The 57,671-nt window shown below is 71.8% G+C and carries 46 protein-coding genes (2 of these 46 only partly in view); 12 read left to right on the top strand and 34 right to left on the bottom strand.

Features of this window, described 5'->3' with window-relative positions; all coding sequences use genetic code 11:
* On the top strand, window positions 1–1,235 hold the 3' portion of the coding sequence (locus tag IE124_RS29245; RefSeq protein WP_189512049.1) for an ATP-binding protein. The gene continues 454 nt to the left of window position 1, outside the view; the window shows 1,235 of its 1,689 coding nt (coding positions 455–1,689); the start codon falls outside the window, past its left edge; its stop codon occupies window positions 1,233–1,235.
* Window positions 1,236–1,240: 5 nt separating this feature from the next.
* Window positions 1,241–1,933 carry a DUF7342 family protein gene (locus IE124_RS29240; RefSeq protein WP_189512085.1) on the top strand — a complete coding sequence of 231 codons (693 nt, stop codon included), beginning with the start codon at window positions 1,241–1,243 and terminating at the stop codon, window positions 1,931–1,933.
* A 70-nt stretch (window positions 1,934–2,003) separates the two neighbouring features.
* On the opposite strand, the gene IE124_RS29235 is transcribed toward IE124_RS29240, so the two are convergent.
* The 3 genes from IE124_RS29235 to IE124_RS29225 all read right to left on the bottom strand — a co-directional run bounded on the left by IE124_RS29235 (window position 2,004) and on the right by IE124_RS29225 (window position 6,332).
* Window positions 2,004–3,599, bottom strand: a complete 1,596-nt coding sequence (locus IE124_RS29235; protein ID WP_189512047.1) for a monocarboxylic acid transporter — start codon at window positions 3,597–3,599, stop codon at window positions 2,004–2,006.
* Complete coding sequence (locus IE124_RS29230) at window positions 3,596–4,012, bottom strand: DUF485 domain-containing protein (protein WP_189512083.1); 417 nt, start codon at window positions 4,010–4,012, stop codon at window positions 3,596–3,598. The genes IE124_RS29235 and IE124_RS29230 overlap by 4 nt, the downstream gene beginning before the upstream one ends.
* Window positions 4,013–4,214: 202 nt before the next feature.
* The gene (locus IE124_RS29225; RefSeq protein ID WP_189512045.1) at window positions 4,215–6,332 is read right to left on the bottom strand and encodes a DNA gyrase/topoisomerase IV subunit B; all 2,118 of its coding nucleotides are present in this window, start codon (window positions 6,330–6,332) and stop codon (window positions 4,215–4,217) included.
* Between the two features lie 433 nt (window positions 6,333–6,765).
* Between IE124_RS29225 and IE124_RS29220 the strand changes: the two genes are divergently transcribed.
* Window positions 6,766–6,996 (top strand): DUF7455 domain-containing protein, encoded by a 231-nt coding sequence (locus tag IE124_RS29220; protein WP_189512043.1) that lies wholly within the window; start codon window positions 6,766–6,768, stop codon window positions 6,994–6,996.
* 182 nt (window positions 6,997–7,178) lie between these two features.
* Here IE124_RS29220 and IE124_RS29215 read toward each other — a convergent pair whose 3' ends face one another.
* The 8 genes from IE124_RS29215 to IE124_RS29180 form a co-directional block, all read right to left on the bottom strand.
* Complete coding sequence (locus tag IE124_RS29215; protein ID WP_189512041.1) at window positions 7,179–7,997, bottom strand: serine protease; 819 nt, start codon at window positions 7,995–7,997, stop codon at window positions 7,179–7,181.
* 143 nt (window positions 7,998–8,140) lie between these two features.
* Entirely contained in the window at window positions 8,141–9,688 is a 1,548-nt protein-coding gene (locus IE124_RS29210) for an RNA polymerase sigma factor (RefSeq protein WP_189512039.1), read from the bottom strand.
* 377 nt (window positions 9,689–10,065) lie between these two features.
* The gene (locus IE124_RS29205) at window positions 10,066–10,953 is read right to left on the bottom strand and encodes a FadR/GntR family transcriptional regulator (RefSeq protein ID WP_189512037.1); all 888 of its coding nucleotides are present in this window, start codon (window positions 10,951–10,953) and stop codon (window positions 10,066–10,068) included.
* A 160-nt stretch (window positions 10,954–11,113) separates the two neighbouring features.
* On the bottom strand, window positions 11,114–12,919 hold the full coding sequence (locus IE124_RS29200) for an ABC transporter ATP-binding protein (protein WP_189512035.1): 1,806 nt from the start codon (window positions 12,917–12,919) through the stop codon (window positions 11,114–11,116).
* 121 nt (window positions 12,920–13,040) lie between these two features.
* A complete protein-coding gene (locus IE124_RS29195) occupies window positions 13,041–13,850 on the bottom strand; it encodes an NUDIX hydrolase (RefSeq protein WP_189512034.1) in 810 nt (269 codons plus the stop codon).
* A 109-nt stretch (window positions 13,851–13,959) separates the two neighbouring features.
* Complete coding sequence (locus IE124_RS29190; RefSeq protein ID WP_189512032.1) at window positions 13,960–16,035, bottom strand: glycogen debranching N-terminal domain-containing protein; 2,076 nt, start codon at window positions 16,033–16,035, stop codon at window positions 13,960–13,962.
* 115 nt (window positions 16,036–16,150) lie between these two features.
* Entirely contained in the window at window positions 16,151–17,524 is a 1,374-nt protein-coding gene (locus tag IE124_RS29185) for a DUF4192 domain-containing protein (RefSeq protein WP_189512030.1), read from the bottom strand.
* A gap of 166 nt (window positions 17,525–17,690) precedes the next feature.
* Entirely contained in the window at window positions 17,691–19,850 is a 2,160-nt protein-coding gene (locus IE124_RS29180; protein ID WP_189512028.1) for a RecQ family ATP-dependent DNA helicase, read from the bottom strand.
* Between the two features lie 377 nt (window positions 19,851–20,227).
* Here IE124_RS29180 and IE124_RS29175 point away from each other — a divergent pair, with 377 nt between their 5' ends.
* Window positions 20,228–20,857 carry a hypothetical protein gene (locus IE124_RS29175; RefSeq protein ID WP_189512026.1) on the top strand — a complete coding sequence of 210 codons (630 nt, stop codon included), beginning with the start codon at window positions 20,228–20,230 and terminating at the stop codon, window positions 20,855–20,857.
* An 84-nt stretch (window positions 20,858–20,941) separates the two neighbouring features.
* Here IE124_RS29175 and IE124_RS29170 read toward each other — a convergent pair whose 3' ends face one another.
* From IE124_RS29170 to IE124_RS29160, 3 genes are all read right to left on the bottom strand, one after another.
* On the bottom strand, window positions 20,942–21,568 hold the full coding sequence (locus IE124_RS29170; protein ID WP_189512024.1) for a hypothetical protein: 627 nt from the start codon (window positions 21,566–21,568) through the stop codon (window positions 20,942–20,944).
* 106 nt (window positions 21,569–21,674) lie between these two features.
* On the bottom strand, window positions 21,675–22,385 hold the full coding sequence (gene rnhB / locus IE124_RS29165; RefSeq protein WP_189512022.1) for a ribonuclease HII: 711 nt from the start codon (window positions 22,383–22,385) through the stop codon (window positions 21,675–21,677).
* A 52-nt stretch (window positions 22,386–22,437) separates the two neighbouring features.
* Window positions 22,438–23,064 (bottom strand): TetR/AcrR family transcriptional regulator, encoded by a 627-nt coding sequence (locus IE124_RS29160; RefSeq protein ID WP_189512020.1) that lies wholly within the window; start codon window positions 23,062–23,064, stop codon window positions 22,438–22,440.
* A gap of 135 nt (window positions 23,065–23,199) precedes the next feature.
* On the opposite strand from IE124_RS29160, the gene IE124_RS29155 reads away from it, so the two are divergent.
* The gene (locus tag IE124_RS29155) at window positions 23,200–24,753 is read left to right on the top strand and encodes an MFS transporter (RefSeq protein WP_189512018.1); all 1,554 of its coding nucleotides are present in this window, start codon (window positions 23,200–23,202) and stop codon (window positions 24,751–24,753) included.
* A 174-nt stretch (window positions 24,754–24,927) separates the two neighbouring features.
* On the opposite strand, the gene IE124_RS29150 is transcribed toward IE124_RS29155, so the two are convergent.
* From IE124_RS29150 to IE124_RS29135, 4 genes are all read right to left on the bottom strand, one after another.
* Window positions 24,928–25,839 (bottom strand): ADP-ribosylglycohydrolase family protein, encoded by a 912-nt coding sequence (locus IE124_RS29150; RefSeq protein WP_189512015.1) that lies wholly within the window; start codon window positions 25,837–25,839, stop codon window positions 24,928–24,930.
* 12 nt (window positions 25,840–25,851) lie between these two features.
* On the bottom strand, window positions 25,852–26,511 hold the full coding sequence (locus IE124_RS29145) for a histidine phosphatase family protein (protein WP_189512013.1): 660 nt from the start codon (window positions 26,509–26,511) through the stop codon (window positions 25,852–25,854).
* Window positions 26,512–26,614: 103 nt separating this feature from the next.
* Complete coding sequence (locus tag IE124_RS29140; protein ID WP_189512012.1) at window positions 26,615–27,220, bottom strand: YdbC family protein; 606 nt, start codon at window positions 27,218–27,220, stop codon at window positions 26,615–26,617.
* A gap of 42 nt (window positions 27,221–27,262) precedes the next feature.
* Window positions 27,263–28,093, bottom strand: a complete 831-nt coding sequence (locus IE124_RS29135; protein WP_229832961.1) for an arylamine N-acetyltransferase family protein — start codon at window positions 28,091–28,093, stop codon at window positions 27,263–27,265.
* Window positions 28,094–28,239: 146 nt separating this feature from the next.
* Between IE124_RS29135 and IE124_RS29130 the strand changes: the two genes are divergently transcribed.
* Window positions 28,240–28,770 carry a TerD family protein gene (locus IE124_RS29130; RefSeq protein ID WP_189512008.1) on the top strand — a complete coding sequence of 177 codons (531 nt, stop codon included), beginning with the start codon at window positions 28,240–28,242 and terminating at the stop codon, window positions 28,768–28,770.
* 123 nt (window positions 28,771–28,893) lie between these two features.
* Here IE124_RS29130 and IE124_RS29125 read toward each other — a convergent pair whose 3' ends face one another.
* Window positions 28,894–31,794, bottom strand: coding sequence for a vitamin B12-dependent ribonucleotide reductase (locus IE124_RS29125; RefSeq protein WP_189512006.1), 2,901 nt, complete (start codon window positions 31,792–31,794; stop codon window positions 28,894–28,896).
* Window positions 31,795–31,966: 172 nt separating this feature from the next.
* Window positions 31,967–32,476: a transcriptional regulator NrdR gene (gene nrdR, locus IE124_RS29120; protein ID WP_189512004.1), complete on the bottom strand. Its 510-nt coding sequence runs from the start codon at window positions 32,474–32,476 to the stop codon at window positions 31,967–31,969.
* Between the two features lie 451 nt (window positions 32,477–32,927).
* Here nrdR and lexA point away from each other — a divergent pair, with 451 nt between their 5' ends.
* Window positions 32,928–33,716 (top strand): transcriptional repressor LexA, encoded by a 789-nt coding sequence (gene lexA, locus IE124_RS29115; protein ID WP_024754934.1) that lies wholly within the window; start codon window positions 32,928–32,930, stop codon window positions 33,714–33,716.
* A gap of 83 nt (window positions 33,717–33,799) precedes the next feature.
* Here lexA and IE124_RS29110 read toward each other — a convergent pair whose 3' ends face one another.
* From IE124_RS29110 to IE124_RS29090, 5 genes are all read right to left on the bottom strand, one after another.
* A complete protein-coding gene (locus IE124_RS29110) occupies window positions 33,800–35,773 on the bottom strand; it encodes an ATP-dependent DNA helicase (protein ID WP_189512002.1) in 1,974 nt (657 codons plus the stop codon).
* 50 nt (window positions 35,774–35,823) lie between these two features.
* Window positions 35,824–37,653 (bottom strand): IucA/IucC family protein, encoded by a 1,830-nt coding sequence (locus tag IE124_RS29105; RefSeq protein WP_370468835.1) that lies wholly within the window; start codon window positions 37,651–37,653, stop codon window positions 35,824–35,826.
* 61 nt (window positions 37,654–37,714) lie between these two features.
* The gene (locus tag IE124_RS29100; protein ID WP_189512000.1) at window positions 37,715–38,458 is read right to left on the bottom strand and encodes a GNAT family N-acetyltransferase; all 744 of its coding nucleotides are present in this window, start codon (window positions 38,456–38,458) and stop codon (window positions 37,715–37,717) included.
* Window positions 38,459–38,511: 53 nt separating this feature from the next.
* Window positions 38,512–40,365: an IucA/IucC family protein gene (locus IE124_RS29095; protein ID WP_189511998.1), complete on the bottom strand. Its 1,854-nt coding sequence runs from the start codon at window positions 40,363–40,365 to the stop codon at window positions 38,512–38,514.
* Between the two features lie 37 nt (window positions 40,366–40,402).
* Window positions 40,403–41,839, bottom strand: a complete 1,437-nt coding sequence (locus IE124_RS29090) for a diaminobutyrate--2-oxoglutarate transaminase family protein (protein ID WP_189511996.1) — start codon at window positions 41,837–41,839, stop codon at window positions 40,403–40,405.
* Window positions 41,840–42,162: 323 nt separating this feature from the next.
* On the opposite strand from IE124_RS29090, the gene IE124_RS29085 reads away from it, so the two are divergent.
* Window positions 42,163–43,338 (top strand): trypsin-like serine peptidase, encoded by a 1,176-nt coding sequence (locus tag IE124_RS29085; RefSeq protein WP_189511994.1) that lies wholly within the window; start codon window positions 42,163–42,165, stop codon window positions 43,336–43,338.
* A 100-nt stretch (window positions 43,339–43,438) separates the two neighbouring features.
* Entirely contained in the window at window positions 43,439–44,611 is a 1,173-nt protein-coding gene (locus IE124_RS29080) for a trypsin-like serine peptidase (RefSeq protein ID WP_189511992.1), read from the top strand.
* Between the two features lie 98 nt (window positions 44,612–44,709).
* Here IE124_RS29080 and hflX read toward each other — a convergent pair whose 3' ends face one another.
* From hflX to miaA, 6 genes are all read right to left on the bottom strand, one after another.
* Window positions 44,710–46,203 carry a GTPase HflX gene (gene hflX, locus IE124_RS29075; RefSeq protein ID WP_189511990.1) on the bottom strand — a complete coding sequence of 498 codons (1,494 nt, stop codon included), beginning with the start codon at window positions 46,201–46,203 and terminating at the stop codon, window positions 44,710–44,712.
* 141 nt (window positions 46,204–46,344) lie between these two features.
* On the bottom strand, window positions 46,345–47,835 hold the full coding sequence (locus IE124_RS29070) for a M1 family metallopeptidase (protein WP_189511988.1): 1,491 nt from the start codon (window positions 47,833–47,835) through the stop codon (window positions 46,345–46,347).
* A 156-nt stretch (window positions 47,836–47,991) separates the two neighbouring features.
* Window positions 47,992–50,208, bottom strand: coding sequence for a RelA/SpoT family protein (locus tag IE124_RS29065; RefSeq protein ID WP_189511986.1), 2,217 nt, complete (start codon window positions 50,206–50,208; stop codon window positions 47,992–47,994).
* Between the two features lie 140 nt (window positions 50,209–50,348).
* Window positions 50,349–51,257 (bottom strand): diaminopimelate epimerase, encoded by a 909-nt coding sequence (gene dapF, locus IE124_RS29060; protein WP_189511984.1) that lies wholly within the window; start codon window positions 51,255–51,257, stop codon window positions 50,349–50,351.
* Window positions 51,258–51,345: 88 nt separating this feature from the next.
* On the bottom strand, window positions 51,346–51,822 hold the full coding sequence (locus IE124_RS29055) for a hypothetical protein (protein ID WP_189512080.1): 477 nt from the start codon (window positions 51,820–51,822) through the stop codon (window positions 51,346–51,348).
* A 108-nt stretch (window positions 51,823–51,930) separates the two neighbouring features.
* Window positions 51,931–52,869, bottom strand: coding sequence for a tRNA (adenosine(37)-N6)-dimethylallyltransferase MiaA (gene miaA / locus IE124_RS29050; RefSeq protein WP_189511982.1), 939 nt, complete (start codon window positions 52,867–52,869; stop codon window positions 51,931–51,933).
* 139 nt (window positions 52,870–53,008) lie between these two features.
* Between miaA and IE124_RS35110 the strand changes: the two genes are divergently transcribed.
* Window positions 53,009–53,482: a hypothetical protein gene (locus IE124_RS35110; RefSeq protein WP_229832959.1), complete on the top strand. Its 474-nt coding sequence runs from the start codon at window positions 53,009–53,011 to the stop codon at window positions 53,480–53,482.
* Between the two features lie 69 nt (window positions 53,483–53,551).
* Window positions 53,552–53,809, top strand: coding sequence for an antitoxin (locus tag IE124_RS29040; RefSeq protein WP_189511980.1), 258 nt, complete (start codon window positions 53,552–53,554; stop codon window positions 53,807–53,809).
* A 110-nt stretch (window positions 53,810–53,919) separates the two neighbouring features.
* On the opposite strand, the gene IE124_RS29035 is transcribed toward IE124_RS29040, so the two are convergent.
* The 3 genes from IE124_RS29035 to IE124_RS29025 form a co-directional block, all read right to left on the bottom strand.
* Entirely contained in the window at window positions 53,920–54,618 is a 699-nt protein-coding gene (locus IE124_RS29035; RefSeq protein ID WP_189511978.1) for a class III extradiol dioxygenase subunit B-like domain-containing protein, read from the bottom strand.
* 199 nt (window positions 54,619–54,817) lie between these two features.
* Entirely contained in the window at window positions 54,818–56,347 is a 1,530-nt protein-coding gene (gene miaB / locus IE124_RS29030; protein WP_189511976.1) for a tRNA (N6-isopentenyl adenosine(37)-C2)-methylthiotransferase MiaB, read from the bottom strand.
* 175 nt (window positions 56,348–56,522) lie between these two features.
* A complete protein-coding gene (locus tag IE124_RS29025) occupies window positions 56,523–56,900 on the bottom strand; it encodes a nuclear transport factor 2 family protein (protein WP_189511974.1) in 378 nt (125 codons plus the stop codon).
* Between the two features lie 90 nt (window positions 56,901–56,990).
* Here IE124_RS29025 and IE124_RS29020 point away from each other — a divergent pair, with 90 nt between their 5' ends.
* A protein-coding gene (locus IE124_RS29020; protein ID WP_189511972.1) for a DeoR/GlpR family DNA-binding transcription regulator crosses the window boundary here: on the top strand, window positions 56,991–57,671 show its 5' portion. 105 nt of this gene lie beyond the right edge of the window; only the first 681 of its 786 coding nucleotides appear in the window; it begins with the start codon at window positions 56,991–56,993; the stop codon falls past the right edge of the window.

Genomic DNA, 57,671 nt, shown 5'->3' with positions numbered 1-57,671 from the left:
CGGCGCGCGGCAAGGCACCACTGCGCGACGCCGACGGCCGGATCGTCGGCGCGGTCTCCGTCGGCATCGAGTACGACAGCGTCCGCGACCGGCTCCTCGCCGCGATCCCGGGCCTCCTCGCGTACGCGGGCGGGGCGCTCGCCGTCGGGGCGCTCGCGGCGTACCTGATCTCCCGCCGCCTCCAGCGGCAGACGCACGACCTGGCCTTCTCCGACATCTCCGCGCTGCTCGCCGAGCGCGAGGCCATGCTGCACGGCATCCGGGAGGGTGTCGTGGCCATCGACCGCACCGGCAGGGTGCGGCTCGTGAACGACGAGGCACAGCGTCTCCTCGGCCTCGGCCCCGAGGCCGCGGGCCGGCCGCTGGACGAGCTCCTCGGCCAGGGCCGTACCGCCGACGTCCTGGCGGGCCGGGTCACGGGCGAGGACCTCGTCACCGTCCAGGGCCACCGGGTTCTGATCGCCAACCGCATGCCCACCGACGACGGAGGCGCCGTCGCGACCCTGCGCGACCGCACCGAGCTGGAGCGGCTCGGGCGCGAGCTGGACTCGACACGCGGCCTGATCGACGCCCTGCGCGCCCAGGACCACGAGCACGCCAACCGGCTGCACACCCTCCTCGGCCTCCTGGAGCTGGACATGCACGAGGAGGCGGTCGAGTTCGTCACGGAGGTGGTCGGAGTCCACCGGGCCACCGCCGAGCAGGTCACCGAGAAGGTCCACGACCCGCTGCTCGCCGCGCTCCTGGTCGGCAAGGCGACCGTCGCCGCCGAGCGTGGCGTGTCCCTGCGGATCTCCCCGGAGTCCCTGCTTCCGGACCGCCTCGTCGACCCCCGTGAGCTGGTCACGGTGGTCGGCAATCTGGTCGACAACGCCCTGGACGCCGTCGCGGGCATGCCCGGTGCCCGGGTCGAGGTCGCGTTCCGCACCGAGGGCCGTACGGTCGTGCTGCGGGTCACGGACAGCGGCCCCGGCGTCGCCGAGGAGCGCCGCGAGCTGATCTTCACCGAGGGCTGGTCGACGAAGGAGCCGCCGTCCCACGGCAGGCGCGGGCTCGGCCTCGCCTTCGTACGCCGCCTGGCCGAGCGCCGGGGCGGCACGGCCCGCGTGGCCGGGGGCCGGGACGGCGGCGCGGAGTTCACCGTCGTCCTCCCGGACGCCCTCACCGACTCCGAACCCTCCGTTCCCGCCCCCGGAAAGCCCTTCGCACCCGAGCCTGCCGGGGAGTCGCGATGAGCGAGATGATCGAGGTACTCGTCGTGGACGACGACGTGCTCGTGGCGCGGATCAACGCCGCGTACGTCGCCAAGGTCCCGGGCTTCCGGGTGTCCGCCACCGCCCACTCGACCGCCGAGGCGCTGGCCGCACTGGACGCGCATCCGGTGGACCTGGTCCTCATGGACCACTACCTGCCGGACGAGAACGGCCTCACCGCCGTACGGGAGCTCCGCGCCCGCGGCCACCAGTGCGACGTGATCATGGTGACCGCCGCCCGGGACGTCGCCACCGTGCAGGCGGCGATGCGCCACGGCGCCCTCCAGTACCTGGTCAAGCCGTTCAACTTCGCCGGGCTGCGCTCCAAGCTGGAGGCGTACGCGGCGCTGCGGCGCGCCCTGGGAGGAGCCGGCGGCGAGGCGGAACAGGCCGAGGTGGACCGGATCTTCGGTGTCCTGGCGGCGGGCACCGTCGCCCCGGACCTGCCGAAGGGGCACTCCCCCACCACTGCCGAGCTGGTCCGGCAGGTCCTGCTCGCCGCCGACGGCCCGCTCTCCGCTCAGGAGATCGCCGAGCGGGCCGGAGTGAGCCGCCAGACCGCCCAGCGCTACCTCAAGCTCCTCGAACGCACGGGCCGGGTGAGCCTCTCCCTCCGGTACGGCGAGACGGGCCGCCCCGAGCACCGCTACGCCTGGACGTCCTCACCGTCCCCCACCTGAGCCCGGCCAGGGGGCGTCCGGACAGTCCCGCCCGGCCCTACTCTTCCTGGGGCACCCTCCAGGCGCCCGCTCAGGCAGCCCCCGCCCCCGTCAGCGCCCGGACCTCCGTCTCCGCGTGCCGTGCCTCGTCGGGCGGCTCGGCCGAGGTGACCGTGCCGATCCAGCCCGCGAGGAATCCGAGCGGGATCGAGACCACGCCGGGGTTCTGCAGCGGGAAGAGGTGGAAGTCGACTCCCGGGAACAGCGACTCCGGGCCGCCGGAGACCACCGGCGACAGCAGGACGAGCAGGACCGCGGGGACGAGCCCGCCGTACACCGACCAGACCGCGCCCCGGGTGGTGAACTTCCGCCAGAACAGCGAGTAGAGCAGGACGGGCAGATTGGCGGAGGCGGCGACCGCGAAGGCGAGGCCGACGAGGAAGGCCACGTTGAGATCGCGGGCGAGCAGCCCCAGGCCGATGGCGGCGGCGCCGATCCCGGCGGCCGCGAGCCGCGCCACGGTCACCTCGCTGTACTGCCGCTTCGCGTGCCGGCGGCGCAGCGAGCTGTACAGGTCGTGGGCGACGGAGGCCGAGGAGGCGAGCGTGATGCCGGCGACGACGGCGAGGATGGTCGCGAACGCGATTGCCGCGACGACGGCGAAGAGCACCGTGCCGCCGGTGGAACCCGCGCCGCCGCCGAGGTCCAGGGCGAGCAGCGGAATGGCCGTGTTTCCCGACGCGTTGGAGGCGCGGACCTCGGCGGGTCCGATCAGGGCGGCCGCGCCGAAGCCGAGGACGATGGTCATCAGGTAGAAGCTGCCGATGAGGCCGATGGACCACACGACGGAGCGGCGGGCGGCCCTGGCGGTGGGCACGGTGTAGAAGCGCGACAGGATGTGCGGCAGTCCTGCGGTGCCGAGGACCAGGGCGATGCCGAGGCTGATGAAGTCGAGGCGTGAGGTCCAGTCGCCGCCGTAGCGCAGCCCGGGGGCGAGGAAGTCGCGTCCGTGACCGCTGCGCTCGGCCGCTGTGGAGAGCAGGCTGTTCACGTCTCCGTGGAACCGGAGCAGGACGAGGACGGTGAGCGCGATCGTCCCCGCCATGAGCAGGACCGCCTTGACGATCTGGATCCAGGTGGTGGCCCGCATGCCGCCGAGTGACACGTAGATCACCATCAGCGCGCCCACACCGATCACGGTCCAGGAGCGGGCCGCCTCGCTCGTGCCGCCGAGGAGGAGCGCGACGAGGCTGCCGGCTCCGACCATCTGGGCGACGAGGTAGAGCACGGAGACGGCCACGGAGGAGGTTCCGGCGGCGATGCGGACCGGCCGCTCGGCCATCCGCGCGGCGACGACATCCGCGAGCGTGAACCGCCCGCAGTTGCGGACGAGTTCCGCGACGAGCAGGAGGACGACCAGCCAGGCGACGAGGAAGCCGACGGAGTACAGCATGCCGTCGTAGCCGTAGAGCGCGATCAGCCCGGAGATGCCGAGGAAGGAGGCCGCGGACATGTAGTCGCCGGCGATGGCGAAACCGTTCTCCAGAGGAGAGAACAGCCTGCCCCCGGCGTAGAACTCCTCCGCCGATCCATGCCGGTTGCGGCTCACCCAGGTGGTGATCCCCAGGGTGACGGCGATGAAGACGCTGAAGAGCACGAGCGCCAGGGTCTGGTGGTCTCCGGTCACCGCTGCGCCACCCCTCGGGTCATCTCCTGGGTGTCCCAGCGGAGTTCCAGGGCCGCCCGGTCCCGGCGCAGCCGAGCGTGGCGCGCGTAGGCCCACGTCAGCAGGAAGGTGGTGAGGAACTGTCCGAGGCCCGCGACCATCGCCACGTTCACCGCGCCGGCGACGGGCCGCGCCATGAGTCCCGGCGCCGCGGTCGCCGCGACGACATAGGCGAGGTACCAGAGGAGGAACGCGAGGGCGGCCGGGAAGACGAACCGGCGGTAGCGGCGGCGTACTTCCTGGAAGGCGGGACTCCGCTGAACCTCCAGGTAGACCTCCGCGGCACTGGGTTCGCGCTGCCGCGGCACTGCCGTGTCGTACCAGGGGTCCTCGATCGGCACTGCCGAAACGTCGGGCCCCTCCTGCTTGTCCACCTGCTCCACCGGCCAACTCTCCTTGTCAGCGAACCGTTTCGGCCGCGTGCCCAAGGATGGACAGAGCGGGAAGATCCCGGACTCTTCTCCTCCCCCTCTTCACCCCATCAGGTGACAGTTCTCGTGGTTGGCCTGACCGGACCGTGCTGATATGCGTACCGCACGGCCCGGCCATTTTCGGTCACCCGGCAGGCCTCTGTTGTCAGGCGTCGATGCGCGAGCGGTCGAGGGTCGCCGCCGAGCTGGTGATGAACTCCTTGCGGGGCGCCACGTCGTTGCCCATGAGGAGGTCGAAGACCTGCTCCGCCGAGTCCAGGTCGCCGATGTTGATCCGGCGCAGGGTGCGGTGGCGCGGGTCCATCGTGGTCTCCGCGAGCTGGTCGGCGTCCATCTCGCCCAGACCCTTGTAGCGCTGGATGGAGTCCTTGTAGCGGACCCCCTTGCGCTGGAACTCGAGGATGGTCTGGCGCAGCTCGTTGTCCGAGTACGTGTAGACGTACTTGTCCTGGCCCTTCTTGGGCTGGACGAGCTCGATCCGGTGCAGCGGGGGCACGGCGGCGAAGACGCGTCCGGCCTCGACCATGGGCCGCATGTAGCGCTGGAAGAGCGTCAGCAGCAGGCAGCGGATGTGGGCGCCGTCGACGTCGGCGTCGACCAGCAGGACGATCTTTCCGTAGCGGGCGGCGTCGATGTCGAAGGTGCGGCCCGAGCCCGCTCCTATGACCTGGATGATCGCGCCGCACTCGGCGTTCTTGAGCATGTCCGAGACCGAGGACTTCTGGACGTTGAGGATCTTGCCCCGGATCGGCAGCAGCGCCTGGAACTCGCTGTTGCGTGCGAGCTTGGCCGTGCCGAGGGCGGAGTCGCCCTCGACGATGAAGAGCTCGCTGCGCTCGACGTCGTCGCTGCGGCAGTCCGCGAGCTTGGCCGGCAGCGAGGAGGACTCCAGCGCGGTCTTCCTGCGCTGCGCGTCCTTGTGCTGGCGGGCCGCGATCCGGGTCCTGGCGGCGGCGACGGCCTTGTCGAGGACCGCGCGGGCCTGCGCCTTGGCGTCCCGCTTGGTGGAGGTCAGGAAGGCCTTGAGCTCCTTGGCGACCACGGCGGCCACGATCCGGCGGGCGGCGGAGGTGCCCAGGACCTCCTTCGTCTGCCCCTCGAACTGCGGCTCGGCGAGGCGGACCGTCACGACGGCCGTGAGCCCCTCCAGGGCGTCGTCCTTGACGATGTCGTCCTCGGCGACGCGCAGCATCTTGGCCGAGCGGAGGACCTCGTTCACCGTCTTGGTGATGGCCTGCTCGAAGCCGGAGACGTGGGTGCCGCCCTTGGGGGTGGCGATGATGTTGACGAAGGACTTGACCGTGGTGTCGTAGCCGGTGCCCCAGCGGAGCGCGACGTCGACGGCGAGCTCACGGGTGACCTCGGTCGGGGTCATGTGCCCGCGCTCGTCGAGGACCGGGACGGTCTCCTTGAAGGTGCCCTGGCCGGTGAGGCGCTGGATGTCACAGACGGCCTTGTCCTGCGCGAGGTACTCGCAGAACTCGCTGATGCCTCCGTCGAAGCGGAAGGTCTCCTCGCTCTTGCCGATCCCGGCCAGGTCCCGCTCGTCGCGGACGACGATCGTGAGGCCGGGCACGAGGAAGGCGGTCTGCCGGGCGCGCTGGTGGAGCGTCTCCAGCGAGAGCTTGGCGTCCTTGAGGAAGATCTGCCGGTCCGCCCAGTAGCGGACGCGCGTGCCCGTACGCGTCTTGGGGACGCGCTTGCCCTTCCGCAGGCCGTTGCCGGGGTCGAAGGGGCTGTCGGGGCCCTGCTCCGTGAAGATGCCGGGCACGCCGCGGCGGAAGCTGATGGAGTGCGTGGAGCTGTTCCGGTCGACCTCGACGTCGAGGCGGGCGGACAGGGCGTTGACCACGGAGGCGCCGACGCCGTGCAGGCCGCCGGAGGCCGCGTAGGAGCCGCCGCCGAACTTTCCGCCGGCGTGCAGCTTGGTCATGACGACCTCGACGCCGGAGAGCCCGGTCTTCGGCTCGACGTCGACCGGGATGCCCCGGCCGTTGTCCCGGACCTCGACGGAGCCGTCGTCGTGGAGGATGACCTCGATGTGGTCGCAGTAGCCACCGAGGGCCTCGTCGACCGAGTTGTCGATGATCTCCCAGATGCAGTGCATCAGGCCGCGGCTGTCGGTGGACCCGATGTACATACCGGGGCGCTTGCGGACCGCTTCGAGCCCTTCGAGTACGAGCAGGTGCCGCGCGGTGTAGTTGGAAGCGTCACGGTCTGCGGTCAGCAGCGCACTGGACGGCACGGACGTTTCGGCGGTCACGCGGTTCGCTCCTCGCTGAATTTGAAAACTGGCCCGGTGGGGTAAGGCCCGGCGTCGTTCACCGGTCAGAGGGTACCGATGCCTGGTAGAGCCGTTGTCACGCCACCCTCCCCGGTTACTCATGCTAGTCCAGGGTCGTATGGATGTTCGATCCCTCGAAGGGGTGACGCGAACATCACGTTCCCTTCCAGGCATGAACCATTTAGGCTCCGGGCACGTCCTCATCAACAACCGGCAACCACGCCGGGAGGACGCACCGACACAAGCAACGCGAAATCCGTAGAGCGACGCAATACGGCTCATTCGCCGCCAACCGGCAGCAGACAGCCACCTTGGGAAAAAGTTTCGAGGAAAAGCCACGAGCGGGAACGTTTCCGGCCTGGTTGGATGTTGACCCTGGTACGACAGCTCGTCGAGCTAGAGAAGAGGCGACGTGACTACTGTTCTGACCCCCGCGAGCCCCCTGACGGCCGCTGACCGCTGCGACCGCTGCGGCGCCCAGGCATACCTGCGTGTCGTCCTGACCAGCGGAGGTGACTTGCTCTTCTGCGCCCACCACGGCCGCAAGTTCGAGCCGGAACTCAAGAAGATCGCCGCTGAGATACAGGATGAGACGGACCGGCTCACCGACGTGCCGGCACGCACGATGGGTGACGACCACTGACGCCTCGCGCATCCGACGAGCCCAGAGCCGGTCGCTGACCGGACGACGGGCGGCCACCCCCGCAGTCAAGGGGGGTGGCCGCCCGTTCTCGTAGCCGCTCGTCGCGCCCGAGACGCTCACAGCGGCCCCGGGACTCGAAGCGGCTCAGGCCGTTCCGCAGCCACGAGCACGGGTCTTCTCGGTCAGATCCGCTCCGGCAGCACCGACGAGACCCTCGTGTAGACACCCGGGTTCTCCGCCTGCCCGCAGCCGCTCCCCCACGACACCAGGCCGACGAGAAGCCCTTTGGCCACCAGCGGCCCGCCGCTGTCCCCCTGGCACGCGTCCCTGCCGCCCTGCGGGTCGCCCGCGCACAGCATCGTGTCGCTGCGGTAGCGGACACCGAAACCACCCGGGTACGCCCGCTCGCACGCCGCGTCCGGCAGCACCTGGATCCGCGCCGTCCGCAGCGTGGAGGCGTAGGTCCCGGTGCCGGTCGTGTCACCCCAGCCGTACACGTCCGCCTCCGTACCGGGCGTATGCGCCGGGTCCCCCGCGGGGGCGACACCGATCACGTACGACTGCGGCAGCGCGCTCGCCAGCGTCAGCACCGCGAGATCGCCCGAGTTCGTCGTCGGGTCGTAGTCGGGATCGACCCAGGTGTCCGAGATCCCGACCTCCTGCCCGCCCTGCCCGCGCAGCGCCGCACGGCCGGCGATGACCACGAAGTCGCGCACCTCCCAGGGCTCTCCGCCCAGGACCTCCCGGCCCAGGCAATGGGCCGCCGTGAGCACCTTGGTCGGCGCGACGACCACGCCCCCGCAGAACTGCCCCGCCCGGGTACCCCCGAACCGGTCACGACTGGACAGCGCCACGACCCACGGCGCGTCCGTGATCAGTGCCTGCCGGCCGCCCACGACGACGCTGTCGGCGGCTGCGGGAGTGGCGGTGGCGACCTGCCCCGCCGCGGCCGTGATCAGGCCCAGGGCACCCGTCAAGGCGCGGGTGAAGGGACCACGCATGGAGCCTCCTGACTCTCCGGTGATGTCGGTTCACCCAGCGTCCTGCACACACACGCCCCGCGCACACGCGCACACGCGAAAGACCCGGTTCCTCCCTCTCGGGGAACCGGGTCTTTCGTGTACCGCTCTGGGCCTCGGACGGATCAGTCGAGGTAGTCGCGCAGGACCTGCGAACGCGACGGGTGGCGCAGCTTCGACATCGTCTTCGACTCGATCTGACGGATCCGCTCACGCGTCACGCCGTAGACCTTGCCGATCTCGTCCAGCGTCTTCGGCTGGCCGTCGGTGAGGCCGAAGCGCATCGAGACGACGCCGGCCTCACGCTCGGAGAGCGTGTCGAGCACGGAGTGCAGCTGCTCCTGGAGGAGCGTGAAGCTCACCGCGTCGGCCGGCACGACTGCCTCGGAGTCCTCGATGAGGTCACCGAACTCGCTGTCTCCGTCCTCACCCAGCGGGGTGTGGAGGGAGATCGGCTCACGGCCGTACTTCTGGACCTCGATGACCTTCTCAGGGGTCATGTCGAGCTCCTTGGCCAGCTCCTCCGGGGTGGGCTCGCGGCCCAGGTCCTGGAGCATCTGACGCTGCACGCGCGCGAGCTTGTTGATGACCTCGACCATGTGCACCGGGATACGGATGGTGCGGGCCTGGTCGGCCATGGCGCGGGTGATCGCCTGACGGATCCACCAGGTGGCGTACGTGGAGAACTTGTAGCCCTTGGTGTAGTCGAACTTCTCGACCGCACGGATGAGGCCCAGGTTGCCCTCCTGGATCAGGTCCAGGAAGAGCATGCCGCGGCCGGTGTAGCGCTTGGCCAGGGAGACCACCAGACGGAGGTTGGCCTCCAGGAGGTGGTTCTTGGCGCGGCGGCCGTCCTCGGCGATGATCTCCAGCTCGCGCTTGAGCTTCGGAGCGAGCTTGTCCGAGTTCGCCAGCTTGTCCTCGGCGAACAGGCCGGCCTCGATGCGCTTGGCGAGCTCGACCTCCTGCTCGGCGTTGAGCAGCGGGACCTTGCCGATCTGCTTGAGGTAGTCCTTGACCGGGTCGGCGGTGGCACCGGCGACGGCGACCTGCTGCGCCGGAGCGTCGTCCTCGTCCTCGTCGGACAGGACGAAGCCCTTGCTCTCGCCCTCGGTCTCTTCCTCTTCGCCCTTGCCTGGCGCGACGTCCTCGAGGAGCTCTTCGCCCTCGGCGAGCTCGTCGGCGTCCTTCTTGGACGTGGTCTTCTTGGCCGCCGTCTTCTTGGCGACGGTCTTCTTGGCGACCGTCTTCTTGGCGACGGTCTTCTTGGCGGCCGCCTTCTTGGCAGGCGATCCGGCCTCGTCGGCCAGGTCGTCGCCCTCCGTCGCGGCAGCCGTCGCGGCCGTGACGGTGGTCTTCGTCACGGTCGTCCTGGCAGTGACGGTCTTGGTGGCGGTGCGCTTGGCCGGGCTCTTCGCAGCGACGCTCTTGCGGGCGCGCTTCGGCGACTCCGCTGCACTGACCATCAGCGTCACACCCTCTTCCTCGAGGATCTGATTGAGGCTGCGCAGAACATTCTTCCACTGGGTTGGCGGAATCTGGTCGGCTTCGAAGGCCCGACGCACGTCATCGCCGGCGATCTGCCCATCAGCCTTTCCCCGCTCGATGAGCGCCATCACAGACTCGGACTCGGCGATCTCCGGCGGGAGCGTACGGGATGTGCTGGCCGACACGAACAACCTCTCGGAACGATGGAAACGGCTTCCGGCCCGGCCCTGGGTAGGGCCTGAGCGGACGACCGTCGGCGGGAAATGTGCCGACGGCGCGGGTTGGGCCGGGGAACTGCACAGCGCCTGGGACGGCTGCTGTATTCCTTCCTCGGCTGTCACCTCTTAGGTCATCGCACGGCTCGGAGGAGTGTTACGCCCAATCTTCGTGGCCCGAGTCACACCTCATTCGCGGCGAAACGGCCGAAGCGGTAAATCATGGCACATTCGCACCGCCGGAACCCTGGCGCCATCCGGGGAGACCCGACCGGGCTCCCCGGACCGCGCTCGGACCCGGCGGCACGCGATGTACGCGCCTCCGCGCTCCCGGCCACGATCCGCGGTCAGTGTTCGCGGGGGGCGGGAACGACGCGCTCCACCTCGGGGTGGACGGTCAGCAGCTGGCGCATGGCCGCTTCGGCGCCCTGCGCGTCCCCCGCCGCCAGCGCGTCGACGATCCGGGCGTGGTGACCGAGGCACGCCTCGCTCGGGCGGTCGCAGCCCGTGACGGGACCGCCGGATACCTGGAGCGCGGCGCCGACGATGCCGGAGAGGTGCTCCAGCATGCGGTTCCCGGCGAGCTGGATGAGCAGGGAGTGGAACTCGCTGTCCGCGCGGGAGAAGGTGATCGCGTCGCCCTGGGCGTACGCGTGCCCCATGATCTCGACCATGTCGGCCAGGCGCTGCTGGACGTCCTCGCGGCCGTGTCCGGCGGCGAGACGGGCGGCCAGGGGCTCGATGGTCCAGCGCAGCTCGTTCAGCTCGCGGCGCTGGTCGTCGCGCTGCGGCCCGAAGGCGCGCCACTCGATGATGTCGGGGTCGAGGAGGTTCCAGTCGCTGACGGGCCGCACGCGCGTGCCGACGTTGGGACGGGCGCTGACGAGGCCCTTGGCCTCCAGCACGCGCAGCGACTCGCGCACGACGGTGCGTGAGACCTCGAAGCGCTGGCCGATCTCCTCGGGGACGAGGGGGCGGTCGGCGCCCAGGTCGCCGGAGACGATCATCTGACCGAGCTGCTGGACGAGCTGGCCGTGGAGCCCCCGGCCCCGGCTGCCGGTGCTGCGGCGGCCGACGCGGCCCAGGTCGGTGTCCACACCCTCCCAGGAGGGCGGGCCCACACGGCCGGCGCCGGGCGCCTCCGCGTAGGGGTAGCGGTCGAGATCGCCCGGGGCGCCGAGGCCGGACTCGACGGGGCGGGCGGCGGTCATCATGGTGTGCGCAAGGGTACTCACGCATCCTTTGTCGGCGTTGCTTCCGTGACCCTTGAGGTCTTTGGTGAAAAGCACACGAAAGGGTGATCGGCACCCCCTACACAATTGACGATTATTCGGACATAGAGGGCAATCTTTAAGGGAGTTGCCCGGAAAGCGGAATCTTTCGATCCGAGAGCGATCACCAACGGGCCCTCCGGCGAAGCCCGGTGAACACATAGGCACAGAGCAGGCCCGTCAACACCAGCGAGAGCGCCACCCCCGCGGGCTGTCCGACCACCCGCAGCGCCCCCGCCAACCACCGATCCATACCCGGGGACCACTGCGGACCGGCGATCTCACGCAACCGCGCCGGCAGTCCGGCGACCGAGCGCACCGACGGACCGGCGAGCACCACCTGCAGGAGCGGGACGAAGGCCACGGGCACGGCGAGGACCGCTGCCACACCGGCGGCGGCGGCCCGGAAGACCCCGGCGCCCAGCACCCCCGCCCAGGCGCACCCGACGAGCAGCCCCAGCCAACTCGCGCAGAGCGAAGGCCAGTTGGCTGGTACGGGAATCAACTCTGCGCCGTAGACGAGCCTGAGGGCCCCCAGGTCCGCCGCCGCGACGAGCACCCCGAGACCGAGGGCGACGGCCGCCGCCACGACGAGCTTGGCGAGCAGCAGGCCGAGCCGTCGGGGCACGGTGCCGCGGCCGGCGGTGAGCGCGGGGTAGCGGTACTCCTCGCCGAAGGAGAAGGCGCCGATCAGGCCCGCGCCGAGGGCGGCTGGCGGCAGCGGGGAGATCGTCGGCCAGCCGGCGAGGACGACGGGCAGCGCGACCGCCCCTCCGCGCGCGAGGAGCAGGGCGAGGGTCATGGAAACGAGCAGGACCACCGCCACGACGAGCGCCGTGCTCGGCACGCCGACGAGCCGGTGGAGTTCGTACCGCAGGGGGCGCGAGGGCGAGCGCGCAGGTTTCCGCGCACGGGCCCTCCCCTCGGCCGGTTCGCCGAGCGCGGTGTGGCCGGATGCCCGCTCCGCGTCCCGGGAGGGCGGGACCGACCCCCGGGAAGGGTCCTGCCCGGAGGCGTCACGCACGGACGCGCCGTCCTCCGGGGCTCGGGGCGCGGGGGCCGTGTCGCCGGTCTCGTCGGCGAGGCGGTGGACCACGACGCCGTGCCGGAACGCGGTGTCGCCGACGGCGGCGCAGTCGGTGCCGTAGACCGACAGCAGGTTGCCGTTCTCCGCCACCACCTCGACCGGCCGGCGGGCGGCCCTCGCCTCCTGGGTCACCGCTGCGGCCAGGCGCGCGACGTGCGGGGTGCGAACGGCGACGCGGGGTCGCAGCCGGGTGCGCGCGAACTCCGTACCTTCCTGGTCGGCGACGACCCGGCCGCGGTCGAGGGTGACGACCCTGTCGGCATTGCGGGCCGCGTCCTTGGGGTCCTGTGTCGTGTACAGCACGGTTCCCCCGCCGGCGGCGTGTGCGCGCAAGAGCTCGTATACCCATGCGCTCTCGGTGACGGAGAGACCGGCGCCCGGCTCGTCCAGCAGCAGGGCGTGCGGGGTGCCCAACAGCGCGCACGCCAGGCCGAGTCGACGCTCCGCCCCGAGGGGAAGGGTGCCGATTCGCCGGCGTTCGAGACCCGCGAGACCGACGGACCGCAGCACTTCACCGGCCCGCGCGCGGGGGGTTCCGGCGGCGGCGGCGAGCATCCGCAGCTGCCCGCGGAGCGTGCGGGAGGGGTGGCCGGGGACGTCGCCGAGGAGCACGCCGACCTCGCGCGCCGGATGGGCCACGCCGTGCAGCGGGCGGCCCCGGAAGTACGTGATCCCCCGGCCCGGCTCGAGGTCGAGCATGAGCCGGAGCGCGGTGGTCTTGCCGGAGCCCGGGGGGCCGAGGAGCGCGGTCACGGCCCCGGGCCGCGCCTCGAAGGTCAGATCGTCCACGGCGGGCGTGCGATCGCGGCGGGGAGTGCTGGTCAGTCCGATTGCCTGGAGCATCGCTTCTCTCGCGGTAGGTGACACCGCTCCGCGGCAGGGCGGCGCTATCGCAGCAAGATAACGCTACATTTCGGACTTTCGGCGCAGGGTTGGCGCCGTGGATGCCGGGCTGCCGGGCCGGTCAGACCTCGGGGCGCAGCATCGGCGGGTTGAGAAGGGTGGCTCCACCTGCTCTGAAGAGCTGGGCGGGACGGCCTCCCTGACGGGTCGTGGTGCCGCCGGCCGGGACCAGGAAGCCGGGCGTGCCGGTCACCTTGCGATGAAAGTTGCGCGGGTCGAGGGCTACGCCCCAGACGGCTTCGTAGACGCGCCGCAGCTCTCCGACCGTGAACTCCGGCGGGCAGAAGGCGGTGGCAAGGGAGGAGTACTCGATCTTGGAGCGGGCCCGCTCCACTCCGTCGGCGAGGATCTGGGCGTGGTCGAAGGCGAGCGGCTCGGCTCCCCCGCCCAGCCCTCCCTCACGGTCGCTTCCCTCACCCATGGCCTCCTCGTCACCGACGGGTCCGTCCTCGCCGAGCAGCTCCCCGACCGTGGCCCACCGGGCGCTGTTCGCGTCGCCGCCTGCCCGTGGCGCGGGCAGGTCCGGGGCAAGCGCCAGGTGCGCGACGCTGACCACCCGCATGCGCGGATCGCGGTCGGGAGCCCCGTAGGTGGCCAGCTGTTCCAGGTGCGCCCCGTTGCCCGGTACGGGCGGCGGATCGCCCGGGTCGTGGGCGCGGAGTCCGGTCTCCTCGACCAGCTCGCGGGCGGCCGCGGCGCCGAGGTCCTCGCCCTCGCGGACGAAGCCGCCGGGGAGTGCCCACCGTCCCTGGAACGGCGCTTCCCCTCTCTTCACGATCAAGGTGCAGAGCGCATGGCGCCGCACGGTGAGCACGACCAGATCGACGGTGACAGCGAAAGGCGGATAGGCCGACGGGTCGTAGGGAGACATGCCGCGATCATAGTCGTCTCCCTGACGATAAACACGCCCCGCGGAAGGATCGGCGACGACTTCTTCGCCGCTCCGCGAAGCTTCCGTCGTGTCTGCGCCCGGCATCCCGTCACACCCCCAGTTGAAGGCCCTCTGCGGCCTCCTCGACCATACCGAGACCGAGCCTGCCGACCCGCACGCCGAAGGGCTCGCCGGCCACCACGAGTCCCGACAGCCGGATCGCTCCGAGCGGTGCCGAGGGCATGGGGTGAACCGAGACGGAGCGCCCCGGCACGTCGGGGCGGATCCCGGCAAGGGCGAGGAGCGCCTGGACCGCTCCGGCCGCGGCGACGGCCGCCGGTCTGCACGCGGCCGGGTGCGGCACCGGACGCGCTCCTGTCGTCCGCTGCTCCCCGGCGTACATCTCGGGGAGCCGGTACCCGAAGGCCGCCGCGGCGTCGAGCAGGCCGCGCAGCAGGGAGGCGGCCTCCCTCTCGTGGCCGGCGGCGGCCAGACCGGCCACGGCGACCGCCGTCTCGTGCACCCGGACCGCGCCGGCCCGGTGCCCGAAGGGGTTGTGGCCGGGCTCCTTGGTTCCCAGTCCGCGCAGCCCCCAGCCGGAGTCGAGGGCGGGGGTGGCGAGCAGTCTGGCCAGCTGCTCGGTCTCCGCCCTGTCCAGCAGGCCCTGGGCGCACCGGCCACCGCCCAACAGCCCGGTGTCGAGCAGATGCGCCGCCCAGCCACCCAGTGGGGACCAGATCCGGCCGTCCGGAGCGCGGGCGACGGCGGGCCGGCCCCCTGCCCGGTCGTCGAGCCAGAAGTCGCGCCGGAACCGCTCACGCAGTGCTCGCGCGGCGTCGCGCAGGGCGTCCCCTCCAGGCCGCCCGCAGGCGTCGAGCAGGTCGGCGCCGAGCAGGGCCGCCCGGTGCGCGTGGGCCTGGGTCTCGGCCCGCCAGGGCCCGGCGGGCCCCGGGTCGGGCACGAAGCCGCTGGGGGCGGCCGTGCGGCGCAGCCAGCCGAGGCATCGCTCGGCCACGGGAAGCAGCTCCTCCAGGTCGGCCGCGGGCAGCCCCCAGCGGCGGGCCTCCGCGAGTACGACCGGAAAGGCGAGCGTGGCCTCGACGCCGGTGCAGCGGGGCGGGAGGTGCGGGCCCGCGTCCCGGAGGGGGCCGGGGAGGCGTCCGGAGTCCGGTCCGGTGCCCTGGAGCTGGGTGCGGCCCAGTGCCCGGAGCGTGGTCGCGGCCAGCCGGGTGCCGAGGGGGAGGGCCATGCGGGCCGCCCAGAGGGCCTCGGCGGTGACCGGTCCGCAGCGCCAGGGGACGCCGGCCGCGAGATGGACGTCTGCGGGGTGGACGGGGTCCCGCTGAAGGAGCGCCCGCAGGTCCTCGACAGAGGCACTGAGCAGCTCTCCCGGGCGCGGGTCGTCGCCCTCTGCCCGTGCCTCGGCAAGGAGGTGGCCGCCGGGTCGTCCTGCGCCGCCTCCCGAGGGGGCGCCGGAGCCGGCCGCCCGGTCGCCGCGTACCTGCAGTCGGATCGTGAACGGCGCGCCGGGCGCCAGCTCGGCCTCCCATCGGAGCACACCGGCCGCCGCCAGGGAGTCCGTGGGCGGCGGGTCCGCGGTGACGGCGACGGACCGGCCGTCGCCCGCGGTCCAGCGCAGTCCGGTGCCGTGGACGCTCGGAACGAGTTCGGGTCCCGTCCGGCCGGACGCCACCGCGCCCAGGTCCGCGAGGTCCGTGCCCAGAGCGATCTCCACGGGGAAGCGGAGGGTGCGGGCGGTCGCGTTGCGCAGGGTGATGCGCTCGCTTCCGTCGGCTCCTCGCGAGCGCTCGACGGCGAGCCCGGGATCGGGTCCCGCGTCCCCGGGGACGCGCAGGACCCCGAGGAAGACGGCCCGGTCGGCGGCCGCCATCCGGCCCTGGAGCGCGAGGGGTTCGCGCCCCGCCACCCGCAGGACGCACCGGGACAGGAGGCGTCGTCCCGCCGCGTACACGCCCTCGGGTCCGTCTCCCGTGAGCTGGCCGTGCTCGGCGCAGACGGCGAGGGCGGGCAGGGCCACACAGAGGAGGGCAGCGTGCACCGAGGGCAGTTCGCCCGGCCGCACCGCCCGTGGGGGCGTGGCACCCGCGGCGGACGGGTGTCCGTGCGGGGACCCCATGGGGTGTCCTGCGGGGCGTCCGGGGGCCGGGACGGGGCTGAGGGCCATGGCGGGTGTGGGGTGCTCTCTGTACGGTCCGGGCGGCCGGCACGGTGTCGGCGGGACGGTGCGTCCGACTCCGCCAGAGAGCTGAACGCGCGCGCGGGCGGCCGGGTCACGGTCGTCATCGGCCGCTCCTGCTGCCGCGCTGCCCGCCGGGGCGCGGGGCAGCGCTCCTCGGCCTGCCGGTGGCCGGGCCGCTCGGCCGGACGCCGGCCGGTGCCCTGCGCTCCCCGCCGGTCTGCCGTCCGGGCTTCCTGAGGCTGAGCCGCGCGGGTTGGGGGCGGGCGGGGGTCCGGGTCGCGGCACGCCGCCCGGAGGCGGGAGGGGCCTGCTCCGCCGTGGCTCGGGAGTCCCTCTCGCTCCTCAGGCAGGAGCGCAGCGACTCGGGGTCCAGTCCTTCGTTGCAGGCCTGGTGCAGCAGTCGGGCGAAGACGTACTCGGGGTCGGCGTCGAGGGCCAGGCCCAGGGCGACCCGGGCGGTCGGCTCGTCGCCCGTGGACCAGGCCGTCCAGCCCGCCAGGGTGAGCGGCGCGGCGGCGTGCTCCTGGTACGGGGTGACGCAGCGGCGGGCCAGGACCCGCCAGAGCCGCAGGGCGGCGGTGCCCTCCCAGCCCTCCATCCATTCGGCGGCGCGGTCCCGGGTGGCCCGGTCCTGGAGCCCGAGGATGACCGCGGCGGCCTCCTCCGTACCGATCAGGGCGTCGTCGGCCGCGTCGGCCGCCGCCACCCCGCCGGAAGGCCGTGTGCGGGCCTCCGGGCCGGCGAAGCGGCGCATGATCTCGCGGGCGGTGCGCAGCGTCGTCTCGCGCACCTCTTCCCGTCCCTGACCGGGCGGGCCTTCGAGGATCCGGGGCACGATCGAGGCGGCGGCCGCGTCGAGGGCGGCGCGCTGCGGCTCGTCCACGGGTGCGCCCTGGGGTTTGAGCCGGGCCTCCATGTCACGCAGCGAGCCTCGTACCTGGATTCCTGCGTACGCGGCGGTCGCCGCTGCCACCGAGGTGCCGACGAGCCCCATGGGCGTCCCGCCCGGCGGGCAGCACCGGTCGTCGGGGCAGCAGTAGGAGAAGTACAACCCGTCGGAGATGCAGAGGACTTCGTAGACGGGGATGTCGAGGGCGCCGCAGGCGGTTCGCAGCCGCTGCGCGAAGGGGCGCAGTCGCTCCACGACCCTGCCGCCGGTCTCGCCGGGCTCCGGGTCCTGGCACAGGAAGACGACGATCCCGTCCGGCCGGTCGCCGTTCCGCTCGCTGCTCTCGACGAGGCACTCGGCGAGGTGGTCCGCCGTGGACGCCCATTCGCGGGGTGAGCGCGGGATGCCGAGCCTGACCCGGCCGCCGAAGCGGCCGTGCTCGCCGTGGAGGCCGACCAGGACGACGGAGTCGGTGGGGTGGAAGCCCAGCATGTAGGGCAGGGCGTCGGCCAGTTCCGCAGGGCCGCGCAGAGTGATCCGCCGGCCACGGGACGATCCGCTGGTTTCGTGGTGATTCGCGTTCATGGTCACGACGGTCTCGTGATCTACCGAATCGCGAAACCCCTGTGGATAACTCCCCGAACGCGGAACCGTCGGCCCCGCGGAGTTGTCCACAGGGCCGACAGCGGAGGGGCTCCGAATCCCTTACGCTCGCGACTGTCTGACGGTGTGTGAGACGGTGCGTCCGGGGTCAGCCGGCGGCGGCGAGGACCAGCGGGAGGACCTGTTCGGCACCGGCCTGGCGGAGCAGGCGGGCGGCGACCGCGAGGGTCCAGCCGGAGTCGGTGCAGTCGTCCACGAGCAGGACGGGCCCGGGAGTTCCGGCCAGCGCGACCGCCAGGTCATCTGGGACGGTCAGAGCGCCGGAGAGGGCCCTGAGGCGCTGGGCGGAGTTGCTGCGGCGTGCCGCGTGGGCGCCGTCCGGCCCGGTGTAGCCCAGGGTGCCCAGGAACGGAAGGCGTCCGATGGTGGCGATCCCCTGGGCGAGGGAGCCGACCAGCTGTGGCCGGGTCTGGGACGGCAGGGCGACGACGCCCACCGGCCGGGCAGACGCGTCCGGCACGTTCGGCGCCCAGCCGCCCGGGGAGCGCGCCCAGTCGGCGAGGACGGCCACCGCGGCCTTCAGGACGTCGTCGGGGACCGGGCCGTCGGGAGCGCTGTCGGCGAGCAGGGGGCGCAGTCGGTTGCCCCAGCCGATGTCCGAGAGCCGCCCCAGGGCGCGGCCGGTGGAGCACTGCTCTCCGGCGGGGATGCGCCCCTTGAGGTTGACGCCCAGTGCGGGCATCCCCGTCGGCCACATCCGGCGCGGCTCGACCTCCACGCCCGGACGGTCGAGTTCCTTCGTGGCTCCGGTCAGGGTCTCCGAGGAGACGGAGGAATCCGCCCAGGGCCCCGCGCAGTTGTCGCAGCGGCCGCACGGCACCGCCCCTTCGTCGTCGAGCTGCCGGCGCAGGAACTCCATCCGGCACCCGGAGGTGCTCACGTAGTCGCGCATGGCCTGCTGTTCGGCCGCACGCTGCCGCGCCACCCACGCGTACCGCTCGGCGTCGTACGTCCACTGCTGTCCGGTGGAGGTCCAGCCGCCCTTCACCCGCTTGACGGCCCCGTCCACGTCGAGGACCTTCAGCATGGTCTCCAGCCGGGTGCGGCGAAGATCCACCGCCGCCTCCAGAGCCGGGACGGACAGCGGCCGTCCCGCGTCGGCGAGGGCCGTGAGCGTCTGCCGGACCAGGGCCTCGGGGGGGAAGGCGGTATCGGCGAAGTAGCGCCAGATCGCCTCGTCCTCCTTGCCCGGCAGCAGGAGGACGTCGGCGTGCTCGACACCACGTCCCGCACGGCCGACCTGCTGGTAGTAGGCGATGGGGGACGACGGCGACCCCAGGTGCACCACGAAGCCGAGGTCGGGCTTGTCGAAGCCCATGCCGAGCGCCGAGGTCGCGACCAGGGCCTTGACGCGGTTCTCCTGAAGGTCGACCTCGGCCTGCAGCCGGTCGGCGTTCTCCGTACGCCCCGTGTAGGAGGCCACCGTGAAGCCGCGCTGCCGCAGGAAGGCGGTCGCCTCCTCGGCGGCGGCCACGGTGAGGGCGTAGATGATCCCCGACCCCTGCAGTTCGTCCAGGTGCTCGGCGAGCCAGGCCAGTCGGTGCGCGGCGTCCGGGAGCCCGACCACGCCCAGGCGCAGGCTCTCCCGCTCCAGCGGGCCGCGCAGCACGAGGGCCTCACCGGCCCCGGTGCCCAGCTGCTCGGCCACGTCCGCGGTCACGCGCGCGTTGGCCGTCGCGGTGGTGGCCAGTACCGGCACGCCGGGGGCGAGCTCGGCGAGCATCGCCCGCAGCCTGCGGTAGTCGGGCCGGAAGTCGTGGCCCCAGTCCGAGATGCAGTGCGCCTCGTCGACCACGAGGAGACCGGTCGTCGCCGCCAGTTTGGGGAGCACCTGCTCCCGGAAGTCGACGGAGTTGAGACGCTCCGGGCTGACGAGGAGGACGTCGGTCTCGCCGCGCTCGACCTCGTCGTAGATGGTGTTCCACTCCTCCGGGTTGGCCGAGTTGATCGTGCGTGCCTGGATGCCCGCCCGCGCGGCCGACTCGACCTGGTTGCGCATCAGGGCGAGCAGCGGCGAGATGATCACCGTGGGGCCGGCGCCGCGCCGCCGCAGGAGTGCCGTGGCGACGAAGTACACGGCCGACTTGCCCCAGCCGGTCCGCTGCACCACCAGGGCCCGGCGGCGATCCTCCACCAGGGCCGCCACCGCCTGCCACTGGTCTTCCCGCAGCCGCGCCGAGCCTCCCGGCGCACCGACGAGCTCAGCGAGGATGGCATCGGCTTCGGCACGGAGCTCCTGGTTGTCCATGACCCCATGCAACCCGATGCCACGGACAATCGCCCAACTCACTCAGCGTGACCCCCCGCTCGCCGACCGCTCGACCACCGCCCGAGCGGTCGGGGACAGCCTGAGGGCGGAACGAATGTTTCCGCTGAGGCACGCGCCCTCGGGGTGAAACAGGAGGGGGAACGGGGAGTGAACAATGGGCAACTGGGCAGGGATATGAAAGGCATACCGCCGCAATCCCGTCAGTGACCTCAATTGCTCATTGCCGCTCGCGCACGGGCCACGCAAGAATTGGGAAACCGCCCCGCACGGCCCGTCAGCGGCCTTGAAGGACCGTGCCGTGGTGCGCCCTCACCCGACTTTGCCCGCCGCGCGGGCGCGTATCCGAAGGGAGGACTGTGACCCTCGGATTCGCTCCGTCCACTGCCGCCTCGACCACCTCGTCGTCCGGGTCCGCCAGCCGCCTCTCCCGGACGCTCGAACCGGCCGAGTGGGCCGCGGCGGGGATTCCCCTGCTCGGCAATCCGCGTGAGGTCGTCAGCGGCCTGCACTCACGCCACACCCCCACGCCCTCGACGGCGATCGTGGCGGTCCTGGACCACGAGGAGCGACTCACCGCCAGCGCCTCGTTCGTCCGACGCGCCATGCCCGCGGACGGCTGGGAGTTCCGCAACGCGCTCCTGGCGCATCTGCGACGCGTCATTCCGCACGACCTCCGGCGCCGCACCCCCGTGCGGACCGCGGTCCTGCTGTACTGCCGCGAGGGCGACGAGCGCTGGACGGAGGAGGACGGGGCCTGGATGTGGGGGCTCCGGGACGCCTGCACGCTGCACGGACTCCGCTGCGGCGCGTACATCACACTGACGCACGCGGGTTGGCAGGTGCTCGGAGAGGGCCGGGGAGGCCGTCGGCCGAGCTCCGACTCGCACCCGGTCCCGATCGGGAGCGAGACGGCCGAACTGAGCCACCTCACGCCGAGAACGGCGAGCGGCGCGGCCGAGCCGCTGCGCCGGGCCGCTGCCCGCTGACGGTCCATCTCTCCCGCCGGACCGGAGACCGGTTCGGCGGGAGGAGGAGCCCAGGGCGGCATGCGGCCGGCCGGACCGGACCGGTCAGACCCCGGCGCCGACGAGCGCCGCGACCCGGTCGGGCTCGCCGCAGACGATCAGCAGCACGCCGGCACGGGCCATCGCCGAAGGCAGGGCCCGGGCAGCGGTCTCGTCGTCGCCGCCGTTGACGGCGACGATCACCACGGGCCGGGCGGCGGCCCGCTCGACGGCGGTCGCGTCCGCGAAGAACACGTCGTCGCCGGTGTCCTGCTGGGCCCAGTAGGCGGCCTCGCCGAAGGACAGCTCGTGAGCCGTCCACGGGTGCTGGTCGCCGGTGGTCAGGACCAGGACCTCGCCGGGCGCCCGGCCGCTCTCCAGGAGCAGGTCCAGGGCCTCCTCGGCGGCGTCCAGCGCACCGTCGGCCGGAGCCGGGATGACCTGGAGCTGCGGAGTGGACCGCTGGTCGGAACGATTCTCCGGGCCGGTGGCCGGGGACTGCCCGACACCGGGGCGGGGGGCCGGCTGCGCCGGCCTCGCCGGGCCGGGGACCGGACGTCCGGGTCGCGGAGAGGCCGCGGAACGCGGACCGGGTACGGGACGAGGGGTCGACGCGGGACGGCCGGCGGCCGCGGTGGCGCGGGGACCCTGGGCGCTCTCGTGAATCTGAGGCTCCTCGGGGGTGAGAGGCATGGGTGGATGTCTATCAAACGCCGCTGCGCGGGGCACCGGCGGGTGGGCGCACAGGTGCGCCCCGGCTGCTCGGGCGGCCCCGGAGAAGGGCTCGGCAGCCGGAAGTTCAGAATTCGAAGCCGAGTTGGCCCCCGCTTTCCAGCGCGGCCGCCTCCGCGGAGAGGCGGACCTTTTTGAGGTGGCGCCACCGGGGCAACGCGTCCAGGTACGACCAGGAGAGACGGTGGTACGGGGTGGGCCCCAGCTCCTCCAGCGCGGCCTTGTGGACCGGCGAAGGGTAGCCCGCGTTCGCCGCGAAGCCGAAGGCGACACAGTCCCCCGCGCCGGTCTCCAGCTCCGCCATGACGGTGTCCCGACGGACCTTGGCGATGACGGAGGCGGCGGCCACGGCGACACAGGACTGGTCGCCCTTGATGACCGTACGGACCTGCCAGGGGCTGCCGAGGTAGTCGTGCTTGCCGTCGAGTATCACGGCGTCCGGCCGGACGGGGAGCCCTTCGAGAGCCCGGACCGCGGCGAGCCGGAGGGCCGCGGTCATCCCGAGTTCGTCGATCTCCTGCGGGGAGGCGTCACCGAGCGCGTACGCCGTGACCCACTGCTCCAGCTCCGCGGCGAGCGCGGTGCGGCGCTTGGGGGTGAGCAGCTTGGAGTCGGTGAGTCCGGTGGGCGGGCGGCGCAGTCCTGTGACGGCCGCGCACACGGTGACGGGACCGGCCCACGCCCCGCGCCCGACCTCGTCGACTCCGGCGACGATCCTGGCGCCGGTGGTCGCTCGGAGCGATCGCTCGACAGTGTGGGTGGGAGGTTCGTACGGCATGGCGCCAGCCAGGTTACGCCGCCCGGTGCCGCCCGCGATACCCGGATTCCCCTCAGGCGGCCCCGGTCCGGAGCAGAGGCACCATGACCCGGTCGATCATGTCGGCGATCTCACGGTCGGACCATTCGCTCCCGCACACCTTGGAGCGGTACATCATCAGGGCGGGGACCACGTCGAGCACGAGGTCGCCGATCGCGTCGGCCCGCACGTCACCGCGCTGGATTCCGCGCAGCAGAACGTCCTTGAAGAGTCGGGTGGAGGGCCCGGTCACCCCCGTGACGATCAGTTCATGGAACCTCTGAGCGGACTCCGCGTCGCATTCGTGAAGGACCGCGCGCAGGGCGTTGCCCGGCTTGGAGAACATCACGTCGCGGACCCGGAGACACAGCGCGTACAGGTCCTCACGGACGCTCCCGCGGTCCGGCGCCTCGTCGAGCCTCGGCAGCCCCGCCTGGAGGGCGTCCGCGACGAGGTCTTCCTTCGACGGCCAGCGCCGGTACACCGCGGCTTTGCCCGTCTGAGCGCCGACCGCGACACCCTCCATCGTGAGGCCGTTCCAGCCGACGCTGCCCAGCTGTTCGAGCGTGGCCTCCAGAATGGCCCGTTCCAGTACGGCGCCGCGGCGTCGCGGAGACACCCCCTCCGGCCGGGCGGCGGCCGTGGAGCGCGAAGTAACCATCAGGATCTCTCCGTTGAGCAAGTCGATCGGGGCACCGGCAGCGCTCAGTGAACGGTTGCGTTCACTGAGGGGGACTCACTACCGTGGAAAACAGTGAACGAGTGCGTTCACTAATTCTTCCGTGGGGGATCCATAGTGACAACTTCTCCGGTGGACACACAGACCAAGAACAGCCCTGCTCGCGCCGGAGGCCGGCCGGGCATCGCCCTGGCCGTCATCGCCGCCTGCCAGCTCATGGTCGTCCTCGACGCCACCATCGTGAACATCGCCCTGCCGCACATCCAGGACGCGCTCTCCTTCTCGACCACCGACCTCTCGTGGGTGCTCAGCGCCTACACCCTCACCTTCGGCGGGCTGCTACTCCTCGGCGGACGCGCGGGGGACATCCTGGGGCGCCGCCGGGTGTTCATGGCCGGCATCCTCGTCTTCACCTTCGCCTCGCTGCTCGGAGGCTTCGCCCAGGAGCCCTGGCAGCTGCTCGCCGCACGGGCCCTGCAGGGCGTCGGCGGCGCCATCGCCTCGCCGACCTCGCTCGCGCTGATCACCACGACGTTCCCCGAAGGGCCTGAGCGCAACCGCGCTTTCGGCGTGTTCGCCGCCGTCTCCGCCGGTGGTGGCGCGATCGGACTGCTCGCGGGCGGCATGCTCACCGAGTGGCTCGACTGGCGCTGGGTCCTCTTCGTCAACGTACCGATCGGCCTGCTGATCGCCTTCCTCGCCCCTCGCTACATCGCGGAGTCCGAACGCCACCCGGGCCGCTTCGACGTCGCGGGCGCCATGACGTCGACACTCGGCATGGCGGCGCTGGTCTACGGGTTCATCCGCGCGTCCGAGAAAGGCTGGAAGGACTCGCTGACCATCGGCTCGTTCGTCGCGGCCGTGGTCCTGCTGGTGGCCTTCGGGCTCGTGGAGTCGAGGGCCAAGGAGCCGATCACCCCGCTGAGGATGTTCGCCGAGCGCAACCGCTCGGGCACGTACGTCATCATGCTCAGCCTGTCGGCCGCGATGTTCGGCATGTTCTTCTTCATCGTCCTGTGGGTCCAGGACGTCCTCGGGTACAGCCCGATCCAGTCCGGTCTCGCCTTCCTTCCGGTGACGGTGGCGATCGTCACGGGCGCGGGGCTGGCACAGCGGCTGCTGCCGGTCCTCGGACCGAAGCCGTTCATGGTGAGCGGCTCGGCGATCACCGGGATCGGCCTCTTCTGGCTGACGTTCATCACCTCGGACAGCAGTTACGCCGGGGCCGTCCTCGGCCCGATGGTCCTGTTCGGCTTCGGCATGGGGCTCAACTTCGTGACCCTCACGCTGACGGCCGTCTCCGGGGTGGCCCAGCACGAGGCGGGCGCCGCGTCGGGCCTCCTCAACGCCACCCAGCAGGTCGGCGGTTCGCTCGGCCTCTCCATCCTGGTCACGGTCTTCGGCACGGCGAGCCGCGAGGAGGGCCTGAAACAGGCGCCCGACTTCCTCGCGAACGCGACGCCCGAGCAGCAGGCGGAGGTCGCGAAGACCGGGGAGCTTCCCGCGCCCTGGGGCCATGAGGTGCTGACATCGGGCATCTCCTCGGCGTTCACCGCCGCCGTCGGGATGGTGCTGATCGCGCTGGTGACGGCGGTACTGGTGATCCGGGTCCGCAAGAGCGACCTGGAAGCACTCAGCGGCCGGGCGGAGGCGGCAGGCCCGGCGGCCTGACCACGAGCCCTTCCGCCCGCCGTACGCCCCTAGAGCACGCCCGTACGCCCTGGAGTACGCCTGTGCGCCCCTACGCCACCGAGAGCGTCCGCGCACGCCCCGTACGCCTCGGTACGCCTCCGAGTACGCCGATGTCCCCCGGCCCCCTGCCCGGGCCGGGGGACATCGCGGGTCTCAGACGGCCGACCCGTCCGGGACCCACCCCGGAAGATCCTCGGTCTGCCGCAGCCACTCGGCCGGCGGAGTCCCCCGCACCGCGGAGGCCACGACGCCCCCGGCGATGGCGCAGGTCGTGTCGACGTCACCCCCGACCTGCGCGGTCGTCCAGAACATCCGCTCGAAGTCGCCCAGGGCCCGCGCCGCCGACCACAGGGCGAAGGGCACGGTGTCGTGCGCGCTGGTCCGCCGGCCGCTGCCGAGCACCGCGGCGACCGTGCCCGCGTCCCCGTAGTCGAGCATGTCGCGCGCCCGGCGCAGCCCCGCTCCGACCGCGCTGCGCGGCACCAGAGCGACGACGCCGTCGAGCAGTGCCTCGGGCGTGGGCGGTCCGGCCGGGTCGGCGGCGAGGGCGGCGGCGGCCGCCACGGCCATCGCGCCCACCACGGCCTCGCGGTGCTGGTGTGTCGTGTACGCGGAGATCTCGGCCTGGTGCGTCGCCTGCTCCGGGTCGTCCGCATACCAGGCGCCGAGCGGGGCGATCCGCATCGCGGCGCCGTTGCCCCAGGACCCCTGCCCGTTGAAAAGGGCGGCGGACAGCTCCCGCCAGTCCCCGCCCTCCCTGATGAGCCGGAGCATCCGGTTGACCGCCGGACCGTAGCCGCGGTCGAAGTCGTGGTGGTTCGCGAAGGACAGGGCGAGGGCGTCCTGGTCGATGCGGTCGTGGCCGGCGAGGACGGCCAGGACGGAACAGGCCATCTCGGTGTCGTCGGTCCACTGCCAGGGGCCGGGCGGCAGCTCGCGCCGCTTCAGCAGGGGGTAGTGGGCGGGTACGAAGAACTGGGAGCCCAGGGCGTCTCCCACGGACAGCCCGCGCAGGCTGGCCAGGGCGCGGTCGAAGCGCCGGTCGAGTGAGGAGTCAGCGGTCATCGCTCAGCCACTCTATCCGGTGCGCCCGTACGGTTCCGGGGTACGCCAGCGTTCGAACGGCCTGTCCAGCCGGTATCTCCCGTCCTCGCCCAGCAGGAGCGTGCGGCTCTCGGCGTTGGCGGGGTTCGACAGGGACTCGAAGTCCGCGACCGTCCAGTGGAACCAGCGCATGCAGAACAGCCGCATGGTCAACCCATGGGTGACGAGCAGGACGTTCGGGGGGTGGTCGGGGGCCTCGAAACTGCGGTAGAGGCTTTCCAGGAAGGCGCCGACCCGGTCGTAGACGTCCGCTCCGGACTCGCCCTGGGCGAAGCGGTAGAAGAAGTGCCCGTACGCGTCCCGGTACGCCTTCTGCAGGCGTACGTCGTCCCGTTCCTGCCAGTTTCCCCAGTCCTGCTCCCGCAGGCGTGGCTCCTCCCGCACCCGCATCTGCTCCCGGGGCAGCCGGAAGGCCCGGAGGGTCTCGTGCGTGCGGCGGTACGGCGACACGTACACGCTGACCTGCTCGTCCCCGAACAGCTCCCGCAGCCGCTCCCCCGTCTCCTCCGCCTGCCGCCACCCGGTCTCGGTGAGCCGGAGCGCGTGATCGGGCTCGCGCTCGTACACCGTGTCATCGACATTGCCCTCGGACTCTCCGTGCCGTACGAGAACGATGCGCCGCGGTCGTGCCATACCCCGACCCTAGATCGCGGACCGGTGCAAGGCTCGGTCGAGGTCCCCCTCGGAGCCACCCGGTGTAGGTCCCGGCGTGTGGACGGGGCCGCCCCGCGCGTCCTCAGACCGTCCAGGCCGTGTCGAGCTGCACCACGTCGCCGGTCAGCGCCGCCACGTCGGCATCGGTCCTCGCGCGCAGGCCGAGCCGCTCGACGCGCTCCACCCGGTACTTGCCGTGCTCCGCGGCGGACCGCCACATCGAGAGCACCAGGAACTCACTGCCCGGCGCCTCGCCGAACAGGCCCCGCAGCATGCCGGGGGATCCGGCCATCGCCGGGTTCCACACCTTCTCCTGCATGAGTGCGAAGTGCTCGGCCCGGTCCTCGTGGACACGGCAGTGCGCCACCCGTGCCACGTCGGCGTCGGTGAATTTCGGCTCGAACCCCGTCTTCACGTCGAAGCGGTGGTCGAAGAGCTTCACCTGGAGGTCCTTGAACGTGCCCACCTGCGAGGCCGCCAGACGATCGTGCGACCGCGCCATAAAGGAGTCGTAGAAGGCCCGGCTCTCCCAGAACGCGAAGATGTGGGCGACATCCGGCCGAGCCCGGCTCCACCCGCCGCCCTGGCCCCGGAATCCCGGCTCACCGAGCAGCCCCGCCCATTTTCGCTGTCCCCGCTCGAACCCTCGACGGTCCACCACGGTGCAGCGAATCCACTTGACCAGCACCGCGCCATCGTACGGGCCTCGCGAGCGCCCCGGCAGTACGCGTCAGACTCGCTCCGTGTGCACCCGTTCGAGGCCGGCACGCTCCTCGTCGTCCACCTCGATGCCGAAGTCCTCCTCCAACGTCGCCGCCAACTCACCCACGGTCACCACCCGTTCCTCGGTGGCACCGTCCGTCCGCACGCTCGTCAGCGTCTCGCGCACCAGCGCCCTGCGCACCTCGGCCCCGGGCTGCTGCGCCACGACCTGGCCGAGGAAGCGCGACTCCGGGTGGCTGCTGCTGAAGTGGTTCATGACCATGAAGTCGGCCGGGTACAGCGTCTGTGGCGAGAACGCGTACAGATCGGTCCAGCCGTGCGGACGCAGGGTGCGCAGGACGTGGATGCCCTCGCCCTCGACCTTCGTCCCGAACGTCCAGCCGCCCTGCTCCACGCGCGCGCCGTCCCTCAGAGGCACCGGCTCCAGCGGCCCCTGCCAGCCGAACCCCGCGTCGGCGAGCCACTGTTCGCCCTCCACCTGGACGACCAGCAGTGCGTGCGTGACGGGTGGCAGCGCCGCACCCCGGGTGCGGTTGCGGGCTCCGCGCCCGGCGACCGGGAAGCCGATCCGCTCCAGCGCCGCCGCGAGGAGCGAGTTCTGTTCGTAGCAGTAGCCGCCTCGGCGACGGCCGACGAGCTTGGCCTGAAGGCTCTTGAGGTCCAGGGGGACCTGTCGGCCGAGCGCCACGTCGAGGTTCTCGAAGGGAATGGACCGGACGTGCGCCCGGTGTATCGCCTTCAACGTCCGCAGATCGGTGGAGAGTTCCCCGTCCCGTCCGATGTCGTAGCCGATTCGAGCCAGATAAGCGTCGAGATCCAGCTCGTCACCACTCCACAAACCGCTCTCCCCCTCCACCGTCGGGTCCACTGTCGTAGGCCCATGACACCATGAGCAATCTCCCCGCGACCACGGGCTTTCGAGCGTGGCGGGGCGACGGTCGAGGCGAGGCGTGCGCGGGGGCGTGCGTGGAGAGGGGAAGCACCGTGAGCGGACTCAACAAGGGCGTGGCGAAGGTCGAGGTGACGCTCAAGTGGGACCCTGCCCCGACGGGCACGCCGGCCCACGACCTGGATCTCGTCGCCGGCGTCTTCACGGCCGACGACCCGCACGGCTCCCCGGTCTACCTGGTGCACTTCGGCAGCCGCTCCCCCGACGGCACGATCACGCTCCACCGCGACAGCCGTACGGGCCAGGGATTCGGCTACGACGAAGCGATGACGCTGGAGCTGGACCGGCTGGCACCCAAGTACGCGCGCGTGGTGGTGGGCGTGACCGTGCAGCAGGGTGGCGGCAGGCTGGTCTTCGGCGACATAGCGAACACCGGCATACGTATCCGCGAGGGGTACACCGACCTGCTGAACCACGACTTCGCGGACGTGCAGGGCGCGCTGTCGGCGACGGTCGTGGAGTTCACCCGGGACGGCGCGGACGGCTGGTCGTACCGTCCGATCAGCCGCGGCTTCGACGCCGACCCCCGCGCCTTCGCGACGCTCCTCGGATCCGCACCCGCCTGAGGGGCTCCCCCACGATGACGCGAGAGAGGGCGCCGACCGATGGTCGACGCCCTCTCTCAGGTGAGGCTCAGCGCCCCTGGCGGCGGTAGCTCACCGCCGCCCGGGACGCGATACCGCTCGCGGTCAGCTGCAGCCGCTGGTGGAACCGCAGCCCTCGCAGATGTAGCAGGAGCCGGCGCGCTGCATCTTCGTACCGCAGGAGAAGCAGAGCGGGGCGTCGGCGCTGATGCCGAGCTGCATCTCGACGAGCTCCGCCGAGGTGTGCGCCTGCTTCACGGCCGGGACCTCGACCTGCGGGGCCGGGACCGGGGCCGCGACGGCCTTCAGTTCCTGGGCGCGGGGCGCGGACTGGGCCAGCGCCTCGACGTCGACCTCGTCCTCCTCTGCCTGCTCGTACGAGCCGGTGTCGAGGTGGCGCTGACGCTCCTCGGCGGAGTGGATGCCGAGGGCGGAGCGGGTCTCGAAGGGCAGGAAGTCGAGCGCCAGGCGACGGAAGATGTAGTCGACGATCGACTGCGCCATCCGGACGTCCGGGTCGTCCGTCATGCCGGCCGGCTCGAAGCGCATGTTCGTGAACTTCGAGACGTAGGTCTCCAGCGGAACGCCGTACTGCAGACCGACGGAGACGGCGATGGAGAAGGCGTCCATCATGCCGGCGAGGGTCGAGCCCTGCTTGGACATCTTGAGGAAGACCTCGCCGAGACCGTCGTCCGGGTAGGAGTTGGCGGTCATGTAGCCCTCGGCGCCACCCACGGTGAAGGAGGTGGTGATCCCCGGACGGCCCTTGGGCAGACGCTTGCGGACCGGACGGTACTCGACGACCTTCTCGACGGCCTCGCGGATCGTCGCCTCGGACTTCGCGGTGACCTCGGCCTTCTCGTCCTCCTTCTTCTTCGCGGAGAGCGGCTGGCCGACCTTGCAGTTGTCGCGGTAGATCGCGAGCGCCTTGACGCCCATCTTCCAGGCCTCGAAGTAGACCTCCTCGACGTCCTCGACCGTGGCCGTCTCCGGCAGGTTCACGGTCTTGGAGAGGGCGCCCGAGATCCACGGCTGGATGGCGGCCATCATGCGGACGTGGCCCATCGCGGAGATGGAACGCTCGCCCATCGCGCAGTCGAAGACCTCGTAGTGCTCGGCCTTCAGGCCGGGGGCGTCGATCACATTGCCGTTCTCGGCGATGTGGGCGACGATCGCCTCGATCTGCTCCTCCTGGTAGCCCAGGCGGCGCAGGGCCTGCGGGACGGTGCCGTTGACGATCTGCATCGAGCCGCCGCCGACGAGCTTCTTGAACTTGACCAGGGCGAGGTCGGGCTCGAGGCCGGTGGTGTCGCAGGACATCGCGAGACCGATGGTGCCGGTCGGGGCGATGACCGAGGCCTGGGCGTTGCGGAAGCCGTTCTTGGCGCCGAGGCGGATCACGTCCTGCCAGGCCTCCGTCGCGGCGGCCCAGATCGGCGAGTCCAGGTCGTCCATGCGGACGGCCTTGGTGTTCTCGTCGGCGTGCTGCTGCATGACGCGCTGGTGCGGCTCGGCGTTGCGGGCGTAGCCGTCGTAGGCGCCGACGACCGCGGCGAGCTCGGCGGAGCGCTTGTACGAGGTGCCGGTCATCAGGGAGGAGATGGCACCGGCGAGGGCGCGGCCGCCGTCGGAGTCGTACGCGTGGCCGGTCGCCATCAGCAGGGCGCCGAGGTTGGCGTAGCCGATGCCGAGCTGGCGGAAGGCGCGGGTGTTCTCGCCGATCTTCTCGGTCGGGAAGTCGGCGAAGCAGATGGAGATGTCCATCGCCGTGATGACGAGCTCGACGACCTTGGCGAAGCGCTCGACGTCGAAGGACTGGTTGCCCTTGCCGTCGTCCTTGAGGAACTTCATGAGGTTCAGCGAGGCGAGGTTGCAGGACGTGTTGTCCAGGTGCATGTACTCGCTGCACGGGTTCGAGCCGTTGATGCGGCCGGACTCGGGGCAGGTGTGCCAGTGGTTGATCGTGTCGTCGTACTGGATGCCCGGGTCGGCGCAGGCCCAGGCGGCCTCGGCCATCTTGCGGAAGAGCGACTTGGCGTCGACCTCCTCGATGACCTCGCCCGTCATGCGGGAGGTGAGACCGAACTTGCCACCGGACTCGACGGCCTTCATGAACGTGTCGTTCACGCGGACGGAGTTGTTGGCGTTCTGGTACTGGACGGACGTGATGTCGTCGCCGCCCAGGTCCATGTCGAAGCCCGCGTCACGGAGGGCGCGGATCTTCTCCTCCTCCTTGACCTTGGTCTCGATGAAGTTCTCGATGTCGGGGTGGTCGACGTCGAGGATGACCATCTTGGCCGCACGGCGGGTCGCGCCGCCCGACTTGATGGTTCCCGCGGAGGCGTCGGCGCCGCGCATGAAGGAGACCGGGCCGGAGGCGTTGCCGCCGGAGGAGAGCAGCTCCTTGGAGGAGCGGATGCGGGAGAGGTTCAGGCCGGCGCCGGAGCCGCCCTTGAAGATCATGCCCTCTTCCTTGTACCAGTCGAGGATGGACTCCATGGAGTCGTCGACGGACAGGATGAAGCAGGCGGAGACCTGCTGGGGCTGCGGGGTGCCGACGTTGAACCAGACCGGCGAGTTGAAGCTGAAGATCTGGTGCAGGAGGGCGTAGGCCAGCTCGTGCTCGAAGATCTCGGCGTCGGCGGGCGACGCGAAGTAGCCGTACTCCTCGCCGGCCTTCGTGTACGTCTTCACGATCCGGTCGATGAGCTGCTTGAGACCGGTCTCGCGCTGCGGGGTGCCGACGGCTCCGCGGAAGTACTTGCTGGTGACGATGTTGACCGCGTTCACCGACCAGAAGTCGGGGAACTCGACGCCACGCTGCTCGAAGTTGATCGAGCCGTCGCGCCAGTTGGTCATGACGACGTCACGACGCTCCCAGGCCACCTCGTCGTACGGATGCACGCCAGGGGTGGTGTGGATGCGCTCGATACGCAGGCCCTTGCTCGCCGACTTGGCTCCCTTGTTGCGGGAACCACGTGCCGGGCCGCTCGCCGTCTCTGTCATGCCGCCTCCCATATACGGGCAAAACACACTTTGGCGCCCAGAAAGTCCCAGGGCACCGTCTTCTGTACGTCTTTCGGTACTGCTGCCACGAGGACCGCGCGGGTCACCCGGGGCACGTCTGTCGGGCCGCTCGGCGGCCGATCGCCGGGCCGTGGTCGGCCCGGACCGCCGATCAGTCGGCGGCGGTGGCGGGAACGGGGACCTCAGGGGTCGCCCCGGTCCCGCGGTTCTCACCGGGCGACCGCTCGCGGAGTTCCACGATGGCGGTCTCGAAGTCTTCGAGGCTGTCGAAGGCCTTGTACACGGACGCGAAGCGCAGGTACGCGACGAGGTCGAGCTCCTGCAGGGGACCGAGGATGGCCAGACCCACGTCGTGGGTGGTCAGCTCGGCGCTGCCGGTGGCGCGCACCGCCTCTTCGACCCGCTGGCCGAGCTTGGCGAGGGCGTCCTCGGTGACCGGTCGCCCCTGGCACGCCTTGCGCACACCCGAGATGACCTTGGTGCGGCTGAAGGGCTCGGTGACACCGGACCGCTTCACGACCATGAGGGAACACGTCTCCACCGTGGTGAAGCGGCGGGAGCAGTCGGGGCACTGCCGGCGGCGTCGGATCGACGTCCCGTCGTCGGTGGTGCGACTGTCGACGACACGGCTGTCGGGGTGCCTGCAGAAGGGGCAGTGCATGGCTTCCGACCCTCCCTCACGGCACGACTGATGAGCCTCGCCCGACCCGTCAAGGCCCTGCGAAGCGACCTCCAGCATAGGTGATGCGAGCGGCCCCGGCAGACCGGGGACCACTACCCCTGGGTGGTCGATGCCATCCAACCACTAGATCTTGGGTTAGGGGCGATTCCGACCCTTGCGCGTGTCGCGGACCGCCCGCTCCCACGTCCCAACCCTTCCGGGTGCGACACTGGGAGTGCACACCGGATGTCCGCGAACCCAGCGGCGAAGGCTACCGTAATGACCGAATTGGGTTCGCGGGGTGCTGCGGAGTGACGGTACTCATACACCCCCACGCATACACGCGTAAGGCAATCTGCGAATTTTCACTCGAACGTGTGTTTGGCGCAACCTTTCGAAAGCCACTACCGTTGTGCCAGCCAGGGAGACAAATTCGAGAGGGGCCGACGACGTGACCACCACCGCAGACAGTGCCACCATCACCGCCCAGGACCGCTCCCAGGGCCGACTCGAGCCGGTGCACGCCATGAATGACGCAGCCATGAACGGCGAGGAGCCCGGGCGACCCGCCCGCGCCCTTCCCGGGCGACCTCCAGGCATCAGGGCCGACAGCTCCGGCCTCACCGACCGGCAGCGCCGGGTGATCGAGGTCATCCGGGACTCGGTCCAGCGGCGCGGCTACCCGCCGTCGATGCGCGAGATCGGCCAGGCCGTGGGACTGTCCAGCACGTCGTCGGTGGCTCACCAGCTCATGGCGCTGGAGCGCAAGGGCTTCCTCCGCCGTGACCCACACCGCCCCCGGGCGTACGAGGTGCGCGGCTCGGACCAGCCGAGCACCCAGCCGACGGACACCACGGGCAAGCCCGCCGCCTCTTACGTCCCCCTGGTCGGCCGGATCGCCGCCGGTGGCCCGATCCTGGCCGAGGAGTCCGTCGAGGACGTCTTCCCGCTCCCCCGGCAGCTGGTCGGCGACGGCGAGCTGTTCGTCCTGAAGGTCGTCGGCGACTCGATGATCGAGGCCGCCATCTGTGACGGCGACTGGGTCACCGTCCGCCGCCAGCCCGTCGCGGAGAACGGCGACATCGTCGCCGCCATGCTCGACGGCGAGGCCACGGTCAAGCGTTTCAAGCGCGAGGACGGGCACGTCTGGCTCCTCCCGCACAACGCGGCGTACCAGCCGATCCCCGGCGATGAGGCCACCATCCTCGGCAAGGTCGTGGCGGTGCTCCGGCGCGTGTGACACCTCGCCGGCTCTGACCGGGCCCCGGGACCCACTGCGCCGGTCCCGGGGCCCTGCCGTGCGCGGAGACGCACGGCAGGGGATCAGTCGCTCGCCGCCTTCGAGGCCGCGTCGATCGCCGCCAGCGACTTCCGCACCTGGTTGCGGTCCGTGGTGTACCAGAAGTCGGGCAGCGAGGACTTGAGATAGCTGCCGTACCGCGCGGTGGCCAGCCGGGGGTCGAGCACCGCGACGACACCGCGGTCACCGGTCGCCCGCACGAGCCGACCGGCGCCCTGCGCCATCAGGAGAGCCGCGTGCGTGGCGGCGACCGCCATGAAGCCGTTGCCACCGGCCTCCTCGACCGCCTTCTGGCGCGCGCTCATCAGCGGGTCGTCCGGCCGCGGGAACGGAATCTTGTCCATGACGACCAGCTGGCAGCTGGCGCCCGGGACGTCCACGCCCTGCCAGAGCGAGAGCGTGCCGAAGAGGCAGGTCTTCGGGTCTGCGGCGAAGTTCTTGATCAGCTCACCGAGGGTGTCCTCGCCCTGCAGCAGGATGGGCAGCTCCGGAATCCTGCTCCGCAGCTCCTCCGCCGCCTGCTGGGCAGCCCGCATCGAGGAGAAGAGGCCGAGCGTACGGCCGCCGGCCGCCTCCATCAGCTCGGCGAGCTCGTCGAGCATGTCGCCCCGCTCACCGTCCCGCGCGGGCCGTGACAGGTGCTTGGCGACGTACAGGATGCCCTGCTTCGGGTAGTCGAACGGGGAGCCGACGTCGATGCCCTTCCAGACCGGCAGGTCGTCTCCCGTGGTGCCCTCGGGCGCGAGGCCGAGCGAGGCCCCGACCCCGTTGAAGTCGCCGCCGAGCTTGAGGGTGGCCGAGGCCAGGACGACGGAGCGCTCCGTGAAGAGCTTCTCCCGCAGCAGGCCCGAGACCGTCAGCGGAGCCACCCGCAGCGATGCTCCGAACCGGTCATGCCGCTCGTACCAGACGACGTCGTACTCCGAGCCCTGAGTGATCCGCTCGGCGACGCCGTGGACCGTCTCCACGGAGGCCATGGCCTGCTTGCGGACGGCGTCCTCGTCCTGCACGGACCGGTCCCGGGTGGAGCCCAGTGCCGTGATCACGGCGCGGGCCGCGTCGCGCAGCGCCATCAACGCGTAGGCGAGGTCCTCCGGGATCTTCTCCAGACGGCCCGGCAGGGCGAGCTCCATGACCCGCTCGAAGCCCTCGGCGGCGGTCTGCAGCTGGTCGGCGACCTTCTCGTCGACGAGCTTCGAGGACCGGCGCACGACGCGGTTGACCTGGCCGGGGGTGAGCTCGCCCGTGGCCACACCGGTGACCCGGGAGACCAGCTCATGCGCCTCGTCGACGATCAGCACCTCGTGCTGCGGGAGCACCGGGGCGCCCTCGATGGCGTCGATGGCGAGCAGCGCGTGATTGGTCACCACGACGTCGGCGAGCTTGGCCCGCTCGCGGGCCGCCTCGGCGAAGCACTCCGCCCCGTACGCGCACTTGCTCGCCCCCAGGCATTCCCGGGAGGAGACCGAGACCTGGGACCAGGCTTTGTCGGAGACGCCCGGTGTCAGATCGTCCCGGTCGCCGGTCTCCGTCTCGTCGGACCAGTCACGCAGTCGCAGCAGGTCCTGGCCCAGCTTGCTGGAAGGGGCGGCCGCCTCGAAGGGGTCGAAGAGGCCGTCCTCCTCGTCCTGCGGGACGCCTTCGTGGAGCCGGTGCAGGCAGAGGTAGTTCGACCGGCCCTTGAGCATGGCGAACTGCGGGCGGCGGCGCAGCTGCGGATGCAGCGCGTCGACCGTCCGGGGAAGGTCGCGCTCGACGAGCTGGCGCTGGAGCGCCAGTGTCGCGGTGGCGACCACGACCCGCTCCCCCTGGGCCAGCGCCGGCACGAGATAGCCGAGCGACTTGCCCGTGCCCGTTCCGGCCTGGACGAGGAGGTGGGAATTGTCGTCGATTGCCTCGGCAACGGCCTCGGCCATGGTGACCTGGCCAGGGCGCTCCGTGCCGCCGACAGCGGAGACGGCGGCATGGAGGAGGTCGGGGAGGGATGGCTTCGTCATAGCGCTTCCAGCCTACGGGGCGGCACTGACAGCCCGGTCACGCGCACGCCTCACGCGAGCGGGTTGGGGACGGTCCCGTGGACGGCCGCGTGCGGGCGCTCGGGCCGGTCGCGGTAGCCGTCCAGATGCAGACGGTTGCGGTTGAGGCAGAGCCGCTCGATCCGGGGCGTGAGGAGGTCGAAGAGCTCGAACCGTTCCTTCAGCTCGGGGAAGCGCGCCTGGTGGCGCAGGATCTCCGCTCGGACGAGGGACCAGAATTCCGTCTCGGGGAAGGCCAGTTGTTCCTCGCAGAGCGGCGCCAGGTAGCGGAAGACACCGACGAAGAGCCCCGATTGGATGAACTGGGTGAGGAAGTCGGGTTCCTCGGTGAGCAGCACCGAGCGGACGTCGCCCGGCATGGTGTCGTGCTCGGGGAGCGGCTGGGCGCTGACGTTCACGTCGTCGACGAAGTCCTTGATCGCCAGACGTACGGGGACGTCCTCTCCGTCGCAGACGACGATCGCGTTCTCGCCGTGCGGCGAGAAGACCGTGCCGTACCGGTAGAGGAAGTGCAGCAGCGGGGGCAGCAGGGCGCCGAAGAGGTGCTGGAGCCAGACGGCGGGAGCGAGTCCCGACCGCTCGACGAGCTCCGCGACGAAGGCGCGCCCGTTCGGATCGGTGTGGAGGAGTGAGGCGAGGGTCCGGGCGCGCTCGCCGGGGGGCAGTCGGAGCGGCTCGCGCCAGATCGCGCCGAGGAGTTCCTTGTACTGGTACGGGACTTCGGGCAGCCGGTCGTAGAGGGGGTGCTCGACGGTGACGGATGCGACCTCGCCGAGGAGGATCACTCCGCACTCGTCCCGCAGGAACGCGTCGCCGTCGCGCAGTCCTTGGACCCAGGCGGTCACGGCGGGGGCGGCGACGGTCCGCTCGGTGGGCAGGCCGCGCCAGACGAGCGTGTTGAGCACCGACAGCGGGAGCTTGACGGTGTGGCGGTCGGGTCGGCTGGTGTTGAGGAAGGTACGGACGGACTGCTGGGGCAGGCGGAGGTCGCCGTCGGCAGAGAGTGGAACGACGGTGCCCGCGGCCACGGCCGGGGCGTAGAGCGGGAGCAGGACCTCGTCCCACTGCCAGGGGTGGACGGGCAGCAGGAGGTAGCCGTCGGGTTCGTGGCCGCGGGCGGCGAGCTCGGCGCGGAAGGCGGCGTGGACCTCCGGGTCCAGTTCCTGGGCGTAGAGGCGGTCGGGTGTTTCGAGGCCGGCGACGCCCCGGTAGGCGGCGATGCGGTTGCTGACGGCGATCCACGGCAGCCGGGTGGCACGGCGGGCCTCGGGGGCCCAGCGGGCCGCGTCGGTGGCGGAGAAGCCGATGCGGCCCTTGTTGAGGACGAGCCAGGGGTGGCCGGTCTGGTGGCCTTCGAGGTCGGCGTAGGAGAGGTCGGCGAGCCGGTCGGCGGTGAGCGCCGTGCGGTCGAGGCGGGCGTCGGCGGTGAGGGTGGCGGAGAGTTCGCGGATGAGGTGGCCGAGGGTGGCGCCGTCGAGCCGGAGGAGTCCGCGGGCGCGGACCAGGAAGTCGAGGGGGTCGGTCATGGGCCGGCCCTCGTGGCTGATCGAGTCGGCCTCGACGCGCCAGCTTCCGTAGGCGCCGCGGCGGGCGCGGAAGGTGAGCGTGGTGCCGTCGTCGAGCGTGAGGGCGTGCTGGTCGGGCTCTCCGTCGTCGACCGGGACCGGTTCGACGATCTCCTCGTAGGCGAACTCGCCGAGGGCCTTGGCGAGGAGGCGGGCGGACACCCGGGTCCAGGTGGCGGAGGTCAGCTCGGGGGGCGCGAGCAGCTCGGGGGGCGGCGTGGTGGGGAGGGGCGTGCCGGGCTGTGCGGAGTCGTGGGGTGCAGGGGACGTCGACACGAGGACTCCTCGGGGTGGGAACCGCTGTGGGTCGAGCGGTGTATGTAAGGCAGAGGGGTTTTCACAGAGAGTGACGAAGGGGGCGGTCGCGGATCATGAGCGCGGCTCGTTTGTCGGGGAGGTCGACTTCCGCCGTGTTGCGGAAGCCGGCGCGGAGGAAGGCCGAGACGGAGGGGGTGTTGCGGATGTCCGGTTCGGCGACGACCCGGGTGCATCGGGGGCGGTGGTCGAGGACGAGTTCGGCGACGGCGCGCAGGAGGGCGGTCCCGACGCCCCGACCGCGGTCGGTGGCGCCTCCGACGAGGAGATGGATACCGGTGTCGTGGGGGCGGGCCGGATAGTGCCTGGCGAGCGGGTCGAGGTCGGCGCGGTAGAGCTCGAAATAGCTCATGGGCACGTCGTCGAGGACGCCGAGGCAGGGGACGCTGCGGCCGTCGCCCTGGAGCTGGGTGCGGAGGTGCTCGGCGGTCACGGTCTCGGGGCCCGCGAGCTCCCAGAAGGCGGCGACCGCGGGGGCGTTCATCCACCGCGCGATCAGTGGCAGGTCGCGGTCGGGGTGTACGGGTACGAGCTGGAAGGCGCCGAATCGGGTGGCGGTCGGGGCCCAGTCGGCGACGGAGTCGAGGAGGTCTCCGTCGGTTTGGTGGCGATCGGAGGAGTCGCCGTCGGGGAGGTCGGCGGCGGTGATGTCGCCGTCCGGACTCGGTGACGGGTTCCCGGCGGCGAGGAGGGCGACGAGGTCGTCGACCCTGAGGTCGAGGGTGTCGTCCCCCAGGGAATGTGCCGGGGGGTTTGTGGGTGGCACGGTGTCGCTCTCCTCTCGACGGAGTGTTCGGGGCGGGTGCTCCGACGGTGGGTTCACGTGCGGAGGGGGTTGGTGACGGTGACGTAGACGGACTGGGTGTCGACCGGCCCGACGAGCTCGTCGAGGCCGTGCAGGCGGGTGAGGAGGTTGGCCTTGCTGCGCAGGGTCGCGGCCTCCAGGAGTCGGTGCGGCAGGGGTGAGCCCAGGCTCGTGGCGGAGGTGAGGAAGCTGCGGAGGGCGGCGAGAAGGACGCGCTCGTCGGCGAGGTGCTGGGCACCGAAGGCGCCGATCAGGCCGAGGACGTTGTTGATGCCGAGGTAGTAGGCGAAGCGCTCGTCGGTGACCTGGTCGGAGACGAAGGTGTCGCTGTCGGCGCCGATGCCGGGGAGCCGGCTCTCCAGCTCGGCGCGGTGGGACTCGCGGAAGTAGTAGCCCTGGTTGTCGCGGTAGCGGCCGCCGACGGGCCAGCCGTCCTGGTCCAGGAGCACCAGGGTGTTCTGCTGGTGGGCCTCCAGGGCGATGCCGGCGTGTCCGTCGAGCCAGAGGATGGGGCGGACGACCTGGTCGAGGTAGCGGAGGAACCACTCGGCGGCGACGGCCGTGGTGGGGCGGCCGGTGCGGGTGGAGAGCCTGCCGATGATGTCGGCGAGCCGGGAGCGCATGGTGGTGGCGCCGAGCCAGGGGCGGGGGGTGGTGAGGGAGGCGATGCAGACGGCGTCGTCGCTGGGCCCGAAGGGGTTGTGGCGGATCATGACGTCGAGTCCGGGGACGGGGGTGCCGTCCGGGGCGTTCACGGCGAGCCAGGCGGGGTCGCGGACGATGTCGAAGCCGGGGTGGGCTGCCTGCCACTCGTCGACGAGGCCGGTGCGCAGGAGCCGGTGGACCTCGACGCCTCGGTGGAGTTCCTTGCGGAGGTTCTCTCGGCGGGAGTTGGTGATGCGCAGGCCGAGGGAGAGCTTGAGCATGGCTCGGGCTCCCGGGCGGTGCACGGTGCGGACCGAGGAGGTGGGGTGCCAGGGGCTGCCGTGGAGGCCGAGGTCGTGGAGGAGGCCGGCGTCGAGGAGTTCGCGGACGTCGGGGCGGTGCAGGAGCTCGCGGGCCTGCCAGGGGTGCAGGGGAAGGGGTGCGGTGCCGGCCGGGAGGGGAAGGCCCTCGGCGAGGCCGGCGGTGAGCTGTTCCGCGGTGACATGGCGGCCCTGCTCGGTCCAGGCGGAGTCGGAGCCGAGGACGGTGGGGTCGACGGCGACCCAGTGGAGGGGGAAGGAGCCGTGGAGTTCGGGTGAGTAGAGCCGGGCCTCGGCCTCGGAGAGTCCTTCGCGGCTCTTGGGGGTGGGGTGCAGGGGGTGGCCGAGCAGCAGGGACTGTTCGGCGGCGAGGAAGAGGTCGGCGTCCGGGTGGGGGTGGGGATCGCGGCGGCTCTCGCTGAGGAAGTCGGCGGTGCGCCGGGCGGAGTCGGCGACCCGGCCGACGAGTTCGGTGCCTTCGGGGCGGCCGGTCTCGCGGCTGAGCAGGGCGGCGACGGTGACGGCGTCGGCGGTGGGCGCGGTGGCCGGGAGGCCTTCGAGGGAGGGTGCGCCGAAGCGGTGCCAGCCGGTGGCCGACCAGTAGCGGACGGGAACGAGGAGGGCGGTGCCGCTGGCGTCGAGAGGGACGCGCAGGGTGCTGGAGTCGGGGGCGGGGATGTTCCTCTCCCGGATCCAGCAGCGGAGCAGGTTCTCGACGGTGGCCACGTCGGCGGCGCGCTGCGGGTCGGGGTCGTCCAGGGGGTCGGGCGCGGTGGTTGCGACGGCGGCCGGGCGGGGCGGCCGCGGGTCGTACGGTCCGATGTGCTGGCGCGGGACGGTCGGTTCCTCGACGGCGAGGGGTGCGGTGGTCTCGGTCGCCGGGGAGCTGGGGGTGGCGTTCACGGGGGTTCCTTGGGGTGGGGCCGGGGGCGGTCCGGGGTCAGTGGGACGGTCCGGGGATGGTCCGGAGGGCGCCCGTCGTGGGGGTGTGGGCCCGTTCGGCCGCGGCCAGGGCGTCGGCGAAGCGGTCGAGGACCGCGGTGGCCTGCTCGTCGGTGAGGGTGAGCGGGGGCAGGAGCCGGACCACCGCGGAGTGGCGGCCGCCGAGTTCGACGATGAGTCCGCGGGCGAGGCACTCCTGTTGGACGGCGAAGGCCAGGGCAGGGGCGGCGGGCGGGACCGGGTCGTCCGGGCCGGCCGCTTCGGGGTCGACGAGTTCGACGCCGATCATCAGGCCTCGGCCGCGGACGTCGCCGACGCAGGGGTGGGCGGCGGCGAGGCCCTGGAGTTGGCCGAGGATACGGGCGCCGAGGATGCCGGCCCGTTCGGCGAGCTTGTTCTCGCGGACGTACGCGAGGGTGGCCGTTCCAGCGGCCATGGCGAGCTGGTTGCCGCGGAACGTGCCGGCGTGCGCGCCGGGTTCCCAGGCGTCGAGCTCGGACCGGTAGACGATGACGGCAAGCGGGAGGGAGCCGCCGATGGCCTTGGAGAGGACCATCACGTCGGGCACGACGCCGCTGTGCTCGACGGCCCAGAAGGCGCCGGTGCGGCCGACGCCGGTCTGGACCTCGTCGACGACGAGCGGGATGGAGCGGTCGGCGGTGATCCGGCGCATCCGGCGCATCCAGTCGTCGGGGGCCGGGATGACCCCGCCTTCGCCCTGGACGGCTTCGACGATCATTCCGCCGGGGGTGGTGACGCCGCTCTTGGGATCGTCGAGGACGCTCTCGGTCCAGCGGGCGGCGAGTTCGGGGCCTCGGTCGCCGCCGACGCCGAAGGGGCAGCGGTACTGCTGCGGGTAGGGCAGCCGGGTCACGCGGACGTCGGTCGCTCCGCCGGAGGCGGACAGGGCTCCGGCCGTCATGCCGTGGTAGGCGCCGGTGAAGGCGAGGAGTCCGTCACGGCCGGTGGCGGTGCGGACGAGTTTGAGGGCCGCCTCGACGGCGTCCGTGCCGGCCGGTCCGCAGAACTGGATGCGGGCGTCGTCGGCGAGTTCGGCCGGCAGGGTGGCGAACAGCTCCGAGGTGAAGGCGTCCTTGAGGGGGGTGGCGAGGTCGAGGACGTGGAGCGGGGCGCCCGAGTCGAGGACCTTTCTGATCGCCTCCAGGACGACGGGGTGGTTGTGGCCGAGGGCGAGGGTCCCGGCGCCGGAGAGGCAGTCGAGGTAACGGCGGCCGTCGGCGCCCTCGATGGTCAGGCCGCGGGCCCGCACGGGGACGATCGGCAGGGAGCGGGCGTAGGTGCGAGCGGCGGACTCGCGCTGCGACTGGCGGCGCAGGATCGCCTCGTACCCTCCGCCCTGGTCCGGCGCGTCGCCCGTCGTGTTCCGCACGTGCGCGGCCGGTGCGACGGCAGGAGCTGATTCGGTCACGGCCACGGCTCGGTGTCCTCCCGCTGTAACGGTTGCGTTGCACATCAGGACGTCGTGGAGCGCCTCAAGAGCCGTCCTGAACGCCTTCGTTGTGTCCCCCGTACGTACCAACGACGGGAACTGCCGGGGATCACGGGCCGGTGGCAAGAACTTGGCGTGTCCCGGATCACGGCACGGCAACGGCTTAACGACAGTCGGAACCGGCGGCGGGGCGGGTACCGTCCCCTCCGGCACCGACATAGTTGGGGGCCGTCGGTCGCCGTCCGTGAGGACGCGACCGCCGTTCACCCATTGCACACACAAATATGTAGTCCCAGGGGGATCACGAGATGCGATCGATTCGTCCGCTGCTGATGGCGGCTTCCGCCGTCGCTGCGCTGACGCTCACCGCGACGGCCTGCGGCCCGACGGAGGAGAACGCGGGAGACAAGCCCAGCGCGCCCACGAGCCTGATCCCGGCCGACAAGATCAAGATTCCGGAGGACCTGAAGGAGCGCCTGAAGGAACACGGGATCGACCTGGACAAGTGGCGCGACGGCGAGTGGAAGAACTGGGACCGCGACAAGTGGCTCCGTGAGGCCAAGGACTTCGTCAACCCGATCATCGAGGACCTCTGGGACCCGGACCGCATGCGGGACGCCGAGCGCCCCGACAAGCCGGTCGAGGAGGAGGACATCTCGGGTGACGAGGGTGTCACCGACCCGACTCCGGCCGCGGTCAAGGCGAAGGCCGTCGCCCCGAAGTACCACGGGAACGCCGCCGAGGCCGGAAAGGTCTTCTTCGACGGCCCCGAGGGCTCGATGGTCTGCTCGGCCACCGTGGTGCAGGACCCGGCCCACCCGGGCAAGTCCAACATGGTCTGGACGGCCGGACACTGCGTGCACAAGGGCCAGAAGGGCGGCTGGTACCGCAACATCGCCTTCGTGCCGTCCTACAACGACTCCGCGCTTCCCACCTCCGACCTGGAAAAGGCGACGCGGGAGCAGATCGCGCCCTACGGCGTGTGGTGGGCGGACTGGGTCAAGACCTCCGACCAGTGGATCGCCGAGGGCGCGTCCACGGGCGGCGCCGGGGCCCCGTACGACTTCGCGGTCATCCAGGTGACCCCGGAGAAGGGCGGCTCGGGCAAGTCGCTGGAGGAGACGGTCGGTTCGGCGCTTCCGGTGGACTTCAACGCGCCGGCCGTGCCGAAGATCGCGAGCATGACGGCGACCGGTTACCCGGCCGCGCCGCCGTTCGACGGCCAGAAGATGTTCCAGTGCCAGGACAAGCCGGGTCGGCTGTCCCTGAAGGCGGAGCAGCCGACGATGTACCGGATCGGCTGCACCATGACCGGTGGTTCGTCCGGTGGTGGCTGGGTGGCCCAGGGCAGCGACGGCAAGCCGGCGCTGGTGTCGAACACCTCGATCGGCCCGGCGACGGCCGGCTGGCTCGCGGGTCCGCGACTCGGACCCGAGGCCAAGGCGATCTTCGACGAGGTCAGCAAGAAGTACGCCGGGCAGTAGGCACGGCACGGAGGCGGGGCCCATGGGTCCCGCCTCCTCCCATGTCCGGCCGACAGCTCACGTCCCGGACGCGGAACACCTCATAGGGGGAATGCACGTCATGCGTTCTGTACGACTCATATCCGCCGCTCTCGGCGTGGCCACGGCGCTCGCGCTGACCGCCACGGCCTGCGGCCCCACCGAGACCCCGGCCGCCGACGCGCCGGCCACGGGGGCGAGCAGCTCCGCGCCCGCCGCCGACGGCGCCGGTAGCGGCGATGACCTCGCCAAGGACCTCGCCGACAAGCTCAAGAAGCACGGCGTCGACCTGGACAAGTGGAAGGACGGCGAGTGGAAGAACTGGGACCGGGCGACCTGGCTCCGTGAGGCCGAGGACTTCGTCAACCCGGTGATCGACGGCCTCTGGGACCCGACGCGCATGCAGTCGGCGAAGAGCCCGGACCAGACGATCACCGCGCAGGCCGGCACGAACGGCACCGACCCGACGCCCCGGCCCGTCAACGCGCAGCGCGAGAAGACGCCGTACCACCGCAACGCGGCCCCGGTCGGGAAGATCTTCTTCGACTCGCCCGAGGGACACATGGTCTGCTCCGGCACCATCGTGAAGGACCCGCGCCGACCCGGGAAGTCCAACATGGTCTGGACGGCCGGGCACTGCGTCCACGCCGGCCAGCGCGGCGGCTGGTACCGCAACATCACCTTCGTGCCGGCCTACAACGACCTCGGCAAGTCGCCCTCCGCCCTGCGCAACGCGCAACCGCACGAGATCGCGCCCTACGGCCAGTACTGGGCCGACTGGGCGGTGACCTCGGGTGACTGGATCCAGCGCGGCGGTTCGAACCAGGCCTGGCCGTACGACTACGCCGTGCTGCACGTGCAGCCCGAGCGGGGCGGCAAGTCACTGGAGGAGACCGTCGGCGCCGCGCTGCCGGTCGACTTCTCCGCGCCGACGGCCGCGCAGGCCGGGACGATGGGCGCCTGGGGCTACCCGCAGGCTCCGCCGTACAACGGGCTGATCATGCACAAGTGCCTCGACCGCGCGACGCGGCTCACGACGGCCCCGGCCACGCCGACGATGTACCGGATCGGCTGCACGATGACCGCCGGTTCCTCGGGCGGCGGCTGGTTCCGTGTCCTTCCGAACGGGAAGACGGCCCTCGTGTCGAACACGTCGATCGGCCCGGCCGGCGGCAACGGCTGGCTCGCCGGACCGCAGTTGGGCAAGGGCGCCAAGGCGGCCCACGAGATGGTCAGCAAGAAGTTCGCCCGCTGACCGAGGGACACCGCGCACGACACGGCATCACGACAGAGGGCGCTGCCCCCTCCCCGCCGGGGGAAGGGGCAGCGCCCTCTGTGATCGTCGGCCGTGGGTCAGTGCGCGGCGGGAACGTACGGCGCGAGCATCGCCGCCAGCTCCTCGTGCACCCGGGCCTTCAGCAGGGTGCCCTCCGGGGTGTGTTCCTCGGACTCCACCTCGCCCTCGGCGTGCACCCGCGAGACGAGACCGCCGTGCGTGTACGGCACGAGGGCTTCGAGCTCGACCTCGGGGCGCGGCAGTTCGGCGTCGATGAGCGCGAGCAGCTGCTCGATGCCCTGGCCCGAACGGGCCGAGACGGCGATGGAGTGCTTCTCCATCCGCAGCAGACGCTGGAGAACCAGCGGGTCCGCCGCGTCCGCCTTGTTGACGACGACGATCTCCTTGACGTTCACCGCGCCGACGTCCCGGAAGACCTCGCGCACGGCGGCCAGCTGCTCCTCCGGAGCCGGGTGGGAGCCGTCCACGACGTGCAGGATGAGGTCGGAGTCCCCGACCTCCTCCATGGTGGAGCGGAACGCCTCGACCAGGTGGTGCGGCAGGTGCCGGACGAAGCCGACGGTGTCGGCCAGGGTGTAGACCCGGCCGGTGGGCGTCTCGGCCCGGCGCACGGTCGGGTCGAGGGTGGCGAACAGGGCGTTCTCCACGAGCACGCCCGCCCCGGTGAGGCGGTTGAGCAGGGAGGACTTGCCCGCGTTGGTGTATCCGGCGATGGCGACCGACGGGACCTTGTTGCGCCGGCGCTCCTGCCGCTTGATGTCGCGGCCGGTCTTCATCTCCGCGATCTCCCGGCGCATCTTCGCCATCTTCTCGCGGATGCGGCGCCGGTCGGTCTCGATCTTGGTCTCACCGGGACCACGGGTGGCCATGCCGCCACCGCCGCCGCCACCCATCTGACGGGACAGCGACTGACCCCAGCCTCGCAGCCGCGGCAGCATGTACTGCATCTGCGCGAGCGCGACCTGCGCCTTGCCCTCTCGGGACTTGGCGTGCTGGGCGAAGATGTCGAGGATGAGGGCGGTCCGGTCGACCACCTTCACCTTGACGACGTCTTCGAGGGCGATGAGCTGGCCAGGGCTGAGCTCGCCGTCACAGACGACGGTGTCGGCGCCGGTCTCGACCACGATGTCGCGCAGTTCGCGCGCCTTGCCGGAGCCGATGAAGGTCGCCGGGTCCGGCTTGTCACGGCGCTGGATCACGCCGTCGAGCACAAGGGCGCCCGCCGTCTCGGCGAGGGCCGCGAGCTCCGCCAGGGAGTTCTCCGCGTCCTGCACGGTCCCCGAGGTCCAGACGCCGACCAGCACGACGCGCTCGAGGCGCAGCTGGCGGTACTCGACCTCGGTGACGTCCTCGAGCTCGGTGGAGAGGCCCGCGACGCGACGCAGGGCCGCACGCTCGGAGCGGTCGAACTGGTCGCCGTCCCGCTCTCCGTCGATCTCGTGGCTCCAGGCGACGTCCTCTTCCATCAGGGCATCGGCCCGAAGGCTCTCGGTACGGTTCGTCTCCGCGAAGCGCTGCTCGTCCTGGGAAGGGGAAGAAGAGGAGGTCATTGGGTCCTTACGTCGAAATGACGTCGCCTGACAGCGACGAGGTTGGTTCTGTATCCGTCGCAACGCGTGACGGCACCGGAAGATTCCCGGCCCCGGCCGCGTCGCCGACCTGACGATGGTGGCACGGCCCGCCCGCGCCCGTCACCCGGGTTTCGCCGCCGTCCTGACGGCCTCGACCGGGCGGGAGCGCCAGTCGGGGTGCCCGGGCATGGGCGGCGTCTTCGCCGCGTACAGCCAGTCACGGAAGAAGGCGGTGAGGTCCCGTCCCGCGATCTCGCCGGCCAGTGCCGTGAAGTCGGCGGTGGTGGCCGTGGAGTCCCGGTGGTCGGCGACCCAGCGCCGCTCCAGGCGCCCGAAGGCCTCGGTGCCGATCTCCTGCCGGAGGGCGTAGAGGACGAGGGCGCTGCCGTCGTACACGACGGGCCGGAAGAGGCTGATCTTGTGGCCTGGCGAGGGCGGCTCGGGTGCGGCGGGCGGACCGCCGTCGGCCCGCCACCCGTCGGAGGCCGCGTAGGCCGCCTTCATGCGCCGCTCCATGGACTTGCCGGCCTTCTCCTCCGCGTAGAGGGCCTCGTACCAGCTCGCGTGTCCTTCGTTGAGCCAGAGGTCGGACCAGGTGCGGGGCGAGACGCTGTCGCCGAACCACTGGTGGGCCAGCTCGTGGACCATGATCGAGTCGACATACCACTCCGGGTAGCCCGGCTTCGTGAAGAGGCCGCGCTCGAAGAGGGAGAGCGTCTGCGTCTCCAACTCGAAGCCCGTGTCGGCGTCGGCGACGAGCACGCCGTACGTCTCGAAGGGGTACGGGCCGACCTGCCTCTCCATCCACTCCAGCTGGCCCGGTGTCTTGCGGAGCCAGGGCTCCATCAGCTCCCGGTCGGCGGTCCGCACCACGTCCCGCACGGGCAGGCCACGGGGACCGGTCCGGTGCACGACGGTGGAGCTGCCGATGGAGACCTGGGCGAGTTCCGTGGCCATGGGGTGGCGTGTGCGGTACGTCCAGGTGGTGGTGGCGCCGTGGTCGACGCGGCCGGCGGGCAGGCCGTTGGCGACGGCGGTGAGCGCGCTGGGGGCGGTGATCCGGAAGGTGAAGTACGCCTTGTCGGCGGGGTGGTCGTTGGAGGGAAAGACCCGGTGGGCGGCATCCGCCTGGTTGGCCATGGCCAGGCCGTCGCCGGTGCGCACCCAGCCGCCGGTGTCGGCGGGTCCTGTGGGGTCGCTGGTGTGGGTGACGGTGATCTCGATCTGCTCGCCGGAGTCGATCGGCACGACGGGGGTGACGATCAGGTCCTCGCCGCTGCTGGTGTACGCGGCCGGGATGTCGTCGACGGTGACGGCGGACACGGTCCCGTGGGTGAAGTCGAGGTTGAGCCGCTCCAGGTCCGCGGTGGCGAGGGCGTCGATCCTGGTCACGGCGGCGAGCGGCTTCGTGTTGACCCCCGGATAGGTGAGGTCGAGGTCGTACGCGAGGACGTCGTAGCCGGGGTTGCCGAGGTGCGGGAAGAGCGGGTCGCCGATGCCGAGCGGCGCCGGGGCGGGCAGGGCGGCGGCGACGAGCCCTGTCGAGGCGGCGACGAGGACGGCGGCGCGGAGCCACCGCGCGCGGGGCGGGCGGTTTCGGACGAGCGGCATGGGCCAGGCCTTTCCGGAGGACTGGCCCTACGGCTACCAGGGGATGCCCCGCCGCACGGGGCGGCGCGCTCGCCCGCCACCCGAAGGGATCATGTCGGGTCGTGCCGTGCGGTGGTGGGTCGGTGGACGGGCGGGGCGCGTCCCGGGCGTGCCCCGTCAGGAATCGCGCGGCTCCGCCCTCCCCCGCCGCCGGGCGCGGTTCACGTCGTACACGCCCGGCACGTCCCGCATGGCCCGCATCAGCGCGGGGAGACCGGCCGCGTCGGGGAGGTGGAGGGTGTACGTGTGGCGGACCCGCTGTTCGCTGGGCGGCTCGACGGTCGCGGCGACGACGGCCGCCCCGGCGGTGGCGATCGCCTCGGTGAGGTCGGCGAGGAGGCGGGGCCGGCCGAAGGACTCGGCGACGAGGGTGACCCGGCACTGGGCGGTGTCGCCCCAGCGGACGGTGACGGGCTCGCGGCCGACGCCGCGCATGGTCTCGACGGCCGCGCAGCCCGCCCGGTGGACGGTGACCGAGCCGCCGCGGACACGGAATCCGGTGATCTCGTCGGGAGGTACGGGCGTGCAGCAGCCGGCGGGGCGGACGGCGGCGGGCGGCTCGCCGTCCAGGTCGGCGTGGAGCACGGCGCCGGAGCGCCGGTCGGCCGGCATGGTGACGTGGGGCCGGGGGCCCGCGTCGGCGGGTGCGGCGGCGGCCTCGGGGTGGGCCTGGAGCCAGCCGGTGATCGCGATCCGCGCGGCGGCGGTACGGGCGTGGTCGAGCCACTCGGGAGAGGGCCCGGACACGGTGTCCTGGGCGAGCAGCAGCTGGACGGTGTCCCCGTCGCCGAGGACGGTGCTCAGGGGGGCGAGGCGGCCGTTGACCCGCGCGCCGAGACAGCCGTGGGCGGCCTCGCCGTGCTGGGCGTAGGCGGCGTCGACGCAGCTCGCTCCGGCGGGCAGGCTGATCGTGCCGGGGGAGCTGCCGTCGGCGCTGAAGACGGTGATCTCGTCGTCCTCGGCAAGGTGGGCGCGGAGGGAGCTCCAGAAGGTGTCGGGGTCGGGGGCGGACTGCTGCCAGTCGAGGAGCCGGGAGAGCCAGCCGGGGCGGGTGGGGTCGACGCGCTCGCCGTCCTCGGGCTGCGGCTCGGGGGCCGGGACGGGGTCGGCCGTGGGGGCGGGCCGCCCCGGGGGCGGTGTCGGGCCGGCGTACGGTTCCTGGCCCGCGTACGGGTTGCCGAGGGCGACGACTCCGGCCTCCGCGACCGTGTGCATCCGGTGGGTCCTGATGAGGATCTCGGCCACGGCCCCGTCGGGAGCGGCGATCGCGGTGTGCAGCGACTGGTACAGGTTGAACTTGGGGGTCGCGATGAAGTCCTTGAACTCGGAGATCACCGGTGTGAAGCAGGTGTGGAGCTCGCCGAGGACCGCGTAGCAGTCGGCGTCCTCGGCGACGAGGACGAGGAGCCGACCGAAGTCGCAGCCGCGCAGCTCACCGCGCTTGAGGCGGACGCGGTGGACGGAGACGAAGTGCCGGGGCCTGACGAGGACCTCGGCGCCGATGCCGGCTTCGCGCAGGATTGCGCCGACCTGTTCGGCGACGGCGTCGAGGGCGTCCCCCGCGTGGGAGTTGTCGGCGATGAGCGCGCGGGTGTTCTCGTACTCCTCGGGGTGGAGGATCGCGAAGACGAGGTCCTCCAGCTCGGTCTTGAGGGCCTGGACCCCGAGCCGTTCCGCGAGGGGGATGAGGAAGTCCCGGGTGACCTTGGCGATCCTGGCCTGCTTCTCGGCGCGCATCACTCCGAGGGTCCGCATGTTGTGGAGGCGGTCGGCGAGTTTGATCGACATGACGCGGACGTCGTTGCCGGTGGCGACGAGCATCTTGCGGAAGGTCTCGGGCTCGGCGGCGGCGCCGTAGTCGATCTTCTCGACCTTGGTGACGCCGTCGACGAGGTACGCGACCTCGTCGCCGAACTCCTGGCGCACCTGGTCGAGCGTCACCTCGGTGTCCTCGACGGTGTCGTGGAGGAGGGAGGCGGTCAGGGTGGTGGTCTCCGCGCCGAGTTCGGCGAGGATGAGGGTGACCGCGAGCGGGTGCGTGATGTACGGCTCGCCGCTCTTGCGGAACTGTCCGCGGTGCGAGGACTCGGCGAGGACGTAGGCCCGGCGCAGCACCGCCAGGTCGGCCTCGGGGTGGTGGGCCCGGTGTGCCTCGGCGACATGGCTGATGGCATCGGGCAGCCGGTCACGGGGGGCCGGTCCCGCGGTGGCGCCCAGCAGCGCGGCGCGGCCGAGGCGGCGCAGGTCGATGCGGGCGCGTCCGCGTCTGCGGACGGTCGGGTCGGTGACGGCGGCGTCGGCCGCGCTCACAGGGTTGGTGGCCTCTGCGCTCATGGGGCACCTCCGGCAACGTCGACCGGCGGTGGGCGGGCCAGGCGAGCCCTGGGGGCCGGTGCTTGATGCTACCGACCCCACCACGTGGCGCAGTCACGCTCTCGCTCAGCGTGAATCGGATCACCCATTCGAGCGACAAATCAGTCGTTGACTGTTTCGATTTCCTGGATTCCGGTGGGCGGCGACAGCCATGCCGGCTCGATCGTGCCCTCGGCGACGATGACGGCGGGTCCGGTCATCTCGATCTCGCCGTCGGGGTGCTCGGTGATGACGAGGGTCCCGCCGAGGACGTCGACGGTGTACGTGACGGGGGTGCCGCTCGCGGCGGGGTCGGCGCCGTCACGGCGGGCCGTGGCGACGGCGACGGCGCACGCTCCCGTACCGCAGGAGCGGGTCTCGGCGGCGCCGCGCTCGTGGACCCGCATGGCGACGTGCCGGGGGCCGCGGTCGGCGACGAACTCGATGTTGACCCCGTCCGGGTAGACCGCGGCGGGCTCGTAGGGCGGCTCGGTGAAGAGGTTGCCCGCGTGGCCGAGGTCCTCGACGAAGGCGACCGCGTGCGGATTGCCCATGTTCACGTTCCGCGCGGGCCAGCTACGGCCGTCGACGGTGACGGTGACTCCGGCCTCGGACAGGACCGCGCGGCCCATGGAGACGGTGACGGAGCCGTCCTTGTCGAGGTGGACGCGCTTGATGCCGCCGCGGGTGGCGACGGCGACCTCGCCCGCGGTGACGTGCCCGGCGTGCTGGAGGTAGCGGGCGAAGACCCGGACTCCGTTCCCGCACATCTCGGCGACGGATCCGTCGGCGTTCCGGTAGTCCATGAACCACTCGGCCTCGTCGGCCAGGTGCCGCGACTCGGGGTGGGCGGCGCTGCGCACGACGTGCAGCAGCCCGTCCCCGCCGATGCCGGCCCGCCGGTCGCAGAGCCGCGCGACGGAGGCGGGGCTCAGCTCGATGGCGTTGTCCGCGTCGGGGACGATCACGAAGTCGTTCTCGGTGCCGTGGCCCTTGAGGAAGGGGAGCGGCGAGGTCTGCGTGCTGGTCACGAGATCAACTGTACGGGGCGGGTCCGACAGGCCGCGCGGGCGTCCACGCACGAAGGGTGCGGGAGGTCGACGGGAGTCTCCGGACGGGTCAGCGGAGGCGGGCGACGCGCCAGACGGCCAGGGCGACCAGGACGGTGATCGTCGCCAGGTAGAGGGCGAGGACGCGCCAGTCGGGGCGCTCGCCCGAGCCGCGCTGCGGGAGCCCGGGCCAGGTGTAGCCGACCTTGCGGGCGGCCATCATGCCCCAGCCGGCCGCGCAGGAGCTGATGAGCAGACCGAGCATGGCGAGGACGGCGCCGCCGTCACCCGAGCCGAAGGCGAGCGGGAACGCGAACATCAGGGAGCCGACGGCCGCGAGAGCGACGATCGGGGCGAGCTGCCAGATCCGCAGACGCCGCTGCGGTCTGAGTTCGACCTCGACCTCGTCGGCGTCCACCTCGACGGCGGTGCCTTCCGCGTCGTCAGGACCGTCCGGTGTCAGGCCCGGGGCCCCGACCGCGGCTGTGCCCGTCGGGTCGCCCAGGACCGCGTCCTGCTGTTCTCTGTCGCGAGGGCCGGCCTCCATCGCCACGCGCCCTCCCCACTCGGACTCCACTTGGTCGATCGATGCTCGATGATGGCACGCTCCTGACCGCCGAACTGACGGGCAGGGCGTCCCGATGCCATCACGTGATCAGGCTGTAACCGCTCGTTCGACCAACGACAGCGCCTCCCGCGGGAGTTCCCCGCGGTGATCGGCGGCTCCACTGAGCCAGTGGACGCGCGGGTCACGGCGGAACCAGGAGTCCTGACGGCGCGCGAAGCGCTTGGTGGCGCGCACGGTCTCGGCGCGCGCCTCGTCCTCGGTGCACTCCCCGGCGAGCGCCGCGAGCACCTGCTGGTAGCCGAGGGCGCGGGCGGCGGTACGGCCCTCGCGCAGGCCCCGCGCCTCCAGGGCGCGCACCTCGTCGACGAGGCCGGCCTCCCACATCCGGTCCACGCGCAGGGCGATGCGCTCGTCGAGCTCGGGGCGGGCCACGTCGACGCCGATCTGCACGGTGTCGTAGACGGAGTCGTGCCCGGGCAGGTTGGCGGTGAAGGGCTTGCCCGTGATCTCGATGACCTCGAGCGCGCGGACGATGCGGCGACCGTTGCTGGGCAGGATCGCGCGGGCCGCCTCGGGGTCGGCCTCGGCGAGCCGGGCGTGCAGCACGCCCGAGCCGCGTTCCTCCAGCTCGGCCTCCAGCCTGGCCCGGACGGCGGGGTCGGTGCCGGGGAACTCCAGGGCGTCGACCGCCCCCCGTACGTACAGGCCGGAACCTCCGACGAGGATCGGGGTGCGACCCTCGGCGAGGAGCCGGTCGATCTCGGCGCGGGCCAGACGCTGGTACTCGGCGACGCTGGCGGCCTCGGTCACGTCCCAGATGTCGAGGAGGTGGTGCGGGACGCCGTCCCGTTCCTCCATCGTCAGTTTGGCGGTCCCGATGTCCATCCCCCGGTAGAGCTGCATCGAGTCGGCGTTGACGACCTCTCCGCCGAGCTGTTGAGCCAGAAATACCCCCAGATCGGACTTTCCGGCTGCAGTGGGACCGACGACGGCGATGACCCGCGGGGCGGGAGCTGCACTTCTCACCGCACCAGTCTCGCAAACCTCCCGGCCCGTCCCCGAATGAGCTACGTGACGAGCCCTCTCCGGCTTCGTTGCCTGTTGCGAGGTTCCGGCCGTCGATCACCGCCGAGCCCCTCCCATCCGAGTACGCTATGGAGTGAATATGGGCGTTTTTGCAGTGTTTCGCCGTAAGAAGAAGGATGTGGTCGAGGCCTCGTCGGAGGAGACCGGGGCCGTCGCGACGCCGACCGCCGACGCCGCCGACACGACCGAGACGGACGCCGTGGCCGGAGCCGATGCCGAGGTCGCGGCCGATGTCGATGTCGATGCTTGTGTCGCTGCTGATTCTCGTGCCGATGTTGGTGGCGATGTTGATGCCGGTGTCGGTATCGGTGTCGGTGCTGATGTCTCGGCCGAAGTCGATGACGTCATCGTGATCGCGACCGAGGCCGCGGAGGCTCCGGAAGCCGGGACGGCGGACTCGGTGGACGGTTCGGCCGACGCGGATGCCACGGAAGGCGTCGACAGGGACGAGCGGGCGGCCGGAGCGGTGGTCTCCGAGATCGTGGAGATCCCGAAGCAGCAGTCGGCCGAGGCCGCCGCGGACAACGAGGCAGGCGAAGGCGCCCGCAAGTAGGCCCCCGGGGTCCTGGGGGCAGGACACGGAACACGGATCCCCCGAGGGTCCGCGGAGGGAAGGTGCCCCATGGGTCTCCTGGATTCGCTGAAGGCCAAGCTCGCCCCGGCCAAGGACAAGGTGGCCGACCTCGCGCAGCAGCACGGGGGCAAGATCGACAACGGTCTCGACAAGGCCGCGAAGCTGGTCGACGAGAAGACCAAGGGCAAGTACAGCGACAAGATCCAATCCGGTACGGGCAAGGCCAAGCATGTGGTGGACCGGATCGGTCACAAGGACGACGGCACGCCCGGGAGCGGCGGCGCGACCCCGCCGCCGACCGCCTGACGGCCGGCGTCACCCGCACGACGCAGTCCCCTCCGCACGGCGGACGGCCGCGGAGCATCGCGCTCCGCGGCCGTCCGCCGTTCCTGCGTCCTGTGGGGCCTCGCGGTCCGTCAGGACCAGGCGGCGACGATGTACTCCACGCCGTAGGGGGCGTCCTCGTGGAGGAGACGGCCTTCGAGCCCCGCGTTCTCGGCAGCGCCCGCCAGGACCTGCCAAGGCGCGCGGCCGGCGGCCTTCAGCTCGTACGCGAGCTCCTCGTCCAGCGTGAGCAGTGCGGCCACGTCGGCCGCGCCCAGCGCGCGGGCCGCCCCGGCGTCGAAGCCGGCCGCCCGCTCGTCCAGGTAGCCGGGGGCCTTCACGGTCCGGCACGCGCTGCCGTCACCCATGACGAGGAGGGCGACCCGGTCGGCGGACGCGGCGAGCTCACGGCCGGTCGCGGCACAGGCCTCCGCCGCCTCCCGCTCGTCCACGCCCCGGCCCTCGACGGGCGCGTCGGCGCGGCCGAGCAGCCAGGCGCCTACGGCGAGGCTCACGGGCAGGGGGCGGTCGGCGGCGCGGCCGACGCCGAGGCGTACGGAGAGGTCGACCCCGAAGCCGGCGAAGGAGCCCGTCGAACCGGCCGGGAACGTACCGGTGGCGCCGGCCCCGGCGGGGCCGACGACGTACAGCCGGTCGGGGCGCGAGGCGGCGAGCAGTCCGACGGCGTCGGCGCAGGCGGTGCGCGCGGCGTCCAGTTCGGGGGCGGCGCCGGTCGCGACCTCGGGGACGAGGAGCGGCGGACAGGGGCAGACGGCTGCGGCGACAAGCATGATCCGCACCCTACTGCGCCGCCGCGTCGGCACCCCTCGGCCAGGCGTCGGCGCCGCAGGCCGGAAGGGCTGCGGCGCAGCGGCTCGCTTGCGGCGCAGCGGCTCGCTTGCGGCGCAGCGGCTCGCTTGCGTCACCGGCCCCCTCGGATCAGTGGCTTCCGCGGCTCAGTGGCTTCCGCGGCTCAGTGGCTTCCGCGGATCAGTGGCTTCCGCAGGCCGGGGCGTCGGCGGTCGGGAGGGGTTCCGGGACGCCGATCTTCGGGAGGCCGAGCAGCACGCCCGCCGGCTTCGCGGCGGCCTCCGCGTTGCGCTTCTCCCAGGCGTCGCCCGCGCGGGTACGGCGTACCGACGTCGTCGGGCCCTCGGCGAGCAGGTGGTGCGGGGCGGCGTAGGTGATCTCGACGGTCACGACGTCGCCGGGGCGGACATCCTGCTCCGGCTTGGTGAAGTGGACGAGCCGGTTGTCGGGGGCGCGGCCCGAGAGGCGGTGCGTGGCGCCGTCCTTGCGGCCCTCGCCCTCGGCGACCATGATCTCCAGCGTGCGGCCGACCTGCTTCTTGTTCTCCTCCCAGGAGATCTCCTCCTGGAGCGCGACGAGGCGCATGTAGCGCTCCTGCACGACGTCCTTGGGGATCTGGCCGTCCATCTCGGCGGCCGGGGTGCCGGGGCGCTTGGAGTACTGGAAGGTGAAGGCGTTCGCGAAGCGGGCCTCGCGGACCGCGTGCATCGTCTGCTCGAAGTCCTCCTCGGTCTCGCCGGGGAAGCCCACGATGATGTCGGTGGAGATGGCGGCGTGCGGAATGGCCGCGCGGACCTTCTCGATGATCCCGAGGAAACGCTCCTGCCGGTACGAGCGCCGCATCGCCCGCAGGATCGAGTCCGAGCCGGACTGCATCGGCATGTGCAGCTGCGGCATCACGTTCGGCGTCTCGGCCATCGCCGCGATCACGTCGTCGGTGAAGTCGCGGGGGTGCGGGGAGGTGAAGCGGACCCGCTCCAGGCCCTCGATCTGGCCGCAGGCGCGCAGCAGCTTGGAGAAGGCCTCGCGGTCGCCCAGGTCCGAGCCGTACGCGTTGACGTTCTGGCCGAGCAGGGTGATCTCGGAGACGCCCTCGGCGACCAGCGCCTCGACCTCGGCGAGGATGTCGCCGGGGCGGCGGTCCTCTTCCTTGCCGCGCAGCGCGGGGACGATACAGAAGGTGCAGGTGTTGTTGCAGCCGACGGAGATCGAGACCCAGGCGGCGTAGGCGGACTCACGCCGGGTCGGCAGCGTGGAGGGGAAGGCCTCCAGCGACTCGGCGATCTCGATCTGCGCCTCCTCCTGGATGCGGGCGCGCTCCAGGAGCACCGGCAGCTTGCCGATGTTGTGCGTACCGAAGACCACGTCGACCCAGGGGGCCTTCTTGACGATGGTGTCGCGGTCCTTCTGGGCGAGGCAGCCGCCGACGGCGATCTGCATGCCGGGACGCGTGGTCTTCATCGGGGCGAGCCGGCCGAGGTTGCCGTACAGCTTGTTGTCGGCGTTCTCGCGGACGGCGCAGGTGTTGAAGACGACGACGTCGGCGTCCCCGTCGGAGCCCTTGGGGGCCTTGACGTAACCCGCTTCTTCCAGCAGACCGGAGAGCCGCTCGGAGTCGTGCACGTTCATCTGGCACCCGTAGGTGCGAATCTCGTAGGTCTTGGATTCGTCAACGCTCACTGCGGGACTCCGGTCGCTGCTGCTGGTCATGGCTCAAGGGTAGGTGCTCCCAGGAGATGTCAGGCCCGGGTTCGGCGTCCGGAGCGCGTGCGAGCGCCCGTGTCACTCCTGGCTCAGCCGCACCACGGATCCCGGCCGTCCACCCACGAGGCCCTCGCCACGCGCTGCGGCCTTCAGCCTCTGCCGGGCAGGCGACGGCCGCACCTCACATGGGTTCGACCAGACCGGCCCGCCACTCGGGGCGCGGATCGGCTCCCGGGCTGGTCCAGTACTCCCGGCCGCGCACGATCCGACCCTGCCGGACGGTCCAGAACGAGGCCGCGCGGAACGTACCGAGATCGTCGTGGGGCACCTCCACCTCGGAGACCACCTCGTCGCCCTCCGCCACGACCCGCAGCACCCGGATCGACCAGCCCTCCGGGTATTCGCTGTTCACCGCGACGAAGTTTCTGCTGCCGACGATGCGCTCCCCGCTCACCGGCCACTCGACCACGGCATCCTCGGCAACCAGGTCGGCGACGCCCGACCAGTCCCGCGCCTGGATCCGATCCCACAACGCCTCGACCACACCAGAAGGCTCCATGCCCGCATCCTCGCAGGGGCCACTGACACCGCCCCCCCTCTACCTCACATGAGACAGTTCATTCGAACATCGCCGTGATAGAAATGAGTCATGGGTGTCGCCAATCGTCTGGACCTGACCCTGCGATTGGTGCAGGGCTCCGACCGGGTTTCCGTGTCGGAGCTCTCCCATCGACTGGGCGTATCGGAGATGACCGTGCGCAGGGATCTCGACGCGCTGGAGCGTCAGGGACTCGTGCGGCGCGTGCACGGCGGCGCCGTCGCCACCCGCGTACGGGACGAACAGGCCGGCTTCTCGGCGCGCGAGCCGTGGCAGGCCGCGACGAAGGACCGTCTGGGTGCGGCTGCGGCCGCGCTGGTGGAGCCGGGGTCGCGGGTCCTCCTGGACGCGGGGACCACGACCGTGCACGTGGCCGAGCACCTGGCGGCCCGGGGTCCGCTGACGGTCGCCGTGCTCAGCATCCAGGCGGCGGTGGTCCTGGCCGACAAGCCCGGGATCGACCTCCTGGTCGTCGGCGGGCGATCCCGTCCCGGCGAGCGCTCCCTCGTCGGCCCGCTCGCGCTGCGCACGCTGGAGTCGCTGGCCTTCGACTGCTTTCTGATGTCCATCGGCGGGATCCACGCCGAGCACGGCTGGTCGGAGTTCTCGCTGGACGACGCGGCCGTCAAGCAGGTCGGACTCGCCCGGGCCGGCCGCACGGTCGCGGTGGCCGACGCCACCAAGCTCGGCGTACGGGCGTTCAGCCGGGTCGCCTCGCTCGGCGCGGCCCAC

It is taken from the genome of Streptomyces narbonensis (genome assembly GCF_014649015.1).
Taxonomy (GTDB): Bacteria; Actinomycetota; Actinomycetes; order Streptomycetales; family Streptomycetaceae; genus Streptomyces; species Streptomyces narbonensis.
This window is presented reverse-complemented; position numbering and strand designations above follow the sequence as displayed.

Bases quoted from the DNA above. Each gene is read 5' to 3' on its own strand.
- IE124_RS29145 (WP_189512013.1), bottom strand. From the start codon at position 26,511: ATGGCACGACCGCGGCGCATCGTTCTCGTACGGCACGGAGAGTCCGAG.
- IE124_RS29170 (WP_189512024.1), bottom strand. From the start codon at position 21,568: ATGCCTCTCACCCCCGAGGAGCCTCAGATTCACGAGAGCGCCCAGGGT.
- IE124_RS29085 (WP_189511994.1), top strand. From the start codon at position 42,163: ATGCGATCGATTCGTCCGCTGCTGATGGCGGCTTCCGCCGTCGCTGCG.
- nrdR (WP_189512004.1), bottom strand. From the start codon at position 32,476: ATGCACTGCCCCTTCTGCAGGCACCCCGACAGCCGTGTCGTCGACAGT.
- IE124_RS29070 (WP_189511988.1), bottom strand. From the start codon at position 47,835: ATGCCGCTCGTCCGAAACCGCCCGCCCCGCGCGCGGTGGCTCCGCGCC.
- IE124_RS29195 (WP_189512034.1), bottom strand. From the start codon at position 13,850: ATGTCTCCCTACGACCCGTCGGCCTATCCGCCTTTCGCTGTCACCGTC.
- IE124_RS29185 (WP_189512030.1), bottom strand. From the start codon at position 17,524: ATGAACGCGAATCACCACGAAACCAGCGGATCGTCCCGTGGCCGGCGG.
- rnhB (WP_189512022.1), bottom strand. From the start codon at position 22,385: ATGCCGTACGAACCTCCCACCCACACTGTCGAGCGATCGCTCCGAGCG.
- hflX (WP_189511990.1), bottom strand. From the start codon at position 46,203: ATGACCTCCTCTTCTTCCCCTTCCCAGGACGAGCAGCGCTTCGCGGAG.
- IE124_RS29040 (WP_189511980.1), top strand. From the start codon at position 53,552: ATGGGTCTCCTGGATTCGCTGAAGGCCAAGCTCGCCCCGGCCAAGGAC.
- IE124_RS29065 (WP_189511986.1), bottom strand. From the start codon at position 50,208: ATGAGCGCAGAGGCCACCAACCCTGTGAGCGCGGCCGACGCCGCCGTC.
- IE124_RS29190 (WP_189512032.1), bottom strand. From the start codon at position 16,035: ATGGCCCTCAGCCCCGTCCCGGCCCCCGGACGCCCCGCAGGACACCCC.
- IE124_RS29125 (WP_189512006.1), bottom strand. From the start codon at position 31,794: ATGACAGAGACGGCGAGCGGCCCGGCACGTGGTTCCCGCAACAAGGGA.
- IE124_RS29215 (WP_189512041.1), bottom strand. From the start codon at position 7,997: ATGCGTGGTCCCTTCACCCGCGCCTTGACGGGTGCCCTGGGCCTGATC.
- IE124_RS29200 (WP_189512035.1), bottom strand. From the start codon at position 12,919: ATGCTCCAGGCAATCGGACTGACCAGCACTCCCCGCCGCGATCGCACG.
- IE124_RS29080 (WP_189511992.1), top strand. From the start codon at position 43,439: ATGCGTTCTGTACGACTCATATCCGCCGCTCTCGGCGTGGCCACGGCG.
- IE124_RS29025 (WP_189511974.1), bottom strand. From the start codon at position 56,900: ATGGAGCCTTCTGGTGTGGTCGAGGCGTTGTGGGATCGGATCCAGGCG.
- IE124_RS29180 (WP_189512028.1), bottom strand. From the start codon at position 19,850: ATGGACAACCAGGAGCTCCGTGCCGAAGCCGATGCCATCCTCGCTGAG.
- IE124_RS29110 (WP_189512002.1), bottom strand. From the start codon at position 35,773: ATGACGAAGCCATCCCTCCCCGACCTCCTCCATGCCGCCGTCTCCGCT.
- IE124_RS29160 (WP_189512020.1), bottom strand. From the start codon at position 23,064: ATGGTTACTTCGCGCTCCACGGCCGCCGCCCGGCCGGAGGGGGTGTCT.
- IE124_RS29055 (WP_189512080.1), bottom strand. From the start codon at position 51,822: ATGGAGGCCGGCCCTCGCGACAGAGAACAGCAGGACGCGGTCCTGGGC.
- IE124_RS29240 (WP_189512085.1), top strand. From the start codon at position 1,241: ATGATCGAGGTACTCGTCGTGGACGACGACGTGCTCGTGGCGCGGATC.
- IE124_RS29035 (WP_189511978.1), bottom strand. From the start codon at position 54,618: ATGCTTGTCGCCGCAGCCGTCTGCCCCTGTCCGCCGCTCCTCGTCCCC.
- miaB (WP_189511976.1), bottom strand. From the start codon at position 56,347: ATGACCAGCAGCAGCGACCGGAGTCCCGCAGTGAGCGTTGACGAATCC.
- IE124_RS35110 (WP_229832959.1), top strand. From the start codon at position 53,009: ATGGGCGTTTTTGCAGTGTTTCGCCGTAAGAAGAAGGATGTGGTCGAG.
- IE124_RS29150 (WP_189512015.1), bottom strand. From the start codon at position 25,839: ATGACCGCTGACTCCTCACTCGACCGGCGCTTCGACCGCGCCCTGGCC.